General features: G+C 72.2%; 39 protein-coding genes and 4 pseudogenes (1 of these 43 only partly in view). 16 read left to right on the forward strand and 27 right to left on the reverse strand.

Going from position 1 to position 46,896, the window contains the following annotated elements; genetic code table 11:
* Both AB0I79_RS51855 and AB0I79_RS51860 read right to left on the reverse strand, forming a co-directional pair.
* Positions 1–851, reverse strand: partial view of an alpha/beta hydrolase gene (locus tag AB0I79_RS51855; RefSeq protein ID WP_357890800.1) — the 5' portion only. The gene continues 361 nt to the left of window position 1, outside the view; only the first 851 of its 1,212 coding nucleotides appear in the window; its start codon is at positions 849–851; the stop codon falls past the left edge of the window.
* Positions 852–1,276: 425 nt separating this feature from the next.
* Positions 1,277–1,360 (reverse strand): annotated as a pseudogene (locus tag AB0I79_RS51860) (hypothetical protein); the annotation flags it as partial.
* A gap of 225 nt (positions 1,361–1,585) precedes the next feature.
* Here AB0I79_RS51860 and AB0I79_RS51865 point away from each other — a divergent pair.
* Genes AB0I79_RS51865 through AB0I79_RS51880 form a run of 4 tightly spaced genes read left to right on the forward strand, consistent with a single transcriptional unit; the run spans position 1,586 to position 7,213 of the window.
* The gene (locus AB0I79_RS51865; RefSeq protein ID WP_357890803.1) at positions 1,586–2,896 is read left to right on the forward strand and encodes an extracellular solute-binding protein; all 1,311 of its coding nucleotides are present in this window, start codon (positions 1,586–1,588) and stop codon (positions 2,894–2,896) included.
* Positions 2,893–3,825, forward strand: coding sequence for a sugar ABC transporter permease (locus AB0I79_RS51870; RefSeq protein WP_357890806.1), 933 nt, complete (start codon positions 2,893–2,895; stop codon positions 3,823–3,825). Before AB0I79_RS51865 ends, AB0I79_RS51870 begins: the two co-directional genes overlap by 4 nt.
* Positions 3,822–4,649 (forward strand): carbohydrate ABC transporter permease, encoded by an 828-nt coding sequence (locus AB0I79_RS51875; protein ID WP_357890809.1) that lies wholly within the window; start codon positions 3,822–3,824, stop codon positions 4,647–4,649. Before AB0I79_RS51870 ends, AB0I79_RS51875 begins: the two co-directional genes overlap by 4 nt.
* A gap of 8 nt (positions 4,650–4,657) precedes the next feature.
* Positions 4,658–7,213, forward strand: a complete 2,556-nt coding sequence (locus AB0I79_RS51880) for a glycoside hydrolase family 78 protein (RefSeq protein ID WP_357890812.1) — start codon at positions 4,658–4,660, stop codon at positions 7,211–7,213.
* 47 nt (positions 7,214–7,260) lie between these two features.
* Here AB0I79_RS51880 and AB0I79_RS51885 read toward each other — a convergent pair whose 3' ends face one another.
* Both AB0I79_RS51885 and AB0I79_RS51890 read right to left on the reverse strand, forming a co-directional pair.
* Positions 7,261–8,769, reverse strand: a complete 1,509-nt coding sequence (locus AB0I79_RS51885) for an FAD-dependent monooxygenase (protein WP_357890815.1) — start codon at positions 8,767–8,769, stop codon at positions 7,261–7,263.
* A gap of 12 nt (positions 8,770–8,781) precedes the next feature.
* Positions 8,782–9,246 (reverse strand): SAM-dependent methyltransferase, encoded by a 465-nt coding sequence (locus AB0I79_RS51890; protein WP_357890818.1) that lies wholly within the window; start codon positions 9,244–9,246, stop codon positions 8,782–8,784.
* A 126-nt stretch (positions 9,247–9,372) separates the two neighbouring features.
* Between AB0I79_RS51890 and AB0I79_RS51895 the strand changes: the two genes are divergently transcribed.
* A complete protein-coding gene (locus tag AB0I79_RS51895; RefSeq protein WP_357890821.1) occupies positions 9,373–12,348 on the forward strand; it encodes an AAA family ATPase in 2,976 nt (991 codons plus the stop codon).
* 270 nt (positions 12,349–12,618) lie between these two features.
* Here AB0I79_RS51895 and AB0I79_RS51900 read toward each other — a convergent pair whose 3' ends face one another.
* On the reverse strand, positions 12,619–13,815 hold the full coding sequence (locus tag AB0I79_RS51900) for a PHB depolymerase family esterase (RefSeq protein ID WP_357890824.1): 1,197 nt from the start codon (positions 13,813–13,815) through the stop codon (positions 12,619–12,621).
* Positions 13,816–13,948: 133 nt separating this feature from the next.
* Entirely contained in the window at positions 13,949–14,263 is a 315-nt protein-coding gene (locus AB0I79_RS51905) for a hypothetical protein (protein WP_357890827.1), read from the reverse strand.
* 92 nt (positions 14,264–14,355) lie between these two features.
* On the opposite strand from AB0I79_RS51905, the gene AB0I79_RS51910 reads away from it, so the two are divergent.
* A complete protein-coding gene (locus AB0I79_RS51910) occupies positions 14,356–15,879 on the forward strand; it encodes a protein kinase (RefSeq protein ID WP_357890830.1) in 1,524 nt (507 codons plus the stop codon).
* Positions 15,880–16,164: 285 nt separating this feature from the next.
* Here AB0I79_RS51910 and AB0I79_RS51915 read toward each other — a convergent pair whose 3' ends face one another.
* Entirely contained in the window at positions 16,165–16,533 is a 369-nt protein-coding gene (locus tag AB0I79_RS51915) for a hypothetical protein (protein ID WP_357890833.1), read from the reverse strand.
* A 202-nt stretch (positions 16,534–16,735) separates the two neighbouring features.
* On the opposite strand from AB0I79_RS51915, the gene AB0I79_RS51920 reads away from it, so the two are divergent.
* Complete coding sequence (locus AB0I79_RS51920; protein WP_357890836.1) at positions 16,736–17,773, forward strand: LacI family DNA-binding transcriptional regulator; 1,038 nt, start codon at positions 16,736–16,738, stop codon at positions 17,771–17,773.
* A 97-nt stretch (positions 17,774–17,870) separates the two neighbouring features.
* Here the strand turns inward: AB0I79_RS51920 and AB0I79_RS51925 are convergent, their stop codons facing one another.
* From AB0I79_RS51925 to AB0I79_RS51940, 4 genes are all read right to left on the reverse strand, one after another.
* A complete protein-coding gene (locus AB0I79_RS51925) occupies positions 17,871–18,890 on the reverse strand; it encodes an ATP-binding cassette domain-containing protein (protein ID WP_357890839.1) in 1,020 nt (339 codons plus the stop codon).
* 49 nt (positions 18,891–18,939) lie between these two features.
* Positions 18,940–19,641, reverse strand: coding sequence for an ABC transporter permease (locus AB0I79_RS51930; RefSeq protein WP_357890842.1), 702 nt, complete (start codon positions 19,639–19,641; stop codon positions 18,940–18,942).
* A gap of 23 nt (positions 19,642–19,664) precedes the next feature.
* On the reverse strand, positions 19,665–20,534 hold the full coding sequence (locus AB0I79_RS51935) for a substrate-binding domain-containing protein (protein ID WP_357890845.1): 870 nt from the start codon (positions 20,532–20,534) through the stop codon (positions 19,665–19,667).
* A gap of 130 nt (positions 20,535–20,664) precedes the next feature.
* Positions 20,665–21,114, reverse strand: a complete 450-nt coding sequence (locus AB0I79_RS51940) for an ATP-binding protein (protein WP_357890848.1) — start codon at positions 21,112–21,114, stop codon at positions 20,665–20,667.
* A gap of 361 nt (positions 21,115–21,475) precedes the next feature.
* Here AB0I79_RS51940 and AB0I79_RS51945 point away from each other — a divergent pair, with 361 nt between their 5' ends.
* On the forward strand, positions 21,476–21,856 hold the full coding sequence (locus AB0I79_RS51945) for an STAS domain-containing protein (protein ID WP_357890852.1): 381 nt from the start codon (positions 21,476–21,478) through the stop codon (positions 21,854–21,856).
* 8 nt (positions 21,857–21,864) lie between these two features.
* Here the strand turns inward: AB0I79_RS51945 and AB0I79_RS51950 are convergent, their stop codons facing one another.
* The gene (locus tag AB0I79_RS51950) at positions 21,865–22,227 is read right to left on the reverse strand and encodes an STAS domain-containing protein (protein WP_357890855.1); all 363 of its coding nucleotides are present in this window, start codon (positions 22,225–22,227) and stop codon (positions 21,865–21,867) included.
* Positions 22,228–22,519: 292 nt separating this feature from the next.
* Here AB0I79_RS51950 and AB0I79_RS51955 point away from each other — a divergent pair, with 292 nt between their 5' ends.
* A complete protein-coding gene (locus tag AB0I79_RS51955; RefSeq protein ID WP_357890858.1) occupies positions 22,520–24,289 on the forward strand; it encodes an ABC transporter ATP-binding protein in 1,770 nt (589 codons plus the stop codon).
* Between the two features lie 25 nt (positions 24,290–24,314).
* The gene (locus AB0I79_RS51960; RefSeq protein WP_357890861.1) at positions 24,315–26,078 is read left to right on the forward strand and encodes an ABC transporter ATP-binding protein; all 1,764 of its coding nucleotides are present in this window, start codon (positions 24,315–24,317) and stop codon (positions 26,076–26,078) included.
* An 88-nt stretch (positions 26,079–26,166) separates the two neighbouring features.
* On the opposite strand, the gene AB0I79_RS51965 is transcribed toward AB0I79_RS51960, so the two are convergent.
* The 3 genes from AB0I79_RS51965 to AB0I79_RS51975 all read right to left on the reverse strand — a co-directional run bounded on the left by AB0I79_RS51965 (position 26,167) and on the right by AB0I79_RS51975 (position 28,778).
* Positions 26,167–26,454, reverse strand: coding sequence for a DUF3040 domain-containing protein (locus tag AB0I79_RS51965; protein WP_357890864.1), 288 nt, complete (start codon positions 26,452–26,454; stop codon positions 26,167–26,169).
* A 208-nt stretch (positions 26,455–26,662) separates the two neighbouring features.
* Positions 26,663–28,168, reverse strand: a complete 1,506-nt coding sequence (locus AB0I79_RS51970) for an alkaline phosphatase D family protein (RefSeq protein WP_357890867.1) — start codon at positions 28,166–28,168, stop codon at positions 26,663–26,665.
* 220 nt (positions 28,169–28,388) lie between these two features.
* Positions 28,389–28,778 (reverse strand): hypothetical protein, encoded by a 390-nt coding sequence (locus AB0I79_RS51975; RefSeq protein WP_357890870.1) that lies wholly within the window; start codon positions 28,776–28,778, stop codon positions 28,389–28,391.
* 139 nt (positions 28,779–28,917) lie between these two features.
* Between AB0I79_RS51975 and AB0I79_RS51980 the strand changes: the two genes are divergently transcribed.
* On the forward strand, positions 28,918–29,532 hold the full coding sequence (locus tag AB0I79_RS51980) for a TetR/AcrR family transcriptional regulator (RefSeq protein WP_357890873.1): 615 nt from the start codon (positions 28,918–28,920) through the stop codon (positions 29,530–29,532).
* A 7-nt stretch (positions 29,533–29,539) separates the two neighbouring features.
* Here the strand turns inward: AB0I79_RS51980 and AB0I79_RS51985 are convergent, their stop codons facing one another.
* The 4 genes from AB0I79_RS51985 to AB0I79_RS52000 all read right to left on the reverse strand — a co-directional run bounded on the left by AB0I79_RS51985 (position 29,540) and on the right by AB0I79_RS52000 (position 36,944).
* Positions 29,540–30,340 (reverse strand): carbonic anhydrase, encoded by an 801-nt coding sequence (locus AB0I79_RS51985; protein ID WP_357890876.1) that lies wholly within the window; start codon positions 30,338–30,340, stop codon positions 29,540–29,542.
* A 66-nt stretch (positions 30,341–30,406) separates the two neighbouring features.
* Positions 30,407–32,443, reverse strand: coding sequence for a SpoIIE family protein phosphatase (locus AB0I79_RS51990; RefSeq protein WP_357890879.1), 2,037 nt, complete (start codon positions 32,441–32,443; stop codon positions 30,407–30,409).
* Between the two features lie 331 nt (positions 32,444–32,774).
* Complete coding sequence (locus AB0I79_RS51995; protein WP_357890882.1) at positions 32,775–33,701, reverse strand: zinc-binding dehydrogenase; 927 nt, start codon at positions 33,699–33,701, stop codon at positions 32,775–32,777.
* Between the two features lie 147 nt (positions 33,702–33,848).
* Positions 33,849–36,944 carry a BTAD domain-containing putative transcriptional regulator gene (locus AB0I79_RS52000; RefSeq protein WP_357890885.1) on the reverse strand — a complete coding sequence of 1,032 codons (3,096 nt, stop codon included), beginning with the start codon at positions 36,942–36,944 and terminating at the stop codon, positions 33,849–33,851.
* Between the two features lie 97 nt (positions 36,945–37,041).
* On the opposite strand from AB0I79_RS52000, the gene AB0I79_RS52005 reads away from it, so the two are divergent.
* The 3 genes from AB0I79_RS52005 to AB0I79_RS52015 all read left to right on the forward strand — a co-directional run bounded on the left by AB0I79_RS52005 (position 37,042) and on the right by AB0I79_RS52015 (position 39,065).
* Positions 37,042–38,043 (forward strand): NADP-dependent oxidoreductase, encoded by a 1,002-nt coding sequence (locus tag AB0I79_RS52005; RefSeq protein ID WP_357890888.1) that lies wholly within the window; start codon positions 37,042–37,044, stop codon positions 38,041–38,043.
* Positions 38,044–38,125: 82 nt separating this feature from the next.
* Positions 38,126–38,677 (forward strand): TetR/AcrR family transcriptional regulator, encoded by a 552-nt coding sequence (locus AB0I79_RS52010; RefSeq protein WP_357890891.1) that lies wholly within the window; start codon positions 38,126–38,128, stop codon positions 38,675–38,677.
* Complete coding sequence (locus AB0I79_RS52015) at positions 38,661–39,065, forward strand: DUF5360 family protein (protein ID WP_357890895.1); 405 nt, start codon at positions 38,661–38,663, stop codon at positions 39,063–39,065. Before AB0I79_RS52010 ends, AB0I79_RS52015 begins: the two co-directional genes overlap by 17 nt.
* Positions 39,066–39,124: 59 nt before the next feature.
* Here AB0I79_RS52015 and AB0I79_RS52020 read toward each other — a convergent pair whose 3' ends face one another.
* The 6 genes and pseudogenes from AB0I79_RS52020 to AB0I79_RS52045 all read right to left on the reverse strand — a co-directional run bounded on the left by AB0I79_RS52020 (position 39,125) and on the right by AB0I79_RS52045 (position 42,106).
* Entirely contained in the window at positions 39,125–39,493 is a 369-nt protein-coding gene (locus tag AB0I79_RS52020) for a phosphotransferase (protein ID WP_357890898.1), read from the reverse strand.
* A 48-nt stretch (positions 39,494–39,541) separates the two neighbouring features.
* The gene (locus AB0I79_RS52025) at positions 39,542–39,823 is read right to left on the reverse strand and encodes a hypothetical protein (protein WP_357890901.1); all 282 of its coding nucleotides are present in this window, start codon (positions 39,821–39,823) and stop codon (positions 39,542–39,544) included.
* Positions 39,824–39,835: 12 nt separating this feature from the next.
* Positions 39,836–40,111: pseudogene (locus tag AB0I79_RS52030) on the reverse strand (metalloregulator ArsR/SmtB family transcription factor); the annotation flags it as partial.
* Between the two features lie 114 nt (positions 40,112–40,225).
* The gene (locus AB0I79_RS52035; RefSeq protein ID WP_357890904.1) at positions 40,226–40,387 is read right to left on the reverse strand and encodes a hypothetical protein; all 162 of its coding nucleotides are present in this window, start codon (positions 40,385–40,387) and stop codon (positions 40,226–40,228) included.
* Positions 40,388–40,642: 255 nt separating this feature from the next.
* A pseudogene (locus tag AB0I79_RS52040) lies at positions 40,643–40,846 on the reverse strand (ISKra4 family transposase); the annotation flags it as partial.
* Between the two features lie 318 nt (positions 40,847–41,164).
* On the reverse strand, positions 41,165–42,106 hold the full coding sequence (locus AB0I79_RS52045) for a zinc-binding dehydrogenase (protein ID WP_357890906.1): 942 nt from the start codon (positions 42,104–42,106) through the stop codon (positions 41,165–41,167).
* A 96-nt stretch (positions 42,107–42,202) separates the two neighbouring features.
* Between AB0I79_RS52045 and AB0I79_RS52050 the strand changes: the two genes are divergently transcribed.
* Positions 42,203–43,072 (forward strand): LysR family transcriptional regulator, encoded by an 870-nt coding sequence (locus AB0I79_RS52050; RefSeq protein WP_357890909.1) that lies wholly within the window; start codon positions 42,203–42,205, stop codon positions 43,070–43,072.
* Positions 43,073–43,449: 377 nt separating this feature from the next.
* Here AB0I79_RS52050 and AB0I79_RS52055 read toward each other — a convergent pair whose 3' ends face one another.
* Together AB0I79_RS52055 and AB0I79_RS52060 are read right to left on the reverse strand one after the other, a co-directional pair.
* On the reverse strand, positions 43,450–44,571 hold the full coding sequence (locus AB0I79_RS52055; protein ID WP_357890913.1) for a TniQ family protein: 1,122 nt from the start codon (positions 44,569–44,571) through the stop codon (positions 43,450–43,452).
* Complete coding sequence (locus AB0I79_RS52060; RefSeq protein WP_357890916.1) at positions 44,571–45,662, reverse strand: ATP-binding protein; 1,092 nt, start codon at positions 45,660–45,662, stop codon at positions 44,571–44,573. The genes AB0I79_RS52055 and AB0I79_RS52060 overlap by 1 nt, the downstream gene beginning before the upstream one ends.
* Before the next feature lie 198 nt (positions 45,663–45,860).
* Here AB0I79_RS52060 and AB0I79_RS52065 point away from each other — a divergent pair.
* Positions 45,861–46,801 (forward strand): annotated as a pseudogene (locus tag AB0I79_RS52065) (IS3 family transposase); the annotation flags it as partial.
* Positions 46,802–46,896: the final 95 nt, after the last annotated feature.

The raw sequence follows: 46,896 nt of genomic DNA on the forward strand, positions 1-46,896 counted from the left end.
AACGAGCCGTCCATGTTCACCCCGGCGCGCACGCGCCGGTCGGCGGCCATGACGCTCGCCGCCGTGTTGCCGCCGAGCGAGTGGCCGGCGGCGCCGATCCGGCGCGGGTCGATCATGCGCCAGTGCTTCCAGGCGGCGGCGGGGCGGGTCAGCCGGTCGATGACGAAGGACACATCGGCTGCCCGGGTGACCGCGGCCTTGGCCAGCAGCTTCTTCTCCGCCTCAGCAGAGGGGGCCTTCTCCACCGTCTCGCATGCGACGCAGGTCAGGGTGCGGCCGCCGGGGAAGGCCGTCCCGAACGACTCGTAGGCGTGATCCACGAGGGCGACGACGTAACCCTTGGAGGCGAGCTCTTCGGCGAGCGTGGTCAGGGTGGCGCGGTTGAGGGTGAACCCCGGGGAGAGCACCACCAGGGGGTGCCTGCCGCCGACGGGACGGGCGCCCACGCGCGCGTTCGTGCGGACGTCGGCGAGCTGCTCGGGCTTGAAGAGGGAGTCGAGCCGCTGCCCCTGGAGGAGGAGGCGGGCCTCGTCGAGGGTCATGTACGGCGCGGCGCTCCCGCCGCTGCGAGCCGGGAAGTACATCGACACCATCAGCTCGCGCGCCTTGGCCGAGGGCACCCAGGGGTCACGGCGGCCGACGTCGGCGAGATGCAGGGTGTCGCGCCCGACTTCGTACCGTCCGGTGGGGTGGGGGATCGCGAAGCGCACGCCGGAAGCGCCCGCGGAGGAGCCGGAGGGGGAGGCGAAGGGGGAGGCGGCGGCGGGCGATGCCGTCGAGGCGGCCGACACCGGCAGGGCCACGGTCAAGGCGAGGAGGAGGGCGGCGGGGTTGCGTCGAGTTCTGATCACGCGCAGCACTGTAGGAAGGACGGCGCCATGCCTGACATGCCCGAAAGGCCAGCTCGCGCCCTTACTTTCGTCAGGGTTCGGGCCGGGCAGGCCCGCCGCTCCGGCTCCCCGGCGACCCGTGTCCGGCCGGCGCCGTCCTGGTCGACGGTGGTCAGCGAGATGTGCGCGAGGCAGCTCATGCGGGCGTTGTCGTAGCCGGCCACGGAAACGTCGCCTGGCACGGATGGTGTGCAGCAGGACGGCGGAGCGGCCGGAGGCGGTGTCCTTCTGGGTGATGTGCGTGATGCGGCGGTGTCCGAGCCTGATGAGGTGCTCGACGACCAGTTGGGCGCCCAGCTCGTCGTCGTCGAGCACGCAGTCGTACAGCGCCGAGGCCTGCACTTCGTGCGCATCGCCTCGCTGACGCCATAGGCGTTGCGCAGCACCTTCGACACCGCCGTGGTGGACACCTGAGCGTGCTGGGCCACATCGGTGATCGTCACTCTGCGCTGCCGACCTCGTGTGACCATGCCCGCCTTCCAGGTTCGACGCCCGTCCTTGATGAGGTCGTGGGATGCCACGCGATGGGCAACGTTATCCAACCAGCGAGAGGCGGCTATTGCCAATGCCTGACCCACCAGGGTCACGATCGAGGACCGTTATCCAATTTGCCTCTTGACGCTCTCTCAAAGTAACGCTTACGTTAACTGCCATCGGGGGCCTCTTAAAACGTTTCAACGACCTGGAGGGGCGTTGTGAAGACCTCGCACCGCACGATGGGAGCGGCCCTGGCCGTCCTTGCGATGGCGGCTCTGACCTCGTGCGGCTCAGACTCGGGCACCGAGTCGGGCGGCGGTGGCGGCGCCGTCACCTTGAAGTTCCTCGTCGACAACAGCCAAGCAACCGTGGACACGGCCAAGGCGCTCGCGGACGCCTTCATGAAGGCCAACCCCACGATCAAGATCGAGACGGAGACCCGGCCCGGCGGCAGCGAGGGCGACAACATCATCAAGACCCGGCTCTCGACGGGCGACATGTCGGATGTGTTCTGGTACAACTCGGGCTCGCTGCTCCAGGCGCTCAACCCGGCCCAGACCATGGTGGACCTGACCGGCGACCCGGTGCTGCAGCATGTCCAGAAGGACTTCCTGCCCGTGGTGAGCCAGAGCGGCAAGGTGTACGGCGTGCCCGCCGGCACCGCGATGGGCGGCGGCATCCTCTACAACCGTAAGGTCTACGAGCAGCTCAAGCTGGAGGTGCCGAAGACCTGGGCCGACTTCATGGCCAACAACGACAAGATCAAGGCCGCCGGGATCACGCCGGTGATCGGCACGTTCAAGGACACCTGGACCTCGCAGCTGTTCGTACTGGGCGACTACTACAACGTGCAGGCCGCGGTGCCGAGCTTCGCGCAGGACTACACGGCCAACCAGGCCAAGTTCGCCACCACGCCGGCCGCCCAGGCGGGCTTCCAGCACCTGGCCGACGTGCATGCCAAGGGCTACATGCAGGAAGGCTTCGGCTCGGCCACCAACGACCAGGGCATGAAACTGCTGGTCGAGGGCAAGGGCGCGCACTACCCGATGCTGAGCGCCCAGCTCCCGCCGCTGGTGGCCAGCATGCCGCAGGCAGCCACCGACATCGGCTTCTTCGGCATCCCCGGTACCGATGCGGCCAAGAACGGCGCCACGATCTGGGAGCCTCCCGGCATCTACATCGCCAAGAGCACCGAGAACCTGGAGGCGGCCAAGAAGTTCCTCGGCTTCGTCGCCTCGCCGACCGCGGCCGACGCGGTCAACAAGGTCGTCCAGCCGGCCGGGCCGTACCGGATCCAGGGCGCCGAGCTGCCCGACGACGCCATCCAGGTGGCCAAGGACCTGCAGGTGTACGTGGACGAGGGCCGTACCGCGCCCGCGCTGGAGTTCGTCTCCCCGGTCAAGGGCCCGTCGCTGGAGCAGATCACCGTCGCCGTCGGCTCCGGGCTGACCCCACCCGCCGAGGGCGCCGCCCAGTACGACAAGGACGTCGAGAAGCAGGCCAAGCAGCTGGGGCTCGCAGGGTGGTGACGCAGCAGCACGCCGGGCCCCACACGGGGCCCGGCCCGACTCCGGGGCAACGGCACGCCCGCCCGGCGGCCCGGCGCAAGTCGGCCTACCCGTACTGGCTGTACCTGCCCGCCGCCGTGGTGTTCGTGGTCATCTTCCTGGTACCGACGGCGATGGCGTTCTACTTCGCCCTCACCCGCTGGACGCTGTTCGACAGCACCTTCGTCGGCCTGGACAACTTCCGCGACTTCCTCGCCGAACAGAACCTGCGCATCGGCTTCCAGAACACCATCATCTACGCCGTCCTCACCAGCGGCCTCAAGGTCGTCCTTGGCCTGCTGCTCGGCGTCCTGCTCACCAGCAGACTACGGCTGCGCGGCTTCCTGCGCTCGGTGGTGTTCTTCCCCACCCTGGTCTCCACCGTCGCAGTCGGCATCACCTTCGCCATGCTGCTCAAACCACAAACCGGCCTGATCAACCAGACCCTCGCACTGGTCGGCATCGACGGCCGCGACTGGCTCGGCGACGCCACCACCGCCCTGCTGTCGGTAGCCCTGGTGGACGTCTGGAAAGGCGTCGGCCTGGCCACCGTCATCTACATCGCCGGCATCATGTCCATCCCCACCGAGTACTACCAAGCCGTCGCCGTGGACGGCGGCGGCGCCTGGCACCGCTTCCGGCACGTCACCCTCCCCCTGTCCTGGCCCGCCACCTACTCAGTGATCATCCTGTCCTTCATCGGCGGCCTGCGCTCCTTCGACCTCATCTGGACCATGACCCGCGGCGGACCCGGCTTCACCAGCGACACCATCGCCTCCATCATCTACAAGCAGTACCAAGCCGGCTTCTTCGGCCTGTCGACGGCGGGGAACGTGATCCTCTTCCTCGTCGTCACGGCCATCGCCGTGCCGCTCAACTACTACCTGGGCAAGAGGCAGGTGGCCGCATGAAGACACTTCGCAGGCTCAGCGCCGAAGCCGTCGTGCTGGTCCTGGCCACCGCGATCTTCCTGGTCCCGTTCGCGCTCATGCTGCTCACCGCCGTCAAGGACCAGACCCAGGCCACCGACCTCGACTTCGCCTGGCCCACCAGCTGGCCGATCGTCGAGAACTTCATGGCCGTCGTCGAGGCGCGCGACTACATTCTGCTGCGCGCCTACGTCAACAGCACCATCATCACCGTCGCCTCGGTCACCCTGCTCGTCATCTTCGGCGCCATGGCCGCGTTCGCCCTGCAACGCCGGCCCGGCAAGGTCGCCAAGCTGGCCGACTTCCTGGTGCTGTCCGGACTGATCATCCCACCCGCCGTCGTGCCGACCATCTGGCTGCTGCAGGCCATCGGCCTGTTCAAGACCCTGCCCGGCATGATCCTGGCCGAGGTGGCCTTCCACCTGTCCTTCGCCATGCTGCTGTTCCGCGCCTTCATCGCGGCCATCCCGCGCGAACTCGACGAGGCCGCCCAGATCGACGGCTGCAGCGGCTTCCGGCTGTTCTTCCGCGTGATCTTCCCGCTGCTCCGCCCGGTCACCATCACCGTCATCCTGGTCAGCTCGGTCAACATCTTCAACGACTTCGTCAACCCGCTCTACCTGCTACCCGGAGACGACAACGCCACCGTCCAGGTCACCCTCTACAACTTCCAGAGCCAGTACAACACCCAGTGGAACCTGCTGTTCATGGACATCGTCCTGATCACCATCCCACCCCTGCTGCTGTTCGTCTTCTTCAACCGCAAGATCGTCGCCGGCATGACCGCCGGCGCCATCAAGGGCTAAGGAGCGCCTTGCTCACCATCACCGCGCCTGCCTTCGAACACCACTCCGAGCCGCTCGGCATCGGCGAGCCCGAGCCCCGGCTGTCCTGGACCGTCACCACCGACGCCCCCGGCTGGACGCAGGCCGCCTACGAGATCGAATTCAGCGACGGCACCACCACCGGCCGGATCGAGTCCGCCGAATCGGTGCTGGTGCCGTGGCCGGGCACCCCCCTGGACTCGCGCGAGCGGCGCGGCGCCCGGGTACGCGTGCACGGAGCCGACGGCTCGACCAGCGACTGGAGCCCCTGGTCGTACGTGGAGACCGGGCTGCTGAACCCCGCCGACTGGCAGGCCTCCGCCGCCGCACCACCGCTGGAGCTGCTGGGCGTCCCCGACGGGCCCGCGCTGCTGCTGCGCCACGACTTCACCCTGCGCGGACCGGTCGAGCGCGCCCGCCTCTACATCACCGCGCAGGGCATCTTCGAGGCCGAGCTCAACGGCCGCGTGGTCGGCGACGACGTGCTGGCCCCCGGCTGGACCAGCTACCACCACCGCCTGCGCTACCGCACCCACGACGTCACCGCCCTGCTCCGGGAAGGCCCGAACGCCATCGGCGCCACCCTCGCCGACGGCTGGTGGCGCGGCCGCATCGGCTTCCTCGGCGGCAAGACGAACCTCTACGGCGACCGCACCGCGCTCATCGCCCAGCTCGAGGTCACCTACGCCGACGGCACCACGGACGTCGTGGTCACCGACAACTCCTGGCGCTGCGCCCCCGGCCCGGTCACCGCCGCCGGCCTCTACGACGGCGAGAAGCACGACGCCCGCCTGGAGCCGACCGGCTGGTCCGAACCCGGCTTCGACGACACCGCCTGGCAGCCCGCCGACGCCCTCCCCCACGACGCCACGCTCCTGATCGCGCCCACCGGGCCGCCCGTCCGCCGCACCCAGACGCTGGCCCCGGCCGAGGTCCTGACCGGCCCCTCGGGCGAGACCATCCTCGACTTCGGCCAGAACATCGCCGGCCGGCTGCGCATCCGCGTCCAGGGCCCGGCCGGCCACACGATCACCCTCCGGCACGCCGAGGTCCTGGAGAACGGGGCCCTCGCGCTGCGCCCGCTACGCGACGCCGCCGCGCTCGACCAGTACACGCTGCGCGGCGACGCCGAACCGGAGACCTTCGAGCCGCGCTTCACCACCCACGGCTTCCGCTACGCCCAGATCGACGGCTGGCCTGGACAGTTGCGGCCGCAGGACGTCGTGGCGGTCGTCTGCCACACCGACATGCGGCCCATCGGCTCCTTCGAGTGCTCCGACCCGCTGCTCAACCGCCTGCACGACAACGTCCGCTGGAGCATGCGCGGCAACTACGTCGACCTGCCCACCGACTGCCCGCAACGCGACGAACGCCTCGGCTGGACCGGCGACATCCAGGTCTTCGCCCCCACCGCCGCGTTCCTCTACAACTGCGCCGGGCCGCTGACCTCGTGGCTCGCCGACCTCGCCGCCGAGCAGGGCGAGCACGGTACCGTGCCGCACTACGTGCCCTGGGTGCCGCTGGCGTTCGGCGTCTCCCCCACGGCCGCGTGGGGCGACGCCGCCGTACTCGTCCCCTGGACGCTCTACCAGCGCACCGGCGACGTCGGCCTGCTGCAGCGCCAGTACCCCAGCATGACCGCCTGGGTGGACCAGATCGCCTCCCTCACCAGGAACCACCTGTGGGACGAAGGCTTCCAGTTCGGCGACTGGCTCGACCCCGCCGCTCCCCCGGACCAGCCCGGCAAGGCCCGCACCGACCACGCGCTCGTCGCCACCGCCTACCACGCGTGGACCGCGCAGGTCGTGGCCGACACAGCGGCCCTGCTCGGCCACTCCGCCGACGCGGCGCGCTACGCGGAGCTGGCCTCGCAGGTGCGCGCGGCCTTCCGCCGCGAGTTCGTCACCCCGTCGGGCCGGCTGGCCTGCGACACCCAGACCGCCTACGCCCTCGCCCTCACTCTCGACCTGCTCGACGGCCCCGAACAGCGCGAACGCGCCGGACGGCGGCTCGTGCAGCTCGTCGCCGCCGACGACCACCGCATCGGCACCGGCTTCGTCGGCACCCCGCTCATCTGCGACGCCCTCTGCTCCGTCGGCGCCTACGACACCGCCTACACGCTGCTGCTGCAGCGCAACTGCCCGTCCTGGCTGTACCCGGTCACCATGGGCGCCACCACCATCTGGGAACGCTGGGACAGCATGCTCCCCGACAGCACGGTCAACCCGGGCGAGATGACCTCCTTCAACCACTACGCCCTCGGCGCCATCGCCGACTGGATGCACCGCACGGTCGCCGGCCTCGCCCCCGCCGCTCCCGGCTACCGCCGCCTGCGCATCGCCCCCCGCCCCGGCGGCGGCCTCACCCACGCCTCCGCCTCACTCGACACCCCCTACGGGCCGGCCTCGGTCTCCTGGAGCAGCGAGGACGGTCTCCTGACCGTCACCGCCGACGTCCCCCCGGGCACGACCGCGGAGGTGGACCTGCCAGGTGTCACCGCGCAGGAGGTGGGGGCCGGGCGTCACACGTTCGAGGTCAGCATCTGAATGTCCGCGGCCGGCAGGGCGCTTTCGAGGCAAGCGCCCTGCCGCCCTCACACCGCGCGCGAGCCCACGGGGCCCACCAGCGTGGTGAGGACCTGGTGCAGGTCGGTGGTGTCGGTGCCGGTCCAGGCGATGTACCCGTCGGGGCGGATGAGCGTCAGCGGGCCGCCGGGGCGGGCGGGAGCGTCCACCTTGACCCGGTCGCGCCAGCCGGCCAGGCCGGTGTCACCGATCAGATCTGGGTCGCTGATCTGGCCGGCGTCGGCGAGCAGATCGGTGTTGCTGATCGAGGCGGGGTCGCTGATCGGGTTGGGGTCGCCGAGCAGGACGAAGCGGCGCTCGCGTAGCGCCTCATACAGGCGGCCGCCGCCGGCCAGCGCGACGTCAGCGGCGCGGGTGCCGGCGCCCTCGGGCGCGCCGTGCCCGGCCGGGTAGTGGTAGCCGATGCCGCTGAGCTGCCCGGCCACCTTCTCCCGCAGCCTCGGGATGGACAACGCCCCCCGCGCGGCGAACCCGCGCACCGCCCGCCCGGCGGCCGACTCGATCATCGCGGCGCGGATCAGCGCGCCGCTGCTGCGCAGCACCGAACGCCCGACCGGATACCGCTCACCGTGATAGCTGTCCAGCAGCGCCTGCGGCGCACCCCGCAGCACCGCGGCCAGCTTCCAGCCCAGGTTCGCCGCATCCTGCAGACCGGTGTTCATACCCTGCCCACCGGCCGGGGAATGCACATGCGCGGCATCCCCGGCCACAAACACCCGCCCCACCCGATACCGCGGCACCTGCCGCTCATCACTGTGAAACCGCGACAACCAACGCGGCTCCCCCATCCCGAAATCGCTGCCCAGCGCCCGCCGGGTCACCTCCCGCAACTCCTCCAGCGCAAGCGGCGCATCATCGGCCACCACATGCCGGCGATCCCAGGCGAACACCCGGAAGTAGCCATCCCCGAACGGCGCGACGAACGCGAACGCGTCCCCCACCCCGTTCACCGTCAGCAGCCCACCCGGCGGCTCGGCCATCCGCACATCACCCAGCATGATCGACTTGAGCACCGACTTGCCCGGAAACGGCAGACCGAGCGCCTGCCGCACCACGCTGTGATACCCATCACAGCCCACCACGTACGACGCCCGATACTCCCCCGCCCCGGCCGACACCCTCACCCCCGCCCCGTCCTGTACCAGGCCGTGCACCTCGGCCCCGTACACGATCTCCACCCCCGCGGCCAGCGCCCGCTCCAGCAACAACCGCTCCACGTTGTACTGCGGCGTGATCAACAGAAACGGGAACCGGCTCGGCAACTCCCCCAGATCCACCTCCACCCGCTCGAACAACCGTACTCGGCGCAGCACCGCCCCCATCCCCACCAGCCGATCCGCCAGCCCCCGCGCATCCAGCTGCTCCAACGTGCGCGCATGCACCCCGAACGCCCGCGACAGATTCGACACCGTGCCATCACGACGCTCCAGCACCGTGACCGCCACCCCCGACTCCGCCAGATCCCCCGCCAGCAGCAACCCGGTCGGCCCCGCCCCCACGACAATCACTTCGGACATGTCCTGTGCTCCTCAGTAGTAGGCACGCATGAGCTCGGTCGCCCAGGCCGGCTGCACGGTCTCGCCCTGCGGGCCGAACTCGGCCATGTAGGGCTTGACGTCCAGGACCGGGCTGCCGTCGATGGCGTCCAGCCCGCGTACGTGGAGGTCGAGCCCGTCCACGGCGAGCAGCCGGCAGCGCGAGACGCCCAGCCGGTTCGGGCGGTTCTTGCCCCGTTGGGCGAAGATGCCGGCCTCCGGCCAGTCCGGGTTCCCCCTCGGGCGGCGGGCGGAGGTGTGCACCTCTGACGGATCCACGCGATGGAACTGGAACACCACCTCCAGATGCGAGAACGCGTCCAGCCCGGCGACGCTGCCGGGCCCGAAACGGGCGCCGTCGAGGCGGATCAGCGCCTCCTCGGTGTTCCAGTCGTCGTCGAACGCTTCGGTCCGCCCGCCGACGACCGTTCCCACGGCCTCGACGATGATCGGCTCCATGATGATCCTCCCGTGTGTCCTGGGCTGCGGTTTCTGACAGTAGGGCGTCCCGGTTCCGGCCGGATCAGTCACGGTGACCTGAGTCTCGTGGGGGTCCGGCGGGCGGCTTAGGTAAGGTCGCCCATCATGATCGGGCGAAATGCGGAGATCGCCGTGCTCAGCCGGTTGATCGCCGAGTCACGGGCTGGGCAGGGCAACGCCGTCGCGGTGTACGGCGTGGCGGGGATCGGCAAGTCGGCGCTGCTGGAGGAGGCCGCGAACAGGGCCGGTGAGGACGCGCTCGTCCTGCGTGCCACCGGCGTCGAGGCCGAGTCCGAGCTGCCCTACGCCGCGCTGCATCTCCTGCTGCGCCCGGCACGCCACCTGATCGACCGGCTGCCCGCCGGGCAGCGGGCGGCGCTGCGCGGCGCGTTCGGCGAAGGGCACGAGGGCGTTCCTGACCGGTTCCTCGTCGGGCTCGCGGTGCTGACCCTGCTCGCCGACCTCGCCGACGAGCGTCCGCTGCTGTGCCTGATCGACGACGTTCACTGGCTGGACCGCGCGTCGCTGGACGCGCTGACGTTCGCCGCCCGCCGCCTCGGGGCCGAGCGGATCACCATGGTCTTCGCCGGCCGCGACGGGGCCGAGCCGGCGATCAACGGCGTTCCGGACATGCGGATCTCCGGACTGGCCAGGAGCGACTGCGAGCGACTGCTCGCGGGGCGCGCCGGCGGGCTCACCCCCGAGGCCCGTGACCGGGTGATCGAGGAGGCGGAGGGCAATCCGCTGGCGCTGCTGCACTTCGCCGAGATCCTGACGCCCGAGCAGCGGGCCGGGCACCTGGCGCCGCTTCCCCTGCAACCGCCGGAGCCGTCCATGGCCGGGCGGCTCGAGCAATCGCTGCGCGCCACGATCCGGCGGCTGCCCGAGCCCGCCCGGCTGCTGCTCCTGGTCGCCGCCGCCGACGGTTCCGGCAGCCTGCGGCTCGTGCTGCGGGCCGCGCAGGCGTTCGGCGCGGGGCCGGAGGACCTGGAGCCGGCCGAGCACGCCGCGCTCATCGACGTCTCCGGCGACCGGCTGCGCTTCCGCCACCCGCTCGTCAAGGCCGCCGCCTACCACGAGGCGCCGCTCGCCCGGCGTACGGCCGCCCACCGGGCGCTGGCCGGCGTCCTCGACGGCGAGGAGCACGCCGACCGGCGGGCCTGGCAGCTGTCGGCGGCCACGCTCGAACCCGACGAGGAGACCTCGGCGATCCTCGCGGCGGCCGGCGAGCGCGCGGCAGGGCGCGGCAGCAACGCCTCCGCCGCCACCGCGTACGAGCGGGCGGCGCAGCTCACCCTCGACCGGGAGCGGCGCGCCGGATGGCTGGCCGCCGCCGCGGAGTCGGCGCTCGGCGCCGGGCAGCTTCCCCGCGCCGCGGCCGCCGCCGACCGGGGCCGCCGCCTGGCTTCCGATCCGCTGCTGCTGGCACGGCTGGCCAGCGTGCGGGCCGCGGTCGAAGCCGAGCAGGGCGATCCTGCGCCGGCCGCGCACCTGCTGATCGCCGCCGCCGAGGGCATCGTACGGGCCGCGCCCGCGGAGGCCGCGTCCCTGCTCGCCACGGCCGCGGGCGAGGCCTGGTTCGCGGGCGACCGGGGCGCGCTCGGGCGGACCGCCGACCTCCTGGAGTCGCTCGCCGCCGAGGTGGGAGCGCGCCTGGCCGGCGTGATCGCGGCCGTGCGCGGCATGGAACGCGTCGCCGCCGGCGACCCGGCCACCGGGCTGGCCCTGCTGCGCGCCGCCCTTCCCCAGGGGGACGCCGCCCTTCCCCCGGGAGACATCGCCCTTCCCCCGGGAGACACGGCCCTCCTCGCAGGAGAGGCCGCCATCACGGCGGCAGACGCGGGCCGGCCCGCAGGCGGCAGCGCTGCTTCAGCGGCAAGCAGCGGCGGCGCTGTTCTGGCGGCGAGTGGCGGCGGCGCTGATTCAGCCGTCAGCGGCGGGGCTGCTCCGGTGGGGGGTGGCGACGGCGCTGCTCCGGTGGGGGGTGGCGGCGGGAGCGATCGGGTCGCGGGCACCTATGCCGTGTTCGGCGCGCTCATGACCGGCGACGACGACGCCGCCTGCGAGCTGGCCGCCGCCCGGGTGGCCGCCTGCCGCAGCCACGGTCTCGTCGGCGCGTTACCGCACGCCCTGCAACTGCTCACCCAGGCGCAGATCCTGCGCGGCCTGCACGCCGAGGCGGCCGCGTCAGGGGCGGAGGCCTGGCAGATCGCCCGCGACACCGGCCAGGAGGGACGGCTGCGCCACCTGCACGGCATCCTCGCCCGCCTGGCCGCCATCCGCGGCGAGGACGACGAATGCCGGCGTCTCGCCCATCAGGCCGAGGGCTCAGCCCGCGAACGCAACGGATCCGGCTGGGGCGGCTGCGCGCTGACCCTCCTCGACCTGGTACGAGCCCGCTACGACGCCGCGGCCGAGCGGATGGCGGGCATCCTCGACGGCCCCCTCGGCCACACGGTGATCGTCACCTTCGCCATCGCCGACTACGTCGAGGCCTGCGCCCGCCTCGACCAGCCTGCCCGAGCCGCCGCCGCGTTCGCCAGGTACGACGCGTGGGCCCAGGCCAGCGGCCGCCCCTGGGCGGCCGCGGTCGCCCACCGCTGCCGGGCGCTGCTCGCCCCGCGCCAGCAGGCCGAGCAGCACTACGAGGCCGCCCTCGCGCCGGCCCCCTCGGCCGGCCGGCCCTTCGAGCAGGCGCGCACCCGCCTCCTCTACGGCGAATGGCTGCGGCGAGCCCGCCGTCGCGCCGACGCGGGGACGCAGCTACGCGCCGCGTTGCACGGCTTCGTCGAGCTGGGCGCCGAGCCCTGGGCGGAACGTACCCGTTCCGAACTGGCCGCGACCGGGGTCCACGCCGCCGAGCCCGGCCCGCCCGCTGCGAGTGCGGCGCTCAGCACGCTGACCTCCCAGGAGCTCCAGGTGGTCCGGCTGGCCGCCACGGGGGCCACGAACCGGCAGATCGGCGCCCAGCTCTTCCTCAGCCCGCGAACCGTGGGGTTCCACCTGTACAAGGCCTATCCCAAGCTCGGAATCTCCTCGCGGGCCGAGCTGGCGGGCATCGACCTGGGGCCGCCGGCGTGAGCCACCGATCCTGACCGGGCCTCGTACCGCACCGGCCGCCTTGTGGCCTTGACCGGGGACTTGTGGCGGCTGGGAGCGCCTCCCAGGTTCCGGCGAGATCCCGTCCGATGGCGCACGGCGCGGCGGTGAGCTGCTCGGCGTAGCGGCGGGCCGCTGTTCGAGCGCGTGCAACCGGCAGGCGGCACGCGGGGACGTGGCGGCCCACTCGGCGTGGCTCTTCACCGGAGCCGGTGGCCCGTCACGCCACGTACGCGCGGGCCGGTGCCGGGCTCAGCACTCGCCGTCCGCGAGCACCCAGTGATCCGGGCCGGTCTGCCGCAGGCTGTGGACGATGTGGGTGTTCCACAGCCCCATCGGCTCGTTGGAGCCGTTGGCGTAGGTGTAGCCGCTCGACTGGTAGGCGCGGCCGGCGGTGGTGTGGGCGTAGTTGCTGGCCCGCACGCAGGTTCCCGGCACCGTCGGGGTGGGGGTGGGGGTGGGGGTCGGGGTGGGCGGGGCGTCGCCGTCCAGGGCGAAGAAGCGGGCGTCGTGGTAGGCCGAGCAGATCGTGTCCAGGAAGTAGGCGGCCGTGGCGCCGCACTGGTCGGCCCCGCTGCCCGGGTCCACCGGCAGGCCGTGGCCCATGCCGGCGATCTCGTACAGCCGCACGTCGTCGTCGCCGTACACCGTCAGAGTGGTGCCGCCGGTGAGGGAACGCGTGGCCGACGGGGTCTGGGACACGCCGCGCACGTTGGTCCACTGGTCGCGCAGCTGCTTGCCGTTCGCGGGAACGACGGTGTAGTCGGACTGGCCCTGCCAGATCGCCACCCGCGGGTACGGGCCCGCGTGCCCGGGGTGGGCGCCGCGTACCAGGTCGCCCCACTGCTGCGGGGTCCGGCCGGTGGGGCCGTACTGGCAGCTCGACGCCTGTACGAGGCTGGTGGCGCACCGGTAGGCCAGGCCCGCGCCGATCGACCCGGCAGCGAACACGTCCGGGTACGTGGCCAGCATGACCGCCGCCATGGCCCCGCCCGCCGAGAGCCCGCTGACGTAGACCCGCGCGGGGTCGGAGCCGTAGGCGGACACGGCGTGGGCGACCATGTTGCGGATCGAGGCCGCCTCGCCCTGGCCGCGCGTGGTGTCGCCGGTCTGGAACCAGTTGAAGCAGCTGGCGGAGTTGTTCGCGCTGCCGGTCTGCGCCAGGACCAGGGCGAAGCCCCACTGGTCGGCGTACTTGCGCCAGCCGGAGGCGGCGAAGTAGCCGTCGGCGTTCTGGGTGCAGCCGTGCAGGAGGACGACCAGCGGACGGCCGCTCCCCAGCCCGTCAGGCCGGTAGGCGTACATGGTGAGATTGCCGGGGTTCGCGCCGAACGAGGCGACCGGGGACAGCGACGCCGCCCGCGCCGGCTGCGCGGCCGGCACCGCCGTCCAGGTCAGGACGGCCAGCAGGAGGATGGTGAGGGTGCGGCTGAGGAGAGTGGTCGCCATGGCAGCTCCTTGCTTCTGGCACGACTCTGCTGGGGGTGTTTCCAGCGCACGTTAGATGCCGGAAGCCGCTCGGGACATGGTGACGAGCCACACTCTCCGCCGGGAACCCATGGACGTCCGCTCGCCTCCCTCCTCACGGGGTGATGGCTCGTCGCAGGCGGCGCCCAGGAACTCCCCCGGCCGGCTCCGCGTCCTCTCGCCCTCCGCCGGCGGCCGGAGCGGGACGGCCGTGTGAACCACCTGGCAGCCGGGCCACCTGCCACGCCCAGCAGGCCACGAACGCGTCGCTCTGCGGCGGCGCGGCGGCCGGCTCCCACCCGGGCCCGCGCTGGAGGCGCCACCAGGTGCTGCCCGTGGGCGGGCGCAACCGCAGCCGCCCCTCGATGGCGGAGCCGGACACCCGTAAGAAGCCGATCGCGGGCGGCACCCTCCGGGCGGGCACCGACATCGAGGGCAGCCTCGCCGTCCCGTTTCCGAAGACGGCGCGACGCGGCCCAGGACAGGACGCATGGAAGGGCGTAGATCGGGTAGGCCGCGCGCATGTCCGTTTCGGAGGGATTTCAGGGCTGGGTGCTGGCCGGCCGCTACCGGTTGCAGTCCGAGCTCGGCCGGGGCGGCATGGGCAGGGTCTGGCGCGGCCACGACGAGCTGCTCGACCGGCCGGTCGCCATCAAGGAGGTGACCCTGGACGAGCGGCCGCAGCCCGAACGTGAGACCTTGCTGGGCCGCACGATGAGCGAGGCCCGCCTGGCCGCCCGGCTGTCCCATCCGCACATCGCCGCCGTCTACGACGTGGTGGTCGCCGACGGGCGCCCCTGGATCGTGCTGCAGCTCGTACGCGCCCCGACCCTGGCCGACGTACTGGCCGAACGAGGACCCCTGCCGGCCGCCGACGTCGCCAGGATCGGCCTTCAGGTGCTGGACGCGCTGCAGGCGGCCCACTCCGCCGGCATCGTGCACCGCGACGTCAAGCCCGCCAACATCCTCCTGGACACCGGCGGCCGGCACGCCGTGCTGACCGACTTCGGCCTGGCCACCGACCTGGAGCGGCCGGTCCAGGTGGGTCTCACGCAGACGGGCATCGTGGTCGGCACGCCCGCCTACATCGCCCCGGAACGTGCCCGCGGCGCGTCGGCGAGCCCGGAGAGCGATCTGTGGTCGCTGGGCGTCACGCTGTACACGGCGGTCGAGGGCCGATGCCCGTTCGAGCAGGGCGGCGCGCTGGCCACCATCAGCGCCGTCCTCACCGCCGAACCGGCCCCCTTCGAGCACGCCGGCCCGCTGGCGCCCCTCCTCACCGGTCTGCTGGCCAAGGATCCCGCCCACCGCACCGGCATCGACGACGCCTGCCGGCACCTGCGCCGCATCACCGCCCTGCCCGCCGGGCAGCTGCCATCCCCCGGCGCCGCGCCTCCGGCCACCGGGCAACCGCCGACCACAGACGCCGCGCCTCCGTACACCGAGCAAGCGCCGGCCACCGGCGCCGTGCTCCCGCTCACCGGGCAACCGCCGGCCACCGGCGCCGTGCTCCCGCCCGCCGGGCGGCCGCCATCCACCGGTGCCGTGCTTCTGCCCGCATCCGTGACGACTCCGGCGCCGTCGCTGTCCCCGCCCTCCGGCCCCTGTCTCCCGGAAGGCCACACGCCGGATCGATCGTCGGAGCCCTCTGACGGGGCCGAGCCCGGCGGCGGGGACGGGGCGGCCGGCGGCCGGTCCTGGAGCTCGTTCGCGCGGCCCGCCGCCGCGGTGAGCGTTCTGATCGCCGGCGTGCTGGCAGCCACGTCCTGGGCAGGCGGGCCCGCCGCCGAGCCGCCTGCCGCCAACACGCCTGCCACACCGGTCACGCCGGCCTCGGTGCCGACTACCGCGATCCTGCAGGCGCAGCCCGTGGCCGTCAAGCGCAGCGCTCCGTCCACCCGGCACCGGGGCGGACGGCCCGCCCCCGCCGCCACGGCGGACTCCCTGCCGCCGGGCCAGGCGAAGAAGGTCACCGGGCAGAACGGCAACGCCAAACACGTGCACAAGCTCCGCTCACCCGGCAAGGGCGGCAAGGGGCGCAAGTGATCAGGCAGGCACGCCTCCGGCGGTGAGAGCGCGCCTCCTGTCAGGCCCGGGCGAGCGCTGCCGCCGGCTCGGCGTTGCGCCGGACGAACTCCACCCATCCGGCGTTGCGCCGGGCCGATTCCCCCCAGGTACGCCACCGCCCGGGGCTACGCCTGAGCCCGGTGGGGGCACGGCCTCCGGCTCAGCCCTCCTGGGCCGACGTCCCGCCATCGGCGCAGCCCTCCTCGGCCGGCGAACGGGCGTCAGTGCGCAGCCCTCCTCAGCCGGCGAACCGGCGTCGGCGCCTCAGCTCTCCTTGGCCAGCGAGCCGGCGTCGACGCTCAGCCGCGCCACGTCCCCCTCGATCCCCGCCACCTGATCAGCGGCCACGTACAGGTCGCGGGAGAACAACCCCTTGGCGTCCACCTTGACGAAGCCGGTACGCACCAGCCGCGCCGCCAGCGCGGGCGGCAGGTCGGGTTCGGCGTCGTGGAACACCGCGGCCAGGGCCGGCACCAGGCCGGGGCGGTCCCCGGACTCCTGCCCCTCGGTGGTCGCGGCCTGCGGGTCGCCCATCCTGACGAACTCCACCGTCCCGAGCTCCTTGCCGTCACGGTCGACGACCTTCATGCCGGCGTGCACCTGGCTGATGACCGGCTCGTGGGAGGGATGCACGACAACGCTCCTTTCCTTCCTGTTCTGGGCTTGCACGCCTACCCAGCCGGATCGCGGAAAGTCCAGGGCGGGGCGGGATGGTCGGCCGGATGCTGCGGGCGGAACGCGCACGAGCACCGGTACTGGGCGGGGCCGTCGCCGTGCAGATCGAGCCCGCGCGCCCAGCTCATACAATCGGACGACGCCTCGGAAATGGAGTTCCATGGTCACGTCCGGCCGACGACGACGAGTGACGATCGCCGACGTGGCGAGCCACGCGCAGGTCTCCGTCACGGCGGTGTCCAAGGTGATCAACAACGCCTACGGCGTCAGCCCGGCCATGAAGGACAAGGTCAAAACGGCCATCCAGGAGCTCGGCTACCGGCCGCAGGCGGTGGCCAGGGGCATGCGCGGCCGCACCTTCACCATCGGCCTGGTGCTGCCGCACATCAGGAACCCGTTCTTCGCCGACATCCTGGACGGCCTGACCGCACACCTGCACACCACCGACTACCAGGCGTTCATGATCCAGGGTGGCGCCACCCGCAAGGTCGAGCAACGAGCGGTCGACGCCCTGCTCTCCCGCCAGGTGGACGGCATCATCATGGTCGCCCCGCTGGCCTCGAAGGCCCGCCTGGAAGACGTCGCCCAGGACAAACCACTCGTCGTGCTCGCCCGCCACGAGCGCTCACCCCATTACGACTCCGTCTACGACGACGACGAAGCCGGCGCCGAGCTCGTGGTCACCCACCTCATCCACCTCGGCCACCGCCGCATCGCCCACATCACCCACCAGGACGACAGCCTCGCCCGCCCCGCCGACCTGCTGCACACCATCCGATCCACGACCTACGAGCGCGTCATGCGCGAACACGGCCTGGCCGACGAGATCGCCATCGCCACCAGCTACTACAACGAGCAAGGCGGCTACGACGGCACCCGCGAGCTCCTCGCCCGCACCCCCCGCCCCACCGCCATCTTCGCCGGAGCCGACCAAGCCGCACTCGGCGCACTGGCCGCCATCCACCAAGCCGGCCTGACCGTCCCCGCCGACATCTCCGTCGCCGGCTACGACAACACCCACCTGGCCGCGCTCCCCAACATCGCCCTGACCAGCATCGACCAGGACGGCCACGAGATGGGCCGCGCCGCCGGCAAACTCCTGCTCGAACGCGTCGAAGGCCGCATGACACCCGTGCGCTTCACCGTCACGCCGAGCCTCGTCGTCCGCGCCTCCACCGCCGCGCCGCCGGCTTCGTAGGCGGTCAGCGGGAGCCGCCGCGACGCCTACGTCAACCGCATCGGGCAGGCTCGGCGGTGGCCAGCAGGTGCCATCCCTGCGGGCCCGCCTCGCCGTCTCAGTCAGCGGCGGTCAGCGATCGTGCGTGCCGGATCCTGACGCGGACGTCGCTGCCGGTCGGGGGCAGCTCGGTCGCGAGCACGTCGCCGGGGTGCAGGCAGGTCAACCGGCCGGTGGAGGTGTCGACGTCGACACGGGTGGCGATGCCGAGCGCGACGGTCCGGCGCAACGTTCCGGTCACCACCGGGACGTCGCCGGTCCGGCCGGTGGCGCCGCCGGACGGGTCGAGGACGAGTTCGGTGTGCTCGGGCCGGGCGGCGAGGGTGTGCGGCCGGCCGGTGAGGGCCGGCGGCAGGAGGTTGGTGTAGCCGAGCAGCCGGGCCGTGTCGGCGTCGCTCGGGTGGTCCAGCACCTCGGCGGTCGGGCCGTGCTGGCGGACCCGGCCGCCGATCAGCAGCGCGGTGTCCTCGGCCAGGGCGAGGGCCTCCTGCCGGTCGTGGGTGACCAGGATCGTCGCGGTGGGCTGCCCGTTCAGCGCGGCACGCAGGTCGGCGAGCAGGTCGGCGCGGGTCGTGCTGTCCAGCCCGCTGAACGGCTCGTCGAGCAGCAGCACGCGGGGTCCGGCGGCGAGCGCGCGGGTGATGCTGACCCGCTGGGCCTCGCCGATGGACAGGCTGCGGGCGTCCCGGCCGGCGAGGGGCGCCAGGCCGAGCGCCTCGATCCACGGCCAGGCCCTGACCCGGGCCTCGCGGCGGCTCACGCCGCGGAAACGCAGTCCGCTGATCACGTTGGCGGCCACCGTGCCGCGGCGCAGGATCGGCCGTTGCAGCACGGCCGCGATCGCCTCGCGCATCAGCGCCGGCGTCGCGGGGCGGCCGTCGAGCACGATCTGCCCGCTGACCCGGTGGCTGCTGAGCAGGCCCAGCGCGCGCAGCAGGGTGGACTTGCCGGCGCCGTTGGGGCCCAGCACGGCCAGCGTGCGCCCCGAGGCGACGTGCAGCTCCGGCACGCTGAGCAGTTCCCTGCCACCGGCGTGCACGCGCAGGTCGCGGCAGCCGATCCCGGGCCCGGTCACCACGGCCCGGTCACCACGGCCCGGTCCGTCCCGATCCCCGTGCCCGGGCCGGTCACCGCGGCACCGCCCGTCGCTGTTGCATCAGCGTCAGCGACACGTTCACGGCGAACGCGATCAGCAGCAGGATCAGGCCGAACGCGATGGCGAGCGAGAACTGGCCCCGGCTGGTGGCCAGGACCGCGGCGGTGGTCAGCACCCGGGTCTGCCCGGCCAGGTTGCCGCCCACCATCTGCGCGGCCCCTACCTCGCTCACCACCGCGCCGAACGCCGCCATCGCCGCGGCCAGCAGCGGCAGCCTGGCCTCGTTCAGCAGCGCCGCGAAGGCGCGGATCGCCGTCGCCCCCAGCGCCTGCATCTGCACCCGGAAGTCGGGATCGACCTGTTGCAGCGCGGCCGTGACCAGGGCGACCACGATCGGGGTGGCGATCGCGGCCTGGGCGACGACCATCGCGGCCGGCGTGTAGAGCAGCCCGAGCCCGCCCAGCGGCCCGCTGCGCCACAACAGCACGGTGACGAACAGGCCGACCACGACCGGCGGCATGCCCATCCCGGTGTTGGCCGCCGCCAGGACGATCCGCCGGCCGGGGAAGCGCGCCAGCGCCAGGGCCGCGCCCAGCGGCAAGCCGACCAGCAGCGCGATCGCGGTCGCGGTCAACGACACCCGTAAGGTCAGCATCATGATCGACCAGCTGTCCTGGTCCCCGGAAAGCAGCAGGCCGATCGCTTCCGCCAGCCCGTCGAACAGCACGTCCATCTACGTCACTCCCCGGGCCGGGCTCACTGGCCCAGTGTCGCCTCGTCCGCGCCCGCGTCCGGGGTGAACAGCGGCCGGCCGTACTTCGCTCGCCCGAACTCGCCGATGAGCCGCTGCGCGGGCGGGGCGACGATCCAGTCGGCGAACGCCTTCGCCCCGTCGGGCTGTACCCGATCGCCTGCCTTCCTGGTCATCTCGATGACGTGGTAGACGTTGAGCAGCCCGGGATCGCCCTCGCTCAGCACGTCCAGCTCCAGGCTGCCGCGCTGGGTGAGAAAGGTGGCCCGATCCGACAGCGTGTAGGCGGCCTTCTCGCCGGCGACCCGCAACGTCTCGCCCATGCCCTGCCCCGTGGACTGGTACCACGATCCGCCCGGATCCACCGCGGCCTTGGACCACAGGTCCTTCTCCCTGGCGTGGGTCCCCGACTCGTCTCCCCGGGAGATGAACATCGCCCGCGCCGCCTCGATCTTCTTCATCGCCTCCGCGCTCTTCGCGCCCCGGATCCCGGCCGGATCGGCCCGCGGACCGAGCAGCACGAAGTCGTTGTGCATCACCAGCCGCCGCCGGCCGGCACCGCCCTCGGCCACGAACTTCTCCTCCGCCGCGGGGGAATGCACGAGCAGCACGTCGGCCTCCCCGCGCCGGCCCAGCTCGATGGCCTGCCCGCTGCCGACCGCCAGGGTCTTGACCTGCCAGCCGCTGTCGCGGGTGAAGGCCGGTAACAGCTCGTCGAGCAGGCCGCTGTCCTGGGTGCTGGTCGTGGTGGCCAGGATCAGTGACTTGTCCTCCGGCGGGTTCGCCGCAGGCCCGCCGGAGGAGGGGGCGCTCCCGCACCCGGCCAGTAACACCGTCACGGCCAGCGCGCCAACGATCAGAAGCCTGCTTCTCACCACTGTGGCCCCATCTGTGCTACTACAGAGCAAGGCAAGTGTAGGTATGACGGGAGCACGACGGCCAGGGCCGCCGCGATCTCTTTCCGGATCGGCGGCCTCTCGCGGTCGAGTGGTGGGCTCTCGCGGGTCAGCCGGCCGCCGCGGAGGAGCCGTCGCCCCGCCATGGGCGCAGGTAGGTGCTCAGGGGCAGGTCCAGGCGCAGCCGTAGCCGGCTGTGGCCGTGCGGGTGGTCGAGGCTGACCTCGTCGCACAGGCGGTGGATCAGCCACAGGCTCAGCTGCTCGGCGTCGGCGGGGGGCGAGGGCAGGCGCTCGACGGTGGCGAGGTGCTCGGGGCGCAGCCGGCCGGCGCTGTCGCAGATCTCCACGGTGATGCTGGTGGGGCTGGTGTAGGCGGTCACGGTGCCGCCACCCCCGCCGTGGTCGAGGACGTTGGTGACGGCCTCGTTGACCGCGAGCACCAGGTGATCCACCCGGGCGCCGGGCAGTTTCGCATGGCGGGCGTAGACCCGGATGAGGTCCCGGATGAGCGCCAGGTCGTAGGTGATGGGGCAGTGCAGGCGGATGGGTGCGTGCATGGGCTACCTCACCCCTGGAGCGGAAGGGGGATGGCGTAAAGCGTACGAGTGAGGGCAGAGGGTGAGGTGACCGAGTAAGCGAACCGAGCCGGGCACACCCATGGTGCCCCCGGGCAGATCAGCCGCGGCCGACGCGGTGTGCTGACCGGCGCCTGGCGAGAAAGGTTGATCGCCCGACATCCGCTCTCCTCCCTGCCCGATGTGCCGCCGCTGAACGCTCGCGCGGCGCGCCGGGCGCTCCTGCTTTCGGCGATCTTCTCGCGGCGCCTTCGTACGTTGCGTGCGCCCATGCCCTGCCGTGCCGGGGCATGGGGCGTGGCTCGGCTCTGCCCTGAGACAGCCCCTCGTGGCGTGGAGTGCGATGACCGACCGAACCGACGGCGCTGCTGACGTGCTACCCATGGTGCACCCCTTCGGCCTGCGCGTGCGCGGCGACATCGACCGTGCCAGCCGGCCTGTGCTGGCCCGCTCGCTGGCCTGGGCTGTGCGCATCAGCAAGGCCGACATCCACCTTGATCTGTCCGAGCTTACCTTCATCGACGCCGCCGGCCTGCAGCTCATCGTCCGAACGGCTGCCGGTCTGCCGCCGCCACGCGCGCTGGCCCTGGTGAACGCGCCGGCCTCCGTTCTCGAGCTGCTGACCCTGCTCAGCTGGCAGCTCGACCCGGAGCAGCGGCTGCGTCCGCAGGGGGGCGCGGCCGATCCGCAGGGGCCCGATCCGGCTCCGGCTCCACCCCGCTGACCTCGTGCTCACCTGGGGCCACCACCCGAGCCGGCCCAGCTCGTGGCCTCGGCCAGGCTGCGGTAGGGCGGGAACAGATGTACCAGCTGGGTGATGGTCAGCAGCCGCGCCAGGGCCCCGTGCACGCCGATCAGCCGCAGTCCCCCGCCGCGTTCCTCGGCCTGGCGCTGGCTGCTGATGAGCGTCCACAAGCCGCCGGAATCGCAGAACGCCAGGCCTGACACGTCCACCACGATCTTCGGGGTGTCCGCCTGCAGCAACTGGTCGAACGTCTGGGCCAGCGGCTGCTGGGTCGTGCGGTCGAGCTCTCCGTCCAGATGCACCACATGACAGTCCGGCAGGAGCTGGACGTCGATGAAGAGGTCCGTCATGGCGCCGGCCATCCCCAAGCTCGCGCCGCCCTGCCCACGTCTGCCGGCAGGGGCGGCGATATCCGACAACATCCCCGCGCTACCCTTCGCCCGGCGCCGTTCCTCCTCCGGGCTGCCGGGGTAAGCAAGGTGTGGCGGTGCGGCCAAGTTCCAGCACCCGGCACGGCGCCGCCCCCCGTCCCCGCGGCGACGCGCTCACCGTCCCGAAGTTCAGGGGTTACACCAGCATGCGACAATGATTATCATTTGCCGGACATGGCCGATCCTGGCCACGTCCGGCGAAGGGTGGCGCATGTCTGCTTCCACGGTCTCATCGGCGCGACGGGCGCCGTCGGTGCTGGCTCCCGCCCGTGCCACCTTGATCGGTTGCGGGGTCCTGACCGCGGTCAGCGCGCTCGCCGGGATGGCGCCGCTGATCGCGGTGGTCGAGATCAGCCGGCGGCTGCTGCAGGGGGAATCGGACGTGTGGCCGATCATCGTGGTCACGCTCGTCGCCCTGGCCGTCAAGCAGCTCGGTACGTTCGGCGCGGGCGTGCTGACGCACCTGGCCGACATCCGGGTGTCGTTCAGGATCCGGCGGGAGCTGCTGGGCAAGCTGCGCAGGCTGCCGCTGGGCTGGTTCACCGACCGCAACTCCGGCATCGTGAAGAAGACGGTCGAGGACGACGTCGCCGCGCTGCACCAGCTCATCGCCCACTCCGTGGTGGAGGTGACGGCCGCCGCCGTCCCCGTGGTGGTCGCGGTCGGCTACCTGCTCGCCGTGGACTGGCGGATGGCGGTGATCAGCCTGGTGCCGCTGGTCGCCGGGCTGATCGTGTACCAGCGTGCCATGGCTGGGGCCGGGACGAAGTACCCGGAGTTCATGGCATGGCTGACCCGGCTGAGCGGGGCCGCGGTCGAGTTCGTCAACGGCATCGGCGTCGTCAAAGCCTTCGGCACCCCGGGCGTGGCCAGCCGCCGCTTCCAGGACGTGTCCCGGAATTTCGCCCGCTTCTTCCTCGACTGGGCCAAGGCGACCACCAGAGCCTCGGTCATCTCGGAGATCCTGCTGTCACCACCGAGCGTGCTCGTCATCATGGTGGGCGCGGGCGGCGCGCTCACCGCCGCCGGATGGCTGCCGCCGGCGAGCTTCATCGCGTTCCTGGTGTTCGGGACGGTCACCACCGCGGGGCTGATGACGGTCATGATGTCGATCCATCCGCTGGTCACGGCGCTGAGCGTGGCGCGCGGCATCGGCGAGGTGCTCGCCGCCCCCGAGCTGCCCGTCCCGGCGAGCCCGATCGTGCCCGACCCCGCCGCTCCCGGTCCGGTGGTGCGGATGCGCGGGGTGCGCTTCGTCTACGGTGACACCGTCGCGCTCGACGGCGTCGACCTCGATCTCGAACGGGGCACGGTCACCGCGTTGGTCGGCCCGTCCGGGTCCGGCAAGTCCACCCTGGCCAAGCTGCTGCCCCGTTTCGACGACCCGCAGCAGGGCTCGGTCGAGCTGCACGGCGTCGACCTGCGCGATCTCGACCCCGCCGAGCTGTACCGGCACGTGGCCTTCGTCTTCCAGGACTCGGCGCTGCTGCGCATGAGCGTCCGCGACAACATCCGCCTGGCCCGCCCGGACGCCTGCGACGCCGACGTACGCGCGGCGGCGGCCAAGGCGCAGATCCTCGACCGCCTCGACGCGCTGCCCCGTGGCCTGGACTCGGTGGCCGGCCAGGACGCGGAGCTGTCCGGGGGCGAGCGGCAGCGGGTGTGCATCGCCCGCGCGATCCTCGCCGACCGGCCGGTCCTCGTCCTGGACGAGGCGACCGCGAGCGCGGACCCGGAGAACGAGGCCCGCATCCAGGACGCGCTGAGCGAGGTCGCCCGCGGCCGTACCGTGCTGGTCATCGCGCACCGGCTGAGCACGATCCGCGGGGCCGACCGGATCGTCGTGCTCGACGAGGGCCGCGTCGCCGAGCAAGGGCGGCACGAGGAGTTGCTGGCCCGCCAGGGCCTGTACGCCCGGCTGTGGGAGCACGACCAGCGCGCCCGCGAAGGCAGCGCGCAGGGGCTGGAGACCGGCCGATGACCGCACAGAGCCTGGAGGCCCGCTGATGATCGCCATGATCCGATACCTGTCCGAGCTGCTCGACGGACGCGGGCGCCGCCACCTGCGCGTCATGCTCGCCGCCCAGGCCGGGCAGGGCGTGCTGCAGGGGCTGGGCTTCCTGCTCGTGGCCCCGCTCGTGGCCGCCCTCACCACCGCGCCGGTCGACTGGGGCCGCTTCTGGATCTGGGCGGGCGCGATCGCCGCCGCGGTCGCCGCCCACCACGTGCTGCTGGCGTGGAGCACGTCCCTGGGCTACGTCGTCGGCACGGACGTGCTGACCGGCTTCCACACACGCCTCGGCAACCACCTGGCCACGCTGCCGATCGGCTGGTTCCGCGGCGACCGCACCGGGCCGATCGGGCGGATGCTCGGCAAGGGCACGATGGACGTCGCCAACATCCCCGCCCACCTGCTGCGCCACGTCGTCGTCGGCATCACCGCCCCCACCACCGTGATCATCGGCAGCTTCCTGCTCGACTGGCGGATCGGCCTGGCCTTCGCCGCCGGCGCGGTGCTGTGCGCACTGGCCCTGCGCCTGCTCATGGTCATCGTGCGGCGCAACGACGACGACTACGAGCACGACATCGGCGTCAGCGCCTCCCGTATCGTCGAGTACGCCCGCCAGCAACCGACCCTGCGCGCCTACGGCGTGCTCGACCGACCCGAGCTCGGCACCCTGGAGGAATCCCTGGTCCGCCAGCAGGGCTCCCAGTCACGGCTCACCGTCCGGGGAGCCTGGGGCCTGATCGCGTTCTTCGGCGCCCTGCAACTGGTCGTCACCGCCGTCATCGCCCTCACGGTCGTCTTCACTCTGCAGGGCACCATGACCATCGCCGTCATGATCGGCCTGATGATCGTCACCCTCCGCATGCTCGACCCGATCTCCCAGCTCGGCGAGCTGGCCGGCACCGTGCAGGTCAACGCCGACGCGATCGGCCGCGTACGCGCGCTGCTGGCGGTGCCGCCGCTGCCCGAACCGATCACCCCCGCCGAACCGGCCGGCACCGGCATCGAGCTGCGCGGCGTGCGCTTCGGCTACGACGGCGGCCCGGCCGTCCTCGACGGCATCGATGCGACGATCCCCGCCGGCAGCTTCACCGCCGTCGTGGGCCCGTCCGGCGCGGGCAAGAGCACGCTGCTGAAACTGCTCGGCCGCTTCTTCGACGTCACAGAAGGCACGATCCGCATCGGCGGCCGGGACGTCCGCGAGCTCGGCAGCGCCGGCGTCTCCCGGCTGACCGCGCAGGTCTTCCAGGACGTCTACCTGTTCGAGGGCACCATCGCCGACAACCTGCGCATGGCCGCCCCTGACGCCACCGACGCCGACCTCGACCGGGTGGCCCGCATCGCCCGCCTCGACGAGGTCGTCGAACGCCTCCCGCAGGGCTGGCACACCCGCGTCGGCGAGGCCGGCTCCACCCTGTCCGGCGGCGAGAAGCAGCGCGTCTCCATCGCCCGCGCCCTGCTCAAGGATGCCCCCATCGTGCTGCTGGACGAGGCGACCGCCGCGCTCGACCCGGCCAACGAGGCCGCCGTCGCCGGCGCCATCGCCGAGCTGGCCCGCGACCGCACCGTCATCGTCGTCGCCCACCGCCTGTCCACGGTGGTCGCCGCCGACCGCATCCTCGTCCTCGACCAGGGCCGGATCACCGAGCACGGCGACCACGGCACCCTGCTCGCCGCCGGCGGCACCTACGCCCGCTTCTGGAACGAGCGCGTCCGCGCCCGCGGCTGGCAGCTCACCCCGGAGGGAACGCCGGCCGGGTAGTGTCACCTGGCCGCGTACGTGGTGGGCAGCGCGTCCAGGTCGCGGCTGCCGGCGAGCGTCGGGGCCGGTTCGCCCGGCCTGGCGCGCTCTACCCTTCGTGCGTACCAGCAGGCCGCTGGCACGTACTGGACTGTAATCCCGTGCAGCTCCGCTCCCCCGCGATGAGCAGCACGATGCCGATCATGAGCACCGCGCAGGTCAGCATCACGAGCATGCACCAGACGTGCAGCAGCGAGCGGCTCCCTGCCGTGGCCGGGAGCGGCTCCGTCCCGGAGCCCAGCGCGCCGGAGAGCATGGCGTCGAGTTCGGGCTCCTCCCGGACGAGGCGGCTTTCCAGCTCCGCCAGCGCCCGGCGCTCCTCACGCGAAAGTCCCATGCCGCACTCCCCCGATCGCTCGCAGCCCACCACGTCCCCCGCCCGGGACGCCACCTGCTTCCCCCACGTCCTGCGCCAGCGTCCCATTTCATCCAGATACGCCCGGCATGCCAAGAAAACCTTGCACACTGCAACGAACATGTGATGCGACCATGAGCCCTTGCTGATCGCTGACAGCACCTGGGCGGTCCCCGGCGCCTCGGGTCTGTCAGGCGGGGCCTGACAGGCCCTGGCCGCGATCGCGCAGGGTGAGCGTGGCCGCCTTCTCCGCCGGCGCGCCCGGCCTGCTGACGTAACGGAGGATCTTGAAGTCGGCGGTCAGGTCACTCGGGGTGACCCGGAGCATGAGGTAGCCGCGATGGCGAAGGTGCAGCTTCAGGTGCGGGTTGGCCGCCAGGAGCGGGTCCGCGGCCTGGTCGATGTCGTGGCCGTCGCCGCCGCTGGTGATGGAGGTGACGGCGAACTCGGCGCCGATCGGGCGGGAGGCCGGATCGTCGTAGTCGAGGACGAGGTTCCCCGCCCAGTGGGCGTGCACGTCGCCGGTGAGGACGGCGACGTTGCGGGCTCCGGCCTGGATCCAGCCCTCGGTGACGCGCAGGCGGGCGGCGGTGTAGCCGTCCCAGGCATCCTGCCGGACCAGCCGGTCGAGGCCCGGGTCGCGGTCGCGCTGCCCGAAGAAGACCTGCTGGCCGATGAGGTCCCAGCGCGCCCGGGACCGGCGCAGGCCGTCCAGGAGCCACTGTTCCTGGTCCAGGCCGAGCATCGTGCGGCTCGGCCCCGCCGGGAGCGGGCAGTTGCTGTAGCCGGCGCCGCACAGGTGCGGGTCGCGGTACTGCCGGGTGTCGAGCACGTGCAGGGCGGCGAGGTCGCCCCAGCGCAGGCGCCGGTAGAGCTGGACGGCCGTGCCGCCGGGGCGGGCGCCCTGCCGCAGCGGCATGTGCTCGTAGTAGGCGCGGAAGGCGACGCGGCGGCGTTCGGCGGGGATGAGGCTCGTCCAGTTGTTGAGCACCTCGTGGTCGTCCAAGACGGCCACCCACGGCGCGGCGGCGTGGGCGGCCCGCAGGTCGGGGTCGGTCTTGTACAGGGCGTGCCTGCGCCGGTAGTCCGCCAGGGTCACCGCTTCCGCCCCCTGGTGGTCGCGGACGTTGCCGCCCGGTTCGAGCTGCTGGTCGCTGCCCTGCTCGTAGATGTAGTCACCCAGGTTGAGGACGAGATCGGGCTGCTCGGACGCGATCGCGGCGTAGGCGGTGAAGTAGCCGTGCTGGTAGTTGGCGCAGGAGCAGACGGCCAGGCGCAACGGGCGCGCCGTCGTGCCCGGCGCGGGCGTGGTCAGCGCGCGCCCGGTCGGCGACAGGTGCGCGCCCGCCTTGAAGCGGTACCAGTACGGCCTGCCCGGCCGCAGCCCCGTGACCTCGACGTGGACGGTGTGCGCCCACTCCCGTACCGCTTCCTGCGTGCCGCGGCGGACGACCTTCTTGCCCTCGGGGTCGGTGGAAACCTGCCAGTGCACCGGCACGGGAGCCTCCGGCATGCCGCCGAGCCCGTCTTCCGCCAGCGGCGCCGGCGCCAGGCGGGTCCACAGCACGAACCCGCCCGGGTCCGGGTCGCCGCTGGCGACGCCCAGGGTGAACGGCTCGCCGAAGGGCGCCGCCGGCACCAGGGACGGCAGGCCCGAGGAGAGCCCCGCCGCCAGGAATGACCTCCTGCTCAACACACCAGCATGATCGCCGCCCCCGGCGCCCGCCCGGACGGGGACACGCCAGCCGCTGGGAAAGAACAGACGCGGACACTCCCCAGGCCGACGTCACCCCGCCTCGCCCCGGACGGCCGGCTCGGCCTTGCAATCCGATGCCAGCGCGCCGGAAGGTGCGGGGGTGCTCACGAGGAGGGCCGACCTCCTTGGAGACTGACGGCGTGCTCCCGGGCTGCCACGGTCAGCGGAACCACGACCTCGTGCCGGCGTGCAGCGACAGCCCGAACGTGAGCAGCGCCGCGAGGGCGGTGGCGCCCATCGTCGCTCTCTGCATGCCGGATGCGAGGAGCAGGGCGTACAGCAGCCCGCACCCGCTCGCCACGAGCCCGAGGTTCCACACCCACGTGCGGCCCGACGAGGCGAATCCCGCGGCCGAACCGAAGGAGAGCGCCAGCGCCAACGACATGATGCCGAGCGGCGGAAACAGATGCCACAACTCTTCACCCAGTGCGGTGATCCCCAGAAACGGCTGGACGAGCGACAGGGCCCAGAAGCCCGCCTGTGCCCAGTTGAGAAGACGTAACACCGCAACACCGCGAGGCAGCAGAACACCGGGTCGCGACTCGGTCATGCGACGCTCCAAGGCAGACGTCGGACGGGGCGCATGTTGCAGGCCCGGGACGATCTACAGCATGCCAGGCCGGCCCCTTACGCGCCCCCGCTACACTGGACGAACCAATCCAGTGTGAGCGCATCGGGAAGGCGGCTACGTGGCAGGCAGACGTACTCGCGGGCCGGGGGTGCACCATGAGCAGCGGCGCAACGAGATCGCCGACGCCGTGCTCGCCATCGTCGCCGAACGCGGCCTGGCCGCCGTGTCGCTGACCACCGTCGCCGAGCAGGCCGGCATCTCACCGGGCCGGGTGCAGCACTACTTCCCCGCCAAACACCAGCTCATCGAGGCCGCCTTCGAGCGCGGCAACGAGCTGTCCAGCGGGCGCATCAGGCAGAAGACCGGCTCCGACCTCGACGCCGCCGACCCCCGGCTGGTGCTCACCACCGTGCTGACCGAGCTCATCCCGTACGACGCCGCCACCGAAGCCCACATGCGCGTACGCCAGTCCTTTCACGCGCTCGGCTTCGCCGAGGAGAGCATCGCGGCCCGGCTGCGCGTCCTGTATGCCGGGTTCCACCACCAGTTGGCGCAGCTCATCCGCAAGGATCAGGAGGCCGGCCGCATCCGCGGCGACGTGCGGCCGGACGGCACCGCCCTGGCCCTGGTGGCCCTGGCCGAAGGACTGGCCGCCTACGTCCTCACCGGCGTCGCCGCCCCCCAGGTGGCGCGTGACCAGCTGCTCGGCGAGATCGCCGGGCTCTACGCATGAGACCGCCTCACTGAGAGCCGGTTCGGGCCGGTGCGCCGTTCAGGGTCTCGACCTCGCCCGTGTCCAGGGAGTAGTACGCGCCGACCACGGCCAGGGCCCCCTTGGCCACCAGCGGCGCGAGGTCTTGGTTGTCGCGCAGGGCGTTCGCCGTCAGCTTCACCTGCGCTCTGGCCATCGAGTCGGCGGGGTCGGCATGGCGCTCTTCCGACACCTGCTCGTACGCCGGGCGCAGAGCCTCCGTGATCGCCTGAAGGTTGCCCGGCAGCGGCCTGCCGTCCCGCAGGGCCTGGTAGGCGGCGGAGACCGCGCCGCACCGCTGGTGGCCGAGGACCACGATCAACGGGGTTCCGCTGGTCATCGGCCCGTACTCGACGGAGCCGGTGATCACGGGCCCGAGCGCCGCCCCGCCGCTGCGCATGACGAACAGGTCGCCCAGGCCGGTGTCGAACACGAGCTCGGGCGGCACGCGGGAATCGATGCAGGACAGCACCGCCCCGTAGGGTTGCTGGCTGGCGGCCAGCAACTGCCGGCGGGTGGGGTCGCGATCCGGGTGCCGCAGCGCGTTGGTCACCCAGCGCCCGTTGCCCGCCATCAGCCGTTCGTAGGCGGCCTCCGGCGTACGGGGCGGCGGTGCCGCGGCGGGTGCGGGCCCCGCCTGGCGTGGCTGGTTCGTATCGGCCGATGAGCAGCCGGCCAGGCAGGCCGCTGCCAGGGACGCCGCTCCCGCGAGCAGCGCTCGCCGCTCCGGGCCGTCCGCCGCCCGCGTTCCGCCGCCATGGTGCCGCATCTCTCCACCGCGATTCTTCACTACGTACAGTGTGGACGAAGACACGCTATGTGTTCGGTCAAGGCGGCACAAGGTCGTCGGCGAAGCTCACGCGGGCAGGCGGAGCGCCATCACGGCGATGTCGTCCAGCCCGCTGGCCGGAAGCCCGGCCAGCACCGAGTCACAGAACCTGTCCACCGGCTCGTCGGCGACCGACTCGGCCAGGCGGCGCAACCGCTCCAGGCCGTCGTCGAGATGTTCGCCCGGCCGCTCGACGAGACCGTCGGTGTACAGCAGGAGCGTGCTGCCCGGCGGCAGCGGCTCCACCTCCGAGACGCGCGGCTCGGTATGGGGGAAGCCGAGCAGCGGGCTGAGGCCGCCCTCGAGGAACCGGCCCCCGCCGTCGGGCGAGACCAGCAGCGGCGGCGGATGCCCGGCCGAGGCGTACCACAGCCGGTAAGCGTCGTCGAACCTCTCCACGCGGGCGAACACGCACGTGGCGGTGACGTCGCCCGACAGCGACTCCATCGCGACGTTCAGCCTGGTGAGGATCTCGCCCGGCGGTTCGCGGCGATCCATCGCCAGCGCGCGCAACATGTTGCGCAGCTGGCTCATCGCGACGGCGGCGCTCAGGTCGTGGCCGGACACGTCCCCGATCACCAGCGCAGGGACACCGTCGGGCAGGACGAAGGAGTCGTACCAGTCGCCGCCCACGTCCGCCGCGGACGGGCTGGCCCGGTAGCGGGCGACGATCCGCAGATCAGGCAGGCTCGGCGGGTCGGCGAGCAGGCTGTACTGCAGGGCGAGCGCGATCTGTTGCGCGCGCTGGAAGCGGATGGCCCTGCTCAGGGCGTCGTGGGCGTGATCGAACATGCGGTTCAGCAGGGTGATGGTGTCCCGGCTGATCGCCGGGCGGTCGCCGCACGTCACCGCGCAGACCACCGCGGGAACCGCGCCGTCGACCACGACCGGGAGGATCAGGACACCGTTGGCGTCGTTCGCCTTCAGCCACGGCAGTGTGCCCCTGGGGACGGCCTGCGGCGGGGGCGAGCCGACGGGGAACGTCATCAGCAGGGGCCGCCTGCCCCGCACGGCCTGTACGAAGGCGTTGCTTGCGGGGAGCTGCTCCTCGCTGTAAGGCGGCAGCCGCCTCGAGCCCGGGCGTGCGGCGGTGGCCAGCCGCTCGATGATGAACGGGGCGCCGCCGTGCCGGTCGCCGGTCAGGTCGGTGACGAGATAGACGCCGCAGCCGTCGGCCAGCTCCGGCACGATCACGTCGGCCAGCGCGCCGAGCATCTCCTCCAGGCTCCGCAGCTGCGCCGTGGCGATGGCGGCGCGGTCGAGCAGGCGCTGGCGCCGCTGCTCCTGCCACTGCTGCTCGATGTCGACGGAGCTGCCCACCCACTCCACGACCTGGCCGTTCTCGCAGATCGGCACCGCGCGGAGCTGGAAGTGCCGGTAGCCGTCGCGGGTGCGCAGCCGGTAGATGTGCTCCCACATCGCGGTGGCGCCGCCGACCGCGTGCGACCAGGAGGTGATCGTGGCGGGGCGGTCGTCGGGGTGGACCGTCCGCAGCCAGCGCTGCCCGCGGTAGTCCGCCCACTGCTGCCCGGTCACCCGTTCCCAGCTCGGGCTCGGCTCGGACACGTACCCGTCCCCGCTGGTCACCCAGAAGATGTCCGCGCTGAGGCGCATCAGGCTCTCGTAGCGCCGCAGGATGCGGCGGCGTTCCTCGGCGACGGCCGTCACCTGGTGCGCGGCGGTGACCTGCTCGGTCACGTCCATCAACATCACGAGCACGCCGTGCTCGCCGGCGCCGAAGGCGACCCGCGACAGGCTGAAGGTGAAGAACCGCTCCCCCGGCTCCCGGGCGCCGGGGATCGGCATCGCCTCCTCGGCGGTCCTGATGACCGGCTCGCCCGTGGCGTACACCTGGTCGAACCAGGATCGGTAGTGCGGCAGCACGAAGGCGGCGAACGCCTCCTCGACGGGCATCCCGCCCCGGGGACCACTGACCTGCGACCGGTACATGGCATTGCTGTAGACCAGCCGGTGATCCGGCCCCCGCGTCACCGCCATCCCCACCGGCGCCGGGTCCAGCACCTCGAACGAGAGGTTGCTGCCCCCGCGATCTGTGACCTCCATCGTGACCTCCCCCGAGGGTCACAAGCACCCTCAGCCCTACCCATGGACGGCAGGCCATGAACTCGGCATGCCCGACCCGCTCCCGGAGGGTGGCGCGGGCGTGACCCGGGATGAAGCCAGGCGGTGTCCGGCCTGCCCGCGGGCGTCTCCATCCGGTGCCGGCCGGCTCCGTCACGACGACGGCACGGCGCGCTGTTGACGGAGCTCTCATGCCAGGCGACGTCATCGAATTCGGCGTTGGTGTGGCGCTGATCGGCGGCGGCGTCCCCGTGCGCCTGCCGCCGCGCCCGGCCCGGCGGGGGCCCTGTTGCCGGGCGCTCGCGGCAGTCGCTCAGGCGTCCTCGCCCGCATTACCCCCGCGTACGTCCAGGACCGCCTTTCCGGCGACGCGGCGGGCGAGCAGGGCCTCGGCGGCCTCCATCGCCCTGTCCCACGGCCCGCGCCAGCCGACCCGCACGTCCAGCTCGCCGGCCGCCAGCAGCCCGACGAGGTGAGCGAGGTCGTCGCCGAACGGCGTGGTCACGTTGAAGTTCTCGATCCGGCCCCGCGCCGATCGGGTGCCCGCCAGCTCGAAGTCGATGACCGTGGCCTCGCGGGCCGCCCGTCCGATGGCCAGCGCCACTCCGTCGTCCTCCAGGCGGTAGAACGCCTGCGCGAGCTGCCGCCCGCCCACGTTGTCCAGCACGCCGTACACCCGGCCCGCCAGGTTCTCCGGGCCGATGACGATCTCGGCGGCGCCCAGCTCACGCAGTCCGGCCGCGCGGGCGGGGCTGCCGGCGGAGGCGACGACCCGCGCTCCCGCGCGGGCGGCGAGCTGTACGGCGAACCGGCCGACGCCCCCGGACGCGCCGGTGACCAGGACCCGGCGGCCCGCCACCGGGCCGAGCCGGCGGACCGCCTGCAGCGCCGTGACCCCGGCGACCGGCAGTGCGCCGGCCTGCCCCAGGTCGACGGTCCCGGGCACGACGGCCAGCTCGGCGGTGTCCACGGCGCGCAGCTCCGCCCAGGCTCCCGACCAGCCGAAGGTGACCACGCGGGCGCCGGCGGCGGGGCCGGAGCCGTCAGCGGCGGGCCGGACGACCACCCCGGCGGCGTCCCATCCGGGGACGTGGCCTGGCCGGGCGTCCGGGCCCCTGAAGGCGATCTCCCCGAAGTTGAGCGAGAAGGCCGCGACCCGTACCAGCGCCTGGGAGGGCGTGGGCACCGGGTCGGGCACGACCTCGAAGGAGAGGTCCGGGTTGAAGGTCAGGGCTCGCATCGTTGCTCCTCCGTCGGTGGGTGACGGGGACGACCCTGACGCAACGCGCGCACGATCGGCTGGGGGTCAGCGCAGGGCCTCCACCTCGCCCGGCACCGCGCGGACGGCGGCCGCGACCCGGTCGAGGCAGCCGCGTTCCGCTGGGCGTCAGCGCAGGGGCGCCTCCTCGCCCAGCGCCGCGCGGACGGCGGCGGCGATCCTGTTGATGTCGCCGCGTTCGGCGGGCGGCAGGGGCGCGCCGACCGACTCCCTGAGCGCGGCGGCCTCGCCCAGCAGGGCCGCCGCCTCCTCGTAGGCCCCCTCGGCCGCCGCGACCCCGGCCAGGCCCTCCCTGGCCAGCGCGACGGCGCGCGGATCCCCGACCTCGCGGGCCGCGGCCAGCCCCTCCTCGTGCAGCGACCTGGCCGTGGCGAGGTCGCCGCGCTGTTCGGCGATGAAGCCGAGCTCAGCCAGCAGCAGCGTCACCCCGTAGAAGGGCAGGCCGTAGTCGGCCTCCAGGCGGCGGTTCCAGGCCAGCGACTGCTGGAAGAGCTGCTCCGCCGTGTCGAGGTCGCCGGCGCGGCGGGCCACGAGGCCGAGGCCGACGCGGGCGAACTCCTCGGCGAAGCTGTTGGACTGCTCGGCCGCCAGGCGCCTGCCCCGCTCGTGCAGTTCCCGGGATCCGTCCAGATCCCCAGTCAGCAGGGCGAGCCGGCCGAGGCTGGACAGCCGGTAGGACGCGTCGGTCCACAACCTCAGGTCCTCGGCGATGCGCAGGCCCTCGCGGTGCAGGCGGGCGGCGCGCTCGTAGTCGCCGGTGATCTCGGCGAGGTAGCCGAGCATGTCGGAGGCCTGCAGCCGCCCCCAGCCGTCGCCCAGCTCTTCGAAGCTCGCCAGGCTCCGGCTGCCGGACCGCTCGGCGAGGGCGTGGTCGCCCTGGAACATCGCCTGCTTGGCGCGGCTCGCCAGCGCCGCCGCCTCGCCCCAGCGGTCGCCGGCGGCGCGGAACCCGGCCAGCGCCTCCGTCAGCAGGCCCTCGGCGGTGGCGGCGTCCCCGAAGCTCAGGTGAGCGAGCGCGAGGAACCAGCGTGACCGTGCGTCGCGGGTGTCCAGCGCCCGCGCCGCGGTACGGCTGCGCCGCAGCAGGTCGGTGCCGTCGCCGGTCAGCATGGCGAACCCGGTCTCCCACGCCGCCGTCCTGGAGCACTGCGCGCCGGGCAGCGCCAGGGCCGCGGCGAGGGAAGCGCGGCCCTCGCGGTGCCTGCCCCGCAGGTACCAGTACCACGCCAGGGCGTCGACCAGGCGCAGGGCCAGCGCGGGGTCGGTGGTGTGCTCCAGTGTGGCCCGCAGGTTGGGCGCCTCGGTGTCCAGGCGGTCCAGCCACTGGCGCTGGGCGGGGCCGTGGAGGTGGGGTCCGGCCCGTTCGGCCAGCTCGGTGTAGTAGAGGTCGCGGCGCTGGAAGACCGGGTCGTCGCCGGCGAGCCGGTCGAGACAGTACGCGGCGATCGACTCCAGCAGCCGGTAGCGGATCCCGCCGGATGACTCCACCATCGACCTGGCCACCAGCTGGTCCAGCAAGTCGGCGACGTCCGCTCCTGGGTCTAGTCCCGGGCCCGCGCACACCGCCTCGGCCGCCTCCAGCGTGCAGCCTCCCGGGTGGACGGCCAGCCGGAGCAGGATCTGCCGCTGCTGCTCGGTGAGCTGCTCCCAGCTCCAGTCGATCACCGCGCGCAGGGTCTGCTGGCGGGCGGGCCGTCCCCGGCCCGAGACGGTGAGCAGGTGGAAGCGGTCGTCCAGCCGGTCGGCCACGCCGCGGACGCCCAGCGTGCGTACCCGGGCGGCGGCCAGCTCCAGCGCCAGCGGCAGACCGTCCAGCCTCCGGCAGATCGCCGCCACCGAGGGCGCGCTGCCCTCGTCCAGCACGAAACCGGGCGCGGTGGCCGCGGCACGGGCCACGAAGAGCTGCACGGAGGCGGCCCGCGCCGGGTCCGTCCCGGGCACCGGAAGCGCGAGCGGCGGCACCGCGTACAGCGTCTCCCCGGGGATCGCCAGCGACTCCTGGCTGGTGGCCAGCACGCGCAGGTCCGGGGCGGCCCGCAGGAGCAGGTCCACCAGCTCGGCGACCGGTTCGACGACGTGCTCGCAGTTGTCCAGCACGAGCAGCAGCCGCCGGCCGCGCAGGGCGTCGGCGAGCCGGTGCGCCAGTCCGGCCGGGCGCACGCCGGGACGCGAACCGGTCGCCGTGTCGTCGCGCACGTCCAGCCCGGCGGCCACCACCTCGGCCACCGTCGCCGTCTCACCCGAGGCTCCCGCCAGCTCGACCAGCCACACCCCGTCGGGAAAGGCGTCGGCGGCCAGGCCGGCGACCGCCAGGGCGAGCCTGGTCTTGCCGACGCCGCCCGGACCGGTCAGCGTGACCAGCCGGGCCGCGCCGAGCAGGGCGCCGACCTCGGCCACGGCCTGCTCGCGGCCGATCAGTTCGGTGAGGGGGGCGGGCAGGTTCGTGCGCGGGCGCGGGGGTGCGAGCGAGGGGTCCTGGCGCAGCATCGCCTGGTGGAGGGCGGCCAGCTCGGGCCCGGGGTCGAGGCCCAGCTCGCCGGCCAGCCGGCGCCGCAGGTCGTCGTACCCGGCCAGCGCCTCCGCCTGCCGTCCGGACCGGTAGAGCGCGCGCAGGTGGGCGGCGCGCAGGCGCTCGCGCAGCGGGTGCGCGGCCACCAGCTCGCCCAGCTCGTCGGCCATCAGGCTGTGCTCGCCCAGTTCCAGCCGCACCTCCGCCTGTTCCTCCAGCGCGGTCAGGCGCTGCTCCTCCAGACGGGTGGCCGCGATGCGGGCGAACTCCTCGTCGGCGAAGTCGGCGTAGGCCGGGCCGCGCCACAGTGCCAGGGCGTCCGACAGCAGCCCGGCCCTGGCCCGCGGATCGGTGGCGGCGCGGGCCTGGTCGAGCAGGGCGGCGAAACGGGCGGCGTCCACGTCGGCGGCGCGCAGCACGTAGCCCGCCGCCTGGTAGGTCACCAGCTCGCGGCCTCCCGGCTCGGCCTGCTCCAGGGCGCGGCGCAGCTGGGACACCTTGGTCTGCAGCGTGTTGACGGGGTTGCCCGGCGGGTCGTCCCCCCACAGGTCCTCGGCCAGGCGGTCGGCCGACACCGGACGCCCCTCGTGGGCCAGCAGGTCGGCGAGCAGCGCCCGGACCTTCACCTCGGGGACCCGCACGAGCCGCCCGTCGCCGGTCCACACAGAAAGGGGGCCAAGTACACCGAATCGCACCAGGTCACCGTACCCGCAGCGAACCCCCAGCGGATCGTGCGCGCCCCGGTCCACGGTGGAGCCCAAGCAGAGAGCACCACGAGCAAGGAGCACCACCATGACCGTGAACCGTGAGATCCACCTGGCCGCCCGCCCCGTCGGCGAGCCCGGCGCGGAGAACTTCACGCTGGTCACCACCGCGCTGCCCGACCTGGCCGAGGGCCAGGTCCTGGTGCGCAACACCTGGATGTCGGTCGATCCCTACATGCGCGAGCGGATGCACGATGCCGAGTCCTACCTGCCGCCGTTCCAGCTCGGCCGGCCCCTGGACGGCTCGGCGATCGGCGAGGTCGTGGCCTCGCGGGCGGCCGGGATCCCGGTGGGCGCGACCGTCGTGCACTTCCTGGGCTGGCGCGAGTACGCCGTGGTGGACGCCGCGGCCGCCACCCTCGCCGATCTCACGCTGGCTCCCGCGCAGGCGTGGCTGGGCGTGCTGGGCACCACGGGGCTGACCGCCTACGCGGCTCTGACGCACGTGGCGCCCGTACGGGAGGGTGACGTGGTCCTCGTCTCGGCGGCTGCCGGGGCGGTCGGCACCATCGCCGGGCAGCTCGCCCGCAAGCTCGGCGCCTCCCGCGTGATCGGCTCCGCGGGCGGGACGCTGAAGGCCAAGAGGCTCGTGCGGGACTTCGGCTACGACGCCGCGATCGACTACCGTGCCGGTTCGGTCGCCGGGCAGCTGGCCGAGGTCGCCCCTGACGGCATCGACGTCTACGTCGACCACGTCGGCGGCGACCACCTGGTGGCGGCCATCGACGCGCTGCGTCACGGCGGCAGGATCGCGATGGTCGGCGCGATCAGCTCCTACAACGCCACCGAGCCGGTGCCCGGCCCGAGCAACCTGTTCACCCTGGCCGCCAAGGACGCCACCCTGCGCGGCATGCTGATCAACTCCTACTTCCACCTCTTCCCTGAATGGATCGCCAAGGCGGCCGGCTGGCTGGCGGACGGCTCCCTGCACACCGAGCTGACCGTGGCCGAGGGGATCGAGCGGGCGCCCGCCGCGTTCCTGGACATGATGCGGGGCGGCAACGTCGGGAAGATGCTGGTCAAGCTCTGACAGGCACCTGGTTGCCCTTGACAGCGCAGTGACCCGCGGGCACATGGGGCAAACTGTACCGGTCAGCCGGTATAGTTTCCCCATGCCACGACCCAGCTCGAAAGAACGACTGCTCGACGCCGCGGCCGAGGTCCTGCTGTCCGAGGGGGCCGAAGCCCTGACCCTGGAAGCGGTGGCCCGGCGGGCGGGCGTGTCGAGGGGCGGCTTGTTCTACCACTTCCCCACCAAACAAGCCCTGGTCGCCGCCATGGTCGAGCGGCTGACCGGAGCCTTCGACCAGGCACTGGCCGAGACGGGCAGCGAGCCGGGCGGCTTCCTGCGCGCCTACCTGAACGCCACGATCCCCGAACACCACACCACGGCCAGGACTCCGGCCGACCGGGCGACCGCCGCCCTGCTGGCCGCGGTGCTCGTGGACCCGGCGGGGCTGGCGCCGCTGAGAGAGAGGTTCGCCGGCTGGCAGGCCAGGCTGACCGACGACGGCATCGACCCGGCCGTGGCGACGGCGGTACGGCTGGCCATCGACGGCTGGTGGGCGGCCAGGCTCCTCGGGCTCGGCGAACCGGACCCGGCGCTGCACGAGCAGACCAGGCGCTACCTGATGGAGGAGATCGACCGTGCTACCCGTCACTAAGGCGTTGATGCTGGCCACGGATGTGGCGTTCGTCGTCTACTTCACCGTCACGGGGCTGGGGCTGATCCCGCCCGAATGGGCGTTCAACGGCTACTCCGACCCGGTGATGGCCGACTGGAACTGGTCGTTCCTCTGGATCGACCTGCCGGCCAGCGCCACCGGGCTGGTCAGCCTCTACCTCCTGCGCCGAGGCTCGCCGTCGGGGCCGGGGCTGATGCTGGTCTCGCTCGTGCTGACCATGGCGTCCGGCTTGATGGCGATCGCGTTCTGGACACTGCGGGGCGACTTCTCGCTGGTGTGGTGGCTGCCGAACCTCTACCTCATGCTCTTCCCGATCCCCGCCATCGTCTGTCTCACGCGGTCCCGGCCGACCATCGCCGCCTCGTAGCAGCGACGGACACCGGCCGGGTGGACCGGACGGCGCGCGACGGGCGTTGCACTCCCACGTCACGCGGATCCGGCGGAATGTTGTCGATGGCACGCAGCAGCCGTCCCACTGCGGACGCCGCCTTGCGCGTCGCGACTCCCCGGCTCGCCTGCGAGAAGTCGCGTCACCAGGTACGGGATCTCCGCGTCCGGCGCCCCGGCGACGACCTCGGGCACCGGAACGCCTCTCGCAGCCATGGACCGCAGGGCCCACAACTCCACCTCGACCTCACGCGCGGCGGCGGCCTTGAAGACAACGCGCGCCCCGGACGCCAGGGTCACCGCGGCGACCGTGTTGGCCGCGAACCCGGCCAGCAGCTCGTACCCTGTCACGCGTTGGGACAGCAAGCACGCGATCACCTCACCATCGATGCGCCCGGCATCGCTCACGACCAACGGCCTCCTCTCGCTTGCCGGCCCCGTCGCCGATCGGGGGGTTCACCGCGCCGCAGCGTCTTGGACCGGCCCCGCCGCCCCCGGCTGCAAGGAGGCCAGGAGGGTGAGCGCTTCGGCGCTCGGGCTGCCGGGGTCGGCGCTGAGCATGACGAGGTGCTGGCCCCTGGCGTCGGGTACGAGCAGCTTCTCGTAGTGCAGTTCCAGCGGCCCCACCTGGGGATGGCGCAGCTCGAACGCGTGCCGCCCGCAGCCGGTGACGGCCCGACCGGCGCCCGCGGCGCGGGCCAGGGCGGAGTAGTGGTCGATGACCTCATCGTGCGCCATGGCTCAGCTCCTTCATCCGCAGGTGGGCGCCGCGGGCACGGGGTTGCCCATGACCACGTCGGCGGCGGTGGGGAAGCAGCTCACGCAGTTCTCGTTGATCCGGTACAGGCTGGAGGTGCCCTGCTTCTCGGCCAGCACGAACCGCACCTCGGCCAGGATCTTCAGGTGGTGCGAGACGGTGGACTGGCCCACCCCGGACGCGGCCACGATCTCGCCCACGCTCATCGGCGCCCGGCGCCGCGCCAGCAAGGACACGATCTGAATGCGCGTGGCGTCGGCCAGTGCCTTGAACCAGCTCGCGTACTCCTCGGTGTCCGGTCCGAGCGAAGAATTCCGAGGCGCAAGATGGCGAGCTGGAGGTTGAAGAGTAGGACCGAACCGTCGGCCTGGATTCGTCCGGACCTACTCTTCCATTTCGGAGTGGTGGGAGGCGTCGGCGGCGAGGCGCATGCGTTGGCGGGCATAGGGGCCGGGCCGGTCCATGTAGGTGTCGATGACCGGGGCCATGGTGTGGTGGTGGTAGGTGAGGGCGTTGGCGGCGTAGCGGCGCTTGGCGAAGATCACAGCTGATTTGTGGTGGCTGTCGATGGCGCGCCGGTCGGTCTTGGCGGTGCCGTCTGAGGAGAGGCGGCGACGGTCGGGGAAGACTTTGGCCGGGCGTATCGGGGGCTGGGTTGCGTGGTGGTCGGCCCAGAGGTGGAGGGTGTAGCTCTTCCGTAGTGGCTGATTCGATCAGGCGCTGAGGGTGTATTCGTCCTGGTGGCGGTGGTGGTGGACGCGCTGATTCTCGCGGTCGACGTGGAAGGTCCAGTACTCATCGAGGTCGTTGTTGGCGATCAGGGCGCGGAGCTTCAAGATGGCCTCGGCTCCGGCCAGTCCCCAGCGGGCGCCGGTGATGTCCAGGCGGTCGCCGATCAGGTAGCGGGCGCTTCCCTCCACGACGCTGGTGGCGATCGGCCAGCCCTGCTCCAGCGCCTGGTCATAGCGCAGGAACGCGCGGTGGCTGGTCAGGTAGCGGGCTGCGACGGCGAGACCATCACCTCGGCTGGTCGTCCGGGCCTTCAGGTCGGTGATCACCTCCTCGAGGCGGCCGGCCAGCAGGGCCAGTGCCCAGCCGGCGACGCGTTGCTCGGCGGCCGGGTCGTCGGCGGTGTGCAGGCAGCGAGCGGCGCGCCAGAGATACTCCAGTTATCCCCGGGAGCTCTCGGAGCACGGTCGCGCTCAGAACTATGTCCCAACAGAAGTCAGACCCATATTTACGCATGTCAAACCCGCAATCAAAGCTGGCACCCTTCGTCACCCGGAAGCAGGCGAACAACGGGCTTTCGCCGTAGAAGATCTTCACGCCATGCGAAGGACGACCTTGCCGGTCGTGTGGCGGGTGATCAGGGCGGTGAGGGCGGTCGCTGCCTCGTCGAGGGGATACTCGGCGCCCACCGACGGGCGGACGCGTCCCGAGGCGGCCAAGGCGATCAGGTCGTGGAGCGGCGCCGCGGCACGGCTGCCGGGGAGGCGCAGGTGGGCGCCCAGCCAGTAGCCGCCGACGGTGATGTTCCGCTCGCTGAGGATCCCGGGGTCGATGGGGGCGGCGTCGATCCCGCCGGAAGTGCCGTAGGCGATCAGGCGGCCGAACGGGGCCAGCGCAAGAGCAGCCGCGTCGAAGACGGGGCCGCCGACGGCGTCGAGGATCACGTCGGCGAGGACGCCGCCGTTGGCTTCGCCGACGCGCTCGGCGTAGCCGTCGGCCTCGCCGTCGATGACGGCGTCGGCGCCGAGCCGGAGAACCAGGGCGCGTTTTGCGGGAGTGGAGGCGGTGCCGATGACCCGTCCGGCGCCGAACTCCTTGGCCAGCTGGATCGCCAGGTGGCCGACGCCTCCTGCCGCGGCGTTGACGACGACGGTTTCGCCGGGGAGGATCCGCGCGGCCGTCCGCAGAAGGTGCCAGGCGGTCAAACCCTGGACCAAGAGGGCGAGCGCAGCGCCCGCGGGAAGGTCTTCGGGGATCTCGACCGGATCCTTCACCAGCGCCTTCGTGGCGAAGGCGCTGTCGGCGAAGGCGAGCATGCGGCGGCCGTCCGGGTCGCGGCCGACAACCTCGCTGCCGGGGATGAACGGCAATCGCGGCGGCGAGTAGGCGCCTCGCAGGCGTTCGGCGTCGGCGAAGTTGAGGCCGGCAGCCTCGACGTCGATGAGGATCTGGCCGGGGCCCGGCACCGGGTCGGGGAGGTGGGCGGGGGTCAGGACATCGGGTGCGCCGAGGCGTTCTGCGACCATTGCTCTCATGCCGTAGACGCTAGAAGCCGCGCGATTGCGCAGGTAGCGGGTTGGATTTGTGGATGAGGCGGAATGTATGAGGATTTTTCATACGTTGTCGCTCTCGTGGATGACCTGAGTGTGGCCGAGCTGCGCGTCCTGGTGGCGGTGGACGGCGAAGGCAGCGTGTCGGCGGCCGGGGTACGGCTGGGGCTGACGCAGTCAGCGGTCTCGCATGCCTTGCGCGCGGCGGAGAAGAAGATGGGCGCCGTGCTCTTCCAGCGAGGGCGGGGCGGTGCCCGGGCCACGTCCGCCGGTGATGCCGCCGTCGGGCACGCTCGGCGCATCTTGAGGATGATCGAGGTCATGAAGGCCGACACCCATGCCGCCGCGCGAGGCGAGGTCACGGGGACGATCCGGGTGGCGGCCTTTCGCAGTGCGGCCTTCCACCTGCTGCCCAGGGTGCTGGTGCGGTTCGGGCAGCGGTATCCGGCGGTGACGGTGACTGTACGGGTCGTGCCTGATCTGGGGCGGGGGATCGCGGGAGAGGTGGCGGACGGGCGCGCCGATGTGGGGGTGGCCGCGCTGCCGGTGTACGTGGACGGGCTGGTGACGAAGGAACTGTACGCGGAGCCGTACCTGCTGGCTCATCCGGAAGGGCATCCGGATCCGCGGTCGCTGCCCATGATCGGTTGGCATGAGAACTGCGCGGGTGAGACCCGGCGCTGGCTGGCGCGGCAGGAGTGGATTCCACCCGGCGACATCACCGTCGAGGACGACGGGGTGGTGATGTCGATGGTGGGTCACGGACTCGGTGCGGCGATCGTGCCCCGGCTGTCCACAGTGGGCGCGCCCGCCAAGGTCGCGACGGCCGAGCTCGGCGACGGTGCGCCGCAGCGCCGCGTGGGGTATGTGACCACGCCGGAGCTGGCCAGATCGGCGATCATCCGCGATCTGCTCGGCGAGTTGCGAGCGATGAAGGGCGTGGCCGGGTGAACGAGACTCGCGCATCGGCCGTTCCCCCACCCCATGGCCGTGCTCCCCGTCCTGCGCCGAGATGGTCGCCGCCCGACCACACCCGTATGAGCCAGGACACGGAACCGACCAGCCGCCCGTCCCGCTCCGCGATCAGGTAGGTGATCTCGGGACGTGCGAGCAGCTCACGCACACGGTCGACGTTCACGCCGACGGCTGGCCCTGACGCGCCTGCCTTTCAGCCGGTGGGCGGGATGTGACGGAGCTGGCGGAGCGCCAGGATCGCGGCGCCGGCCGCGATGACCGCCGCGACGACGGCCGCCACGTTCAGCCCCGCCGGCGAACGCCTCACGGGCGGGGACGAGCACCGCCGCGGCGCGGCCTGGATTCGTCCGGACCTACTCTTCCATTTCGGAGTGGTGGGAGGCATCGGCGGCGAGGCGCATGCGTTGGCGGGCATAGGGGCCGGGCCGGTCCATGTAGGTGTCGATGACCGGGGCCATGGTGTGGTGGTGGTAGGTGAGGGCGTTGGCGGCGTAGCGGCGCTTGGCGAAGATCACAGCTGATTTGTGGTGGCTGTCGATGGCGCGCCGGTCGGTCTTGGCGGTGCCGTCTGAGGAGAGGCGGCGACGGTCGGGGAAGACTTTGGCCGGGCGTATCGGGGGCAGGGTTGCGTGGTGGTCGGCCCAGAGGTGGACGGGGTGCTGTGGGTTTTCGGGGTAGTACTCCTCGATGCCGAGCCGTCGTCCGAACTCCTCGGTGAAGTCCCAGCGGTCGTCGGTGTCGGGGTCGCCGAAGGGGAAGGTGGCTTTCGTTCGCCAGAACGGTGAGGCGAGCAGGCTGGCGATGGTGACGGCTTCCGGATAGATCGCGGCGTAGCAGCGGGAGTGGCTGAACAGGGCTGCGGATTGCTGTTTGGGGATGAGCACGTCGAGTCGGCGGTCCCATTGCCACCATTGACTGGTGCCGTAGGTTTCTTCGGGGCCGCCGCGCCAGAGTCCTGCGAGGATGCGGAAGGCGTGGATGATCCCGTCGAACGCGGGGATCGGGCCGCGCTCGCGGACGAGCCGGTTGTGCCGGCGTTGGGCCTGCAGGATTTCGGGGAGTTCGTGCAGGTGTGGCAGGCAGGGCCCCTCGCCGACGTCGGGCGGTCCGATCCAGTAGCCGTGGCGGCGGCAGGCATAGTGATGGAGGGCGAACAACCGCATGACCTGGCCGCCGGGATGGCGGGCGGCGCACTTCGGGCAGGAGTGTTGCGGAACGTCACGCAGGAGTTGCCAGTCCAGGCCCTTGCGGAGTTCGGGCAGGGCTTGGCCGAGCCGGTCGGCGGGATAGCCGGTGAGGTCGGCCAGGCGCGGCCCGACGATGATCCGGCGGGCTTTGCCGATGGTCTCGGGTTCGCTGACCCAGCCCCAAAGCTCGGGGTAGTCGATGCCGTTGAGGGTGGCCAGCCGCTGCAGGAAGGACTTGATGGTTTCGCCGGTGGCGGGTGGGGCCGTGATCGGCAGGCGCCGGAGCATCACACTGCCTCGGCGTCGGCGGTGCGCGGCTTGGCTGCACGGGTCTTGGCTGTGGTGTAGGCGGTGTGTGCGGCGAAGTCGACCGGGACCAGGTCCAGGAGGTTGTCGGTGATCCGTTCGGTGCCGTGCTCGATCGCCAGGACCGCAGCGCCGCGGATCAGCTGGGAGAGACTACCGATCGCGCCGCCGCTGCGCTGGTAGAGGTTCTCGGCCATGTTCGCCAGGGTGCCGGGGCCGTGCTCACGGAGCCGCAGCATCGTCTCCATGGTGGCCACCAGGGCTTTCCAGTCCTCACGCTGCTGGACGGTGCCGTAGGCGAACTGAGTGGAGGGGATGACGGTGAAACGTCCGGCGATCTGCCGGCCGCGTGGCCCGGCGAACAAACCTTGGGCTTCGACCTCGACGCCGGCCAGGAAGAAGGTGGCGCGGATGCGCTCGGCGAAGTACTTCAGTTGGTCAGAGGTCTCCGCGCCGGAGCGGGTCGCGAGCGAGATGTTGTGGATTTCGTCCACGAGCACAAGGTCGACATGAGTGTGGGCGGCCAGGTGGCAGACCGCGTTGACGATGTCGGTCAGGTTGGCTCGGGCGGAGAACTCCAGGCCGAAGAAGCGGGCGAACTCGACCGCGAGCATCCGCGGGGTCGAGGCCATCGGAACCGTGACATAGATGACCGGGAGCCGGTGGCCATCCTGCGGATAGCGGTTGCGGATCGCGAGTTCGTGCGCGCGGCCAAGCTGGGTGAGCGCGGTGGTCTTGCCGGTGCCTGAGGCGCCGCTGACGATGCATCCGCAGCGGGCGGAGATCTGCTTGCGGTTCAGCTGAATCAGTAACCTGCCGGTGCTCAGCAACTGCTTGATGATCGGGGTGTTCACCAGCGGCAGATCCGCGTGGTAGTTGCGCCGTGCTGCGGCATCGGCCGCCTGCAGTGCCGGCGTCAGCGCGAGCAGTTGTTGCTGTGTGAGCAGCGTTGGCGGCTCGAGGCTGTGCCGGACGAACTCGCCCCATCCCTCCTTGGTCGTCAGCGGATGGTCCGGCGGAACTTCGTCCTGCAGCCAGGATGCGATATCGAGGCCGGCCTGCGCGTGCGTCATAGCCACCTTTCAGCTTCGGCGTGAGCATCGAAGATCCCGAAGCCGGTCACGTCCGCTGGTTGCTCCGCGCCCTGCTGTCCAGGGAGTGCTTGGCCCGCGTCCGTATCCTGCTGAGGGGAAGGCAGCCGGGGGCCTTTCCCCTTGAACGTGGACACCTTGGAGACTGGATCTTGAGGTCCAGGGGAAGAGATGTCCCTGATGGTGATGAAGAACTACCCGCCCGAGTTCAAGGCCGACGCGGTGGCGCTGGTGCTGTCGAGGCCGGATCGGACGATCACGTCGATCGCGCGGGATCTGGGGGTCAGCCGCGAGACGCTGCGGGTGTGGGTACGCGCCGCGCAGGCTCGGGGTGAAGGCGGGCAGCGACCGGCCGGCGGGGCCGGGACCGGCAAGAACATCTCGGCCGGGCCCGTACCCTCGGACGACGTGCTGCAAGAGGAGAACAAGCAGCTCAGGGCGCGGATCCGTGAGCTGGAGCAAGAGCGCGACATCCTGCGCAAGGCGGCCAAGCTTTTCGCGACCGAGACAAACTGGTGAACCGCTTCCAGTTTGTTGAAGATCACAAGGCGCTCTACGGAGTGAAGCGGTTGTGCCGGGTGCTGCAGGTGTCACGCTCGGGTTTCTACCGATGGTTGAAGGGCGCCGCGGCGCGGCTGGCCCGCCGCCAGGCCGATGAGCAACTGGCCGGGCAGGTGCGGCGGATCCATGTCGAGCATGACGGCACCTACGGCTCGCCCCGGGTGACGGCCGCGTTGCGCGCGGCTGGGATGAAGGTCAACCACAAGCGGGTGGAGCGGGTGATGCGCGAGCACGGCATCGTGGGGCTGCGGCTGCGTAAGAAGGTCCGCACCACGATCCCGGAGCCGGACGCGGCGCCGGTGCCGGATCTGCTCCAGCGTGACTTCACCGCCGAGCGGCCGAACACCCGCTACGTCGGCGACATCACTTATCTGCCCGTGGGTGGTGGCCGGTTTCTCTACCTGGCCACCGTGGTGGACTTGTGGTCGCGTCGGCTGGTGGGCTGGTCGATCGCCGATCACATGCGCACCGAGCTCGTCGTCGACGCGCTGCAGGCCGCGGCGCACACCCGCGGTGGGCATCTGGACGGCGCGGTGTTTCACAGCGACAACGGGGCGCAGGGCGGATTCAACCGGTCGTCGCAACACCTTGATCACGGAGGTGTGCGATGGGCGGGAATACCAAGCTGGAGCGGGTGCCTGAAGGGGCGCGGAGG

This window comes from Nonomuraea sp. NPDC050202, assembly GCF_040656115.1.
Taxonomy (GTDB): Bacteria; Actinomycetota; Actinomycetes; order Streptosporangiales; family Streptosporangiaceae; genus Nonomuraea.

What these genes read in the sequence shown, in the direction of transcription:
- AB0I79_RS51900 (WP_357890824.1), bottom strand. Translation starts at nt 13,815, where the DNA reads ATGGCGACCACTCTCCTCAGCCGCACCCTCACCATCCTCCTGCTGGCC.
- AB0I79_RS51875 (WP_357890809.1), top strand. Translation starts at nt 3,822, where the DNA reads ATGAAGACACTTCGCAGGCTCAGCGCCGAAGCCGTCGTGCTGGTCCTG.
- AB0I79_RS52025 (WP_357890901.1), bottom strand. Translation starts at nt 39,823, where the DNA reads ATGGCGCACGATGAGGTCATCGACCACTACTCCGCCCTGGCCCGCGCC.
- AB0I79_RS51960 (WP_357890861.1), top strand. Translation starts at nt 24,315, where the DNA reads ATGATCGCCATGATCCGATACCTGTCCGAGCTGCTCGACGGACGCGGG.
- AB0I79_RS52010 (WP_357890891.1), top strand. Translation starts at nt 38,126, where the DNA reads ATGCCACGACCCAGCTCGAAAGAACGACTGCTCGACGCCGCGGCCGAG.
- AB0I79_RS51950 (WP_357890855.1), bottom strand. Translation starts at nt 22,227, where the DNA reads ATGACGGACCTCTTCATCGACGTCCAGCTCCTGCCGGACTGTCATGTG.
- AB0I79_RS51965 (WP_357890864.1), bottom strand. Translation starts at nt 26,454, where the DNA reads ATGGGACTTTCGCGTGAGGAGCGCCGGGCGCTGGCGGAGCTGGAAAGC.
- AB0I79_RS51895 (WP_357890821.1), top strand. Translation starts at nt 9,373, where the DNA reads ATGATCGGGCGAAATGCGGAGATCGCCGTGCTCAGCCGGTTGATCGCC.
- AB0I79_RS51995 (WP_357890882.1), bottom strand. Translation starts at nt 33,701, where the DNA reads ATGCGAGCCCTGACCTTCAACCCGGACCTCTCCTTCGAGGTCGTGCCC.
- AB0I79_RS52045 (WP_357890906.1), bottom strand. Translation starts at nt 42,106, where the DNA reads ATGAGAGCAATGGTCGCAGAACGCCTCGGCGCACCCGATGTCCTGACC.
- AB0I79_RS51920 (WP_357890836.1), top strand. Translation starts at nt 16,736, where the DNA reads ATGGTCACGTCCGGCCGACGACGACGAGTGACGATCGCCGACGTGGCG.
- AB0I79_RS52060 (WP_357890916.1), bottom strand. Translation starts at nt 45,662, where the DNA reads ATGACGCACGCGCAGGCCGGCCTCGATATCGCATCCTGGCTGCAGGAC.
- AB0I79_RS51940 (WP_357890848.1), bottom strand. Translation starts at nt 21,114, where the DNA reads ATGCACGCACCCATCCGCCTGCACTGCCCCATCACCTACGACCTGGCG.
- AB0I79_RS52005 (WP_357890888.1), top strand. Translation starts at nt 37,042, where the DNA reads ATGACCGTGAACCGTGAGATCCACCTGGCCGCCCGCCCCGTCGGCGAG.
- AB0I79_RS51945 (WP_357890852.1), top strand. Translation starts at nt 21,476, where the DNA reads ATGACCGACCGAACCGACGGCGCTGCTGACGTGCTACCCATGGTGCAC.
- AB0I79_RS51990 (WP_357890879.1), bottom strand. Translation starts at nt 32,443, where the DNA reads ATGGAGGTCACAGATCGCGGGGGCAGCAACCTCTCGTTCGAGGTGCTG.
- AB0I79_RS51955 (WP_357890858.1), top strand. Translation starts at nt 22,520, where the DNA reads ATGTCTGCTTCCACGGTCTCATCGGCGCGACGGGCGCCGTCGGTGCTG.
- AB0I79_RS51910 (WP_357890830.1), top strand. Translation starts at nt 14,356, where the DNA reads ATGTCCGTTTCGGAGGGATTTCAGGGCTGGGTGCTGGCCGGCCGCTAC.
- AB0I79_RS51930 (WP_357890842.1), bottom strand. Translation starts at nt 19,641, where the DNA reads ATGGACGTGCTGTTCGACGGGCTGGCGGAAGCGATCGGCCTGCTGCTT.
- AB0I79_RS51890 (WP_357890818.1), bottom strand. Translation starts at nt 9,246, where the DNA reads ATGGAGCCGATCATCGTCGAGGCCGTGGGAACGGTCGTCGGCGGGCGG.
- AB0I79_RS51885 (WP_357890815.1), bottom strand. Translation starts at nt 8,769, where the DNA reads ATGTCCGAAGTGATTGTCGTGGGGGCGGGGCCGACCGGGTTGCTGCTG.
- AB0I79_RS51905 (WP_357890827.1), bottom strand. Translation starts at nt 14,263, where the DNA reads ATGTCGGTGCCCGCCCGGAGGGTGCCGCCCGCGATCGGCTTCTTACGG.
- AB0I79_RS51975 (WP_357890870.1), bottom strand. Translation starts at nt 28,778, where the DNA reads ATGACCGAGTCGCGACCCGGTGTTCTGCTGCCTCGCGGTGTTGCGGTG.
- AB0I79_RS52055 (WP_357890913.1), bottom strand. Translation starts at nt 44,571, where the DNA reads ATGCTCCGGCGCCTGCCGATCACGGCCCCACCCGCCACCGGCGAAACC.